A 56,646-nucleotide genomic window follows, 5' to 3' on the forward strand; every position below is an offset into this window, starting at 1 on the left:
GTCGGTCAGTTCGGCGTCCGGGTGGAAGGCGTCGACCAGTGCGTCGAGGTCCTCGGCGGCCACGGCGTCGACGTAGGCCTGGGCGGCGGGGTCGACGGCATCGTTGTCGGGCGCCGCCTGCTTGGAGGCCGCGGGAGAGGCGGACGTCGCCGCCCCGGGCGCGGTCCCGCCGGGGGTGGACGGTGCGGCGGCCGCCGCGGGCCGGTCCGCGGTCGCGTCGCCGCCGCCACCGTCGTCGGAGCAGGCGGTGGCGGTGGCGCCCAGCAGCAGGGCGGCGGTGAGGACGGCCGGGGGTGTCAGGCGCTTTCTCATGGGGTTCCTCCCTGGGAGGGTCGGGGGTCAGGCGTAGCTCATGGACACGCCGTGGATGAGCCCGTCCCTGAGCGTGAACTCGTAGCGGGCCCGGAACCCGGCGAGCAGGCCCTCGGGGTCGAACCGCAGCAGCACGGTCGAGCCGTTGGCGCCCGGGGTGTTGCCGAGCACCGTGACCTTGCCGCCGATCACCTCGTCCGCCGCCCACGCGCGGATGGCCTCCCGCCCCTGGAACCGGCGCCCGGTGTCCGTCACCGTGCCGTCCTCGTGGAAGGCGGCGGCCAGGGCGTCCGCGTCCCCGTCGTCCACCGCGTCCACGTAGGCGCGGACGGCCGGGTCGAGGGAGGACAGGGCCTTCGGCTCGTGCGCCTCGGGAGTGGAGCGCAGTGCCTCGCTCGCCGCCGCCTGCACGTAGTCGCTGCTGAACGCCGCCGTGGCACCGAACAGCACGACGGCGGCGATCACGATCCCCGCCGTGCGGCGCCCGCGGCCGGAGGAGAGCTTCATCGTTCTTCCCTTCGTGTACGGGTCGGGGTGCGGGCGGCGGGTCACCACGGGATCCGCCGCCGCTCGCGGAAGAACCCGCCGCTGGGCCCGTCGTCCGGGAGCAGCGCCAGCCAGGTGACGGTGTCCGCCCCCTTCTCCACACCCGTCGGCGCCCACGAGCCGCCCATGTCGGTGCGGACCCAGCCGGGGCAGACCGCGTTGACCTTGACCGAGGGCGGGACGGCGGCGGACACGACGAGGGTGAGCGCGTTGAGCGCGGCCTTGGTGATGCCGTACGCCGCCGGGGAAGGGACGTTGTCGGTCATCGCGCCGAGGCCGGAGGAGACGTTGACGACCCGGCCGTGGCCGCGCCGGACCATGTCGGGGACGAAGGCCCGGCAGGTACGGAAGGCGCCCATCAGGTTGATGTCGACCGTCCGGCGCATCGTCTCCTCGCTGAGGGAGAAGAACGGCTCGGTGGGGTAGACGCCCGCGTTGTTGACGAGCGCGTCGACCTCGACGCCGTCGTCCGCCAGCCGGGCGGCGCACGCCGTGACGCTGTCGCCGTCGGTGATGTCGAGCTGCTCGAACCGGACGGAGAGGCCCTGGCGGGTGAGCTTCTCCGCCGCCGCGCGGCCGCGCGCGGGGTCGCGCGCGGCCAGGACGACGTCGAGCCCCGCGCTGCCGAGCTGGCGGCAGGCTTCCAGGCCGATACCCCGGTTGCCGCCGGTGACCAGCGCGGTGCGGATTGTGTGCGGCGCGTGGGACATGATGACGACGCTAACGGCGTCCGGTACGGCGGGGTCAAAGGTTCCGGCTCGACAACATGAGGTTCACGCGCGGGGGTTCACGCCCCGGTCAGCCCCTGGTAGACGGCGTGCACCCGGTGCGCCGCCCGTTCCCAGCCGAACCGTTCCTCCGCCCGGGCGCGCCCCGCCGCGCCCATGGCGGCCGCGCGTGCCGGATCGGCCAGGAGCTGGTTGACGGCGGCCGCCAGGTCGGAGGCGAACCGTTTCTCGTCGAGCGGGGTACCGGTCCCGTCCCGCTCCTGCTCGATCGGGACCAGCAGCCCGGTCTCCCCGTCGGCGACGACCTCGGGGATGCCGCCGGTGGCGGTGGCGACGACGGCCGTGCCGCACGCCATGGCCTCCAGGTTGACGATGCCCATCGGCTCGTACAGCGAGGGGCAGACGAACACCGAGGCGTGGGTGAGGAACTGGCGCAGCGACTCCGGGTCGAGCATGCCGTCCACCCGGACGACCCCGCCGCGCACCCGGCCCAGCTCGTCGACCAGGGCGGCGGTCTCCGCCGCGATCTCGGGGGTGTCCGGCTGGCCGCAGCACAGCACGAGCTGGGCGGCCGGGTCGAGCTCGAAGGCGGCGCGCAGCAGTTGCGGCAGCCCCTTCTGGCGGGTCACCCGGCCGACGAACAGCACGATGGGCCGGGTGGGGTCGACGCCGTACCGCTCCAGGGCCGCCACCCGGTGGTCGGGGCGCTGGACGGTGGTGTCGATGCCGTTGTGCACCACGTGGACCCGGTCGGGGTCGACGTCCGGGTAGACGCGGAGGATGTCGTCGCGCATCCCCCGCGAGACGGCGATCACCGCGTCGGCGGCCTCGACCGCGGTGCGCTCCACCCAGGAGGACAGCGCGTACCCGCCACCCAGTTGCTCGGCCTTCCAGGGCCGCAGCGGCTCCAGGCTGTGCATGGTCACCACGTGCGGGACGCCGTACAGGAGCTTGGCCAGGTGCCCGGCGGCGTTGGCGTACCAGGTGTGGCTGTGCACCACGTCCGTGCCCTCGCAGCGGGCCGCCATCTCCACGTTGACCCCCAGGGTGCGCAGCGCCGGGTTGGCGCCCTCCGCCAGGGCGGGTTCGCGGTAGGCCGTGACCCCGGGGGCGGTGCGCGGCTCGCCGAAGCAGTGCACCCGCAGGTCGACCAGCGCGGCCAGCTCCCCGGCCAGTTCGCCGACGTGGACGCCGGCGCCGCCGTAGATCTCGGGCGGGTACTCCTTGGTGAGCAGGTCGACGCGTATCGAGGGCCGGGTGCGGGGAGATGGCGTATTCATGCGTACTTCCTGACGTCGAGGGCCTGAAAGACGGTGCGGCCGCGCCCCGGTGCGGAGCGCGGCCCCGGTGGAAGGCCCACGGCGGCGGTACGGCGGGGCGGTCGTTCCCCCCGCCGCGGTCCCCCCTGTCGCGGACGCTAGCCAATCGCTCCGCCCCCGCGCGTCCCCCCGCCGGGCGGAGCGGCCGCCTCCGCCCGGCGCGGGTGGCTCATCGGTCAGGAGGCCCGCTTGCGGGGCTGTGCCTTCTTCGCGGGGGTCTTCTTGGCGGTGGACTTGGCCGTCGACTTGGCCGTGGTCCTCTTCTCGGCCTCCTTGCCGCTCGCCGCGCTCTTCGAGGTGGACTTGCGGGCGGGGGCGGCCTTCTTGGCCGGGCTCCTGGCGGCCGTGGACTTCTTGGCGCCGCTCTCCTTGGGCGCCGCGCGGGCGGATGTCTTCTTCCGGCCGGGCAGCTCGTGGACCGACGCCTCCGCCTCGTCCTCGCCGCGCGCCTCACGGGCCGCGCGGACGCTGTTCTCCAGCGCGGCCATCAGGTCGATGACCTGGCCGCCGGGCTTCTCCTCCTGCGGCGCGGCAACCTCGGTGCCCTCCGCCTTGGCGGCGATCATCTCCTCCACCGCCGTCCGGTAGTCGTCGTGCAGCGTCTCGATGTCGACCTCCCCGAGCGTGTCCATCAGGGCGTCCGCGAGGTCCAGCTCGGCGTCCCGGACGGTCACCGAGGTGTCCGGGGCCACGCCCTCGGGCCGCCGGATCTCGTCCGGCCACAGCAGCCCGTGCATGGCGATGACGTCCTCGACGACCCGCAGCATCCCCAGCCGCTCCCGTCCCCGCAGGGCGAACTTGGCGATCGCCACCCGCTCGCTGCGCTTGAGCGCCTCGCGCAGCAGCGTGTAGGGCTTGGCGGCCGGGACCCCGTTGGCCGACAGGTAGTACGCCGTGTCGATCTGGAGCGGGTCGATCTGCGACGCCGGCACGAAGGCGACGATCTCGATCGTCTTGGCGGTCGGCAGCGGCAGCGAGGCCAGGTCCTCGTCGGTGATCGGGATCATGGTCCCGTCGGCCTCTTCGTACGCCTTGCCGATCTCGTCCGTCGCCACCTCCTCGCCGTCCAGCTCGCACACCTTGCGGTAGCGGATGCGGCCGCCGTCCTCGGTGTGGATCTGCCGGAAGGAGATGGAGCGGTTCTCGGTCGCGTTCACCAGCTTGATCGGGATGCTGACCAGACCGAAGGAGATGGCGCCATTCCAGATGGATCGCACGGTTCATCCCTTTCGTCCGGATTCGTGGGATTCTCATCGTATGACGCCGATCACGGAGGTGGAGGGGCGGCGCCTGGCGCTCAGCAACCTGGAGAAGGTCATCCATCCCGCCACCGGGACGACCAAGGGCGAGCTCCTGCACTACTACGCGACCGCCGCCCCCTGCTTCCTGCCCCACCTCCGGGGCCGCCCGCTGTCCTTCCTCCGCTACCCCGACGGCCCCGACGGCCAGCTTTTCTTCACCAAGAACCCGCCGCCCGGCACACCCTCCTGGGTGAAAACCGTCTCCGTGCCCCGATCGGAGGACAAGAACGCCCACCAGGTGATCGTCGAGGACCTCGCGTCCCTGATGTGGGCGGCGAACCTGGTCGTGGAGTTCCACACCCCCCAGTGGCTGGCCGATGCCCCCGCCCTCGCCGACCGCCTCGTCCTCGACCTCGACCCCGGCACCCCCGCCACCGTCGTCGAGTGCTGCCGGGTCGCCCTCTGGCTGCGGGAGCGCCTCGCCGCCGACGGCCTGGAGGCGTACGCCAAGACCTCCGGCGCCAAGGGCCTCCACCTGTACGTCCCGCTCGAACCGGCCCCCTCGGAACGGGTCCAGGCGTACGCCAAGCAGCTCGCCGTGGAGGCCGAGGCGGAGCTCCCGTCGCTGGTCGTGCACCGGATGACCAAGGCGCTGCGCCCCGGCAAGGTCTTCGTCGACCACAGCCAGAACAACGCCGCCAAGACCACCGCAGCCCCCTACACCCTGCGCGCCCGCCGCGAGCCCGCCGTCTCGGCGCCCGTGACCTGGGAGGAGGTGGAGTCCTGCGGCAACCCCGCGCGGCTGGTCTTCCTCATGGCCGACATGGCCCCGCGCCTCCAGGACTACGGGGACCTGCTGGCCCCGCTGCTGGACCCCGGCCGGGCGGGGGCGCTGCCGTGACGCTCCGGCCGCCGCTGAAGGTGGCGCTCGCGCAGACGGTGGGCAGCCTGCCGCGCGAGGCGGGACTGGCGTACGAACCCAAGTTCGACGGTCATCGGATGGTGATGTTCCGGGAGGAGGACGGGGTGGTCCTCCAGGCCCGCTCGGGCCGGATCGTCACCGCCGCGTTCCCCGACCTGGAGGCGGCCGCCCGCCGGTTGCCCGCCGGCACGGTGCTGGACGGGGAGGTGGTGGTCTGGCGGGAGGGCCGGATCGACTTCGCCGCCGTCCAGGGCCGGGCCGCCGCCACCCCCGGCCGGGCTCCCGGGCTCGCGCGGCGGCTGCCCGCCTCGTACGCCGCCTTCGACGTCCTCGCGGCGGACGGCACCGACCTGCGGCCCCGGCGCTACGCGGTGCGGCGCGAGCGGCTGGTGGACCTGCTCGCGGACCTGGGCCCGCCGATCCAGCCCGTCCCCATGACCACCGACCCGGACCTGGCGGCGACCTGGTACGAGACACTGCCCGGCATCGGCGTGGAGGGCCTGGTCGTCAAACGCCTTGACCAGCCCTACAAGGCGGGCACGCGCGCGTGGCGCAAGCTGCGGCACACCGACACCCGGGACGCGGTGGTGGTCGGGTTCACCGGAAGCCTTCAGCGGCCCGCCTCGCTGGTCCTGGTCCTCCCCGACGACGACACCCCGGTGGTCTCCAGCCCCCTGCCGCCCCGCCTCCGCGCCCGCGCGGGCGCCGCCCTCGCCACGCTGACCCCCGGCGGCCAGGACGTCGCCATGGCGGCCGGCCTGGGCGAGGTGCCCTACCGGTCCGTACCGCCGGAGCTGACCGCCGAGGTCGCCACCGGCACCACCCGGCACACCGTCACCACCGTCCTCCGGCTGAAGGAGCCGGCGTGACCGGCCCGCACGCCACGACCGCCCCGACGAACGGAGCGAGGCCCCCGACAGTCACCCAAGCCAGGTACGGCGGTTGCGGGCCCTCGTGTACAGCGCGTCCACGTCCGCCGGTTTCAGTAGCGCGCCGAGCCGCGCCAGGGACGGGATCTCGCCGTCCCGCAGCACCCGCACCCCGTCGGGGCGGGGCGGCACGTCCAGGCGGGCCGGGCCTGCGACCGCCAGGACCGGGCGCACCGCCGTGGCCAGGGCGTGCGCGGCCCGGTCGGCGTCCCGGCGCAGCCCGCGCAGGTGCGGCCGGGGCTCGGCGCGGCCGACGGCGACCGCCTGCCCGGCGACCCGGACCCGGCGGCCCCGCCCGGCGAGCGTACGCACCGCGAACACACCGGCGGGGCCGATCGCCAGGTGGTCGATCAGGGCGGCGCCCGGCAGGGGCACGCAGTGCAGCACCCGCCATCCCGCCCCGTCCAGCGCGTCGAGGGCGTCGAGGGCGTCGCCGACGTGCTGCTGCGCGGCCAGCTCGGCCAGGCGCGGATCCGGCCGCCCCAGCCCGGCGAAACGCCGCCCGGCGACCGCGTCGAGCGCGCCGCGCAGCACTTCGCCGGGGCGGTTGGGGGCGAGGTCGTCGTCGGGGTGGAGGGTGAGACGGGCCAGGTCGGAGGCGGTGGGGACGGGTGGCGGGCCGACGGTGACCTCGCCGGTGATGTACGGCGCGAGCGCGGCCAGCGCCTCGTCCTCGTACGCGTCGGACAACAGACTGATCCGGCCGCGCTCCGGGTCGTACCACGCGATGTCACGGCCGTCCGGCAGGCTGACGCGGAGCCGGCCGCGGCCTCCCGCACCGACCGGTGTGACCCGCGGTGCCGTCATGCCCCATCACCCCCACGCCCATGGGAACAGGCCGCCCGTCCGGGGGCAAGAGAAGGACGGGAGGCGGTCGGGAACGGGGTGCCGAGCGTGTCCGATTGCCGGGGCACCGCGCTCGCCGGTGTGGTGCACTATTGCCCCCAAGTGCAGTGTTTCGCGGGGAGGAACGGCATGTTCACGGGGATCGACGAGGTCGACTGGGCCTCGCTGGGTCATGCCTACGGTCCGGCCGACGACGTGCCCGGGCTGCTGCGGGGGCTCGCCTCTCCCGACCCGGTGGAGCGGGAGGTCGCGCTGGACGGGATGTACGGCGCGGTGCACCACCAGGGCGAGGTCTATGACGCGACGCTCGCCTGCATCCCCTTCCTGCTGGAGCTGGTGGCGGACCCCGAGGTGCAGGACCGGGGGTGTGTCGTGGAGTTGCTCACCAGCATCGGCGGCATCGACCTCGGCGGCGACGAGGGGCTGGACGAACTCGACCCCGACGACGAGGAGTTCGAGGACGCGGCGAACTACGCGATGGCGGCCGCCGCCGTCGCCGCCGGTGCCGATGTGTTCCTGGCGCTGGTCGCCGACGACGACCGGGAGGTACGGCTCGCGGCACCCGGCGCGCTCGCCTCGCTGCACGGGGACCCGGCACGGGTGCTGGCCCTGCTGCGGGAGCGGCTGACCGTCGAGACCGACCCCGAGGTGCGGCTGGCGCTGGTGGAGGCGGTGGGCCGGATCGCCCTGCGGTACGAGTCGCTGCGCGACGAGATCGTCGACTGGCTGGGCTGGCTGATGGGCGCCGCCCAGGACCCGGCGCTGCGCCTGGCCGCACTCGCCCAGCTCGCCCGGTGCGCCCCCGGGCGGCTCCCCGGCGACGTGGTGGTGACCGTGACGGATTTGCTGGACCGGCTGCGGGAGGCCCCCGGGCGGGACGGCGCCCGGCAGCCGGCCGCGGGCGGGCCGCCCGGCCCGGCGCCCGAGACCGGCATGGGTCCGGCCGGTCCGGTGAGCGAACCCGGCCTGGCCCACGCGACCGGTCTGGCCGAGCTGTGCGAGCTCGCCGACCTCGCGGGCCCCGCCGGTCTCCCGGAGCCGGCCGACCCGCGGCCCGGGGCGCCCACCCTGGTGGGGCAGGTGCGGGAGGTGCGCGAGGAACAGCGGGCGGGCCGCGGCTCGGCGTGGGCGGACGACCTGTTGCGGACCTTGCACAGCGCCCTGGACGACCGCGTCGAGGACCGGATCGCGCTGGTCACCGCCCAGTTGCGCAGCCCGGGCCGGGACCGGCGGGCGGACGCGGTGTGGATGTGCGGCGGCCTGGTGCGCACCTGGCGGGGGACGTACGACGAGGTGGTGCGGCTCGTCGGGGCGCAGCTCGCCGACCCCGAGCCGAGGCTGCGGGAGGCGGCCGTGGCGTGGCTGGGCGAGCTGTTCGAGGTGGCCCGTCCGGCGGCGGACGCGCTGGCCGCCCGGGTGGCGGCCGACCCGGTGCCCTGGGCGCCCGCGCGGGCGGGCGGCCGGTCCGGAACGGGCAGCGCGCTGCTGGCCCTCACCCGTACCGGTGATCCGCGGGCGGTACCGGCGCTCGCGCGCGCCCTGGAGCGGCCGGGGCTGGACAGCCGGCTCGGTTACGCCATCCCGCAGTTGGGCGGGCACGCCGCCCCGCTGGTGCCCGCGCTGCGGCACCGGCTCGGCGCGCTGCCGCTGGACGACGGGCTCAGTGAGGGTGCGGGCCCACTGCTGCTGGCCCTGGCGCGCCTGGGGGCGGTGGAGGCGCTGCCGGAGGTGCTGCGGGTCCTGCGCGGGGCGCCCGCGTTCCGCCGCGAGTGGGTGCTGGAGTCCTCGCTGCGGGCGCTGACCGCCTTCGGCCCGGCGGCGGGCGAGGCGCTGGGTGATCTGCGGGCGCTGCTGGCGGACCGCTCGGTCGCGGTGGCGGCCTCGGCCGCCCGGGCGCTGTGGGCCGTGGAGGGTGACGCCGGGGCGGTCCTGCCCGGGCTGCGGGCGCTGTTGCTGGCGCCGGACGCGGCGCACCGGCGGGAGGCGGCCAGGGTGGTCGGCGCGATGGGGCGGGCGGGCGCGGCGGCGGTCCCGGAGCTGCGGGCGTGCCTGGCGGCGCCCGGGGTATGGCTGCGGGTGGACGCGGCCGTGGCGCTGTGCCGGGTGACCGGCGAGGCCGCGGGCGAGGCGCTGCCGGTGCTGGTGGGGGCCTGGAAGGAGAACCAGCACACCCGGGTGGAGATCGCCGGGTGCCTCGGGGAGCCGGGACCCGTACCGGCGGAGGCGGCCCCGCTGCTGCGGGCGGAGCTGGCCCGCTCCCGTCGGCACAACGCGTCGGACGGCACCGCGGGCGACCATGACGTCCACCAGGACGAGAAGCTGCTGGCGCTGTGCCGGCGGGCGCTGGGCGGGCGGGGATAGCCGGGGGCCGCTGGGGCCGGGGCCGCCGGAACCGGGGGCCGCTGCGGCCTGGGGCGGGGCCGGCGGTCGGGGGCGGGGTCGGCGGTCGGGGGCGGGGTCGGCGGTCGGGGGCCGGGTCGACAAAAGGGACTTCCGTCCGAATAAGGTGGGCGAAGACCGACCCGACCACCGGCCGCGCCGCGCGCGCCGCGGCATCGTCAGGAGCACCGTGAGCCCGCACCGCCCGGCCGTGAACGCGGCACTGCTGCTGCCCGGCACCGCGGTGGCCGCGCTGCTGCTGACCGGCTGCGGCGACGCGGGCGAGCTCCGGAGCGCCGGCCCCACCCCGACGGCCGTCGGCCCGGTGCGGCTGTGGCCCGACCTGCCGCCCGTCACGGCGCCCCCGTACGACTACGGCGAGAGCGACACCGCGAAGGTGCCCGGCGTCCGCGTCCCCGGCGGCGACGTCCACCGCGTCGATCCGGTGGCGGTCGTCCAGGCCGAGGTGGCGGCCCATCCCGACGAGTACAGCGGGCCGGACGGCATGTACAAGGAGACGGTCGTCCGGATCCGCGAGTGCGGGCGCAAGCCGAGGGAGTGCCCGGTGATGACGCCGTACTACCGGGACCTGACCGGGGACGGCAAGGACGAACTGGTCGTCGGCATCCGCATGCCCGACCAGCAGACCGGCCTCCGCGTGTACATGCCCGGGAAGGACGACCTGACCCGGATCATGTCCACCATCGACCAGGTGGTGGGCGTGCAGCTCGCCGGCAAGGACCTGGTCGTCCGGGTGGTCTCGGCCGGCATCCCCGGCTACGAGTACCGCACCGCCTGGTCGTGGGACGCCCAGCAGCAGGCGATGCTGCCGACCAGGGACGAGATCGTGCGGGTCAAGCCGGTGCCGCCGGAGCAGGCCACGGAGGAGCCCTCCCCGTCACCCTCGGGCGGTGCGTGATGCGGCGTCCGCGGCCGCCCGCCTGGATGGCGACCCTCACCTGGAAGGCCGGGCTCTTCATCACGGTGATGTGCTGCGCGCTGGCCGCCCTGCTGGGCGCCCTCGTGCACGTCTCGGTGACCCGGCAGACGGTGGACACGGCCCGGGAGAAGGCGCTGGACCGGCTGGAGGAGGTGACGCACGCGTACGAGGCGGGCGAGCCGCTCCCGCCGTACGCGGGCGTCGACCCGGACGGCCTGCCGTCACCGCTGCGCGCCCTCGCCCTCCGGGGCGACCGCGGCACCCTGGTCGCCGACGACCCGGCGGGCCGGCCCACCATGTGGGCGGCCGGCCCCGCCGACGGCCGGGCACTGGCGGTACGGGTGGACTACTCGCTGAGCGCGAGCACCATCAGCGGGCTGGACCAGGCGATCGTGGGCTCGTCGGTGCTGGCCATCGGGGCGACCCTGCTGGTCGGTTCGTTCGCGGTGACCCGGGTGACGCGGCGGCTGCACCTGACCGCGCAGGTCGCGCGGCGGATCAGCGCCGGCGACCTGGACGCGCGCGTCAACGACCCCCGCACCCGGGACCCCGCGCACCCGGAGGACGAGGTGGCCACGGTGTCGGGGGCGCTGGACACCATGGCCTCCAGCCTCCAGGGCAAACTGCTGAGCGAACAGCGGTTCACGGCGGACGTGGCGCATGAGCTGCGCACCCCGCTCACGGGACTCTCCGCGGCGGCCGAACTGCTGCCGCCGGGCCGGCCCGCGGAGCTCGTACGGGACCGCGTGAAGGCGATGCGGGCGCTGACGGAGGACCTGCTGGAGATCTCCCGGCTGGACGCGCGCACCGCGGAGGTCGACCTCGACGTGCACGAACTGGGCCCGCTGGCGCGGCGGGTGGTGCGGGCGTCGGGCACCGGCACGGAGGTACGGGTCGTCAGGGACGCGCGCGTGGAGACGGACAAACGGCGCCTGGAGCGGGTGCTCGGGAACCTGGTGGCCAACGCCCACAAGCACGGCCGGCCGCCGGTCACCCTGACGGTGGACGGCCCGGTGGCGACGGTCCGCGACCACGGGGCGGGGTACCCGGAGTACCTCCTGGAGCACGGGCCGCAGCGGTTCCGCACGGAGAGCGGCGGCAAGGGCCACGGCCTGGGGCTGACGATCGCGGCGGGGCAGGCGGCGGTGATCGGCGCGGAGCTGCGGTTCGCGAACGCGCCGGACGGCGGCGCCGAAGCCCGGCTGACCCTCCCCGAATACCGCCCGGACCCCTGACCCTCCCCGCCGGGTGCCGTACCCCCTCGCTGGGGGCGGGTGGGGCGGTCACCACCGGTGGGCGGTGGGGCACGACCCGGGCCCGGGAGGGGCGCCAGGTCCGACATAACGGACATACGCCGCGCTACGTTGCGGAGCATGACCGCAACGAGGGCGCCCGGGCGCCGGGGAGTCGAGCTGTCCCTCCTGGTCGGCGCCGTGCTCATCTCCGTGCACGGCTACATCGGTGTCGGACTCGCCCGCAACGGCGCCGTACCCCCCGACGCCGCCGCCTACGGGGCCGGCCTCGGTCTGCTCGCGCTGCTCGCGCACCTCGCGGTCCGCCTCCGCGCCCCGTACGCCGACCCCCTGCTGCTGCCCATCGCGGTGCTGCTCAACGGCCTCGGCCTGGTCCTGATCTACCGCCTCGACCTGGAGACCCCCGCCGACCACGCCGCGCCCACGCAGCTTGTGTGGTCCACCCTGGGCGTCGGGCTGTTCATCGCGGTCGTCGTCCTGCTGCGCGACCACCGGACGTTGCAGGGCTACGCGTACGTCTCCGTCGCGGCCGCCCTGTTCCTGCTGCTCGTGCCGATCTTCTTCCCCGCCGTCAACGGCGCCAAGATCTGGATCCGGATCGGCGGCCTCTCCTTCCAGCCGGGCGAGTTCGCCAAGATCCTGCTGGCCGTCTTCTTCGCCGCGTACCTCGCCGCCAACCGCCACGCCCTCGCCCACACCGGCCGCCGGGTGTGGGGGGTGCGGCTGCCGGCCGGGCGGGTACTGGGGCCGGTCGTGGCGATCTGGCTGGTGAGCGTGGGCGTACTGGTGCTGGAGCGGGACCTCGGCACCTCGCTGCTGTTCTTCGGGCTGTTCGTGATCCTGCTGTACGTGGCCACCGGCCGCACCGGCTGGGTCGCCGTCGGGCTGCTGCTCGCCGCGGCCGGGGCGTTCGTGGTCGGGGGTCTCGAACCGCACGTCCACGGCCGGGTGGAGGACTGGCTGCATCCCTTCGCCTCCATCGAGGCGGGTCAGGGCCCCGGTCAGCTCGCCCAGTCGCTGTTCGCGTTCGCCGCCGGCGGGATGCTCGGCACGGGGCTGGGGCTGGGCGACTCGGTGCTGATCGGGTTCGCCGCGAAGTCCGACTTCATCCTGGCCACGGCGGGCGAGGAGCTGGGGCTGGTCGGGCTGACGGCCGTCTTCCTGCTGTACGCCCTGCTGGTGGCGCGCGGGTTCGGGACCGGCCTCGCGCTGCGGGACCCGTTCGGCCGGCTGCTCGCCACCGGGCTCTCCTCCATCCCGGCCCTCCAGGCGTTCGTCATCGCCGGCGGGGTGATGGGGCTGATCCCGCTGACCGGCATGGCCATGCCGTTCCTGGCGCAGGGCGGTTCGTCGGTCGTCACCAACTGGATCATCGTGGCCCTGCTGATCCGGGTCAGCGACTGCGCCCGCGCCCCCGAACCGCCGGGCGTCGAGCCGGGCGCGGTGCTGCCCGCCGTGGAGGAGGTCCGGTGATCCGCTGCATCCGGCACGCCGCCGCCCTGTGCCTGCTCCTGCTCGCCGCGCTGCTGGTCAACGCCGCCCGTGTGCAGATCGTCGAGGCACCGGAGCTGGACGCGAAGCAGGGCAACCGGCGGCCCGTGATGGCCCGTTACGCCGAGCCGCGCGGCGACATCCTGGTCGACGGCAGGCCCGTCACCGGCTCCAAGGACACCGGCGAGCAGCTTCGCCACGAGCGCACGTACACCGAGGGGCCGCTGTACGCCCCGGTGACCGGGTACGCCTCGCAGACGTACGGCACCACCCTGCTGGAGAACGCCGAGGACCCCGTCCTGTCGGGGACGAGCCCGATGCTGACGCCCTTCCCCTTCTGGTACGACCTCAGCCGCACCCGCCCCCCGGGCGGGAACGTCGTCACCACGATCCGCGAGCCGCTGCAACGCGTCGCGTACGAGGGGCTCGACGGCAGGCGGGGGGCGGTCGCCGCCATCGAGCCGTCCAGCGGCCGCATCCTGGCGCTGGTGAGCAGCCCCTCGTACGATCCGGGGCTGCTGTCCGGGACGGGCAGGGGCGTGGCGGCGGCGTGGCGGCGGCTGAACGCGGCGCGGGAGCAGCCGATGCTGAACCGGGCGCTGCGGCAGACCTATCCGCCCGGCTCCGCGTTCAAGATCGTGACGGCGGCGGCGGCGATGGACGCGGGAGTGGTCACGGACGTCGACGCCCCGACCGGCACGCCCGACCCGTACCTGCTGCCCGGCACCCGGACCGTGCTGCCCAACGAGGCGAAGGGGTGCGGCGGGGCTTCGCTGGCCTACGCGATCCGCTGGTCCTGCAACACGGTGATGGCCCACCTGGGGGTGAAGGTGGGGACCGCCGGGATGTCCGAGGCGGTGGGGCGGTTCGGGTTCAACGACGCCTCGCTGCGCGTCCCGTCGGTGGTGGCCAGGTCGAACTTCGACGACGGGATGTCCGCCGACCGGCTCGCGCTCTCGGCCATCGGCCAGTACGACACCACGGCCACCCCGCTCCAGATGGCGATGGTGGCGGCCGCCGTGGCCAACGGCGGGGAGATCGTCCAGCCGCACCTGGTGGACCGGACGACGACCTCGGACGGCGACACGGTGACGCAGCACGTCCGGCGCGGCTACCGGCAGGCGATGCTGCCGCCGACCGCGCTGCGGCTCCAGCGGTTGATGGTGGAGGTGGTCGAGGGCGGCTCGGGCAGCAACGCGGCGATCCCGGGTGCGACGGTCGGCGGAAAGACCGGCACGGCGCAGCACGGGCTGGGCAACACGGGCACGCCGTACGCGTGGTTCATCGGCTGGGCGCAGGCCGGGGGGTCGGGGCGGGCGGCGGTCGCGGTGGCGGTGGTCGTGGAGGACGCGTCGGCCAACCGGGAGGACATCAGCGGCGGCGGCAGCGCGGCGCCCGTCGCCCGGGCGGTGATGGAGGCCGCGCTGCGCGAGGAGGAGCGGCGCGGCCCCGGGCGCCTCGGCGGACGGGACGGGGCGGGCGGGCCGTTCGGGCCGTGACACCGCCCCGGCCGGGTCAGCCGATCGGCTTGCGCATCTCCTCGCGGACCTTCAGGGTCAGCTCGGCGGCCGCCGCGAGGTCGATGTCGCCGGGCTTCTGGTCGAGCCGCGAGGCGTCGACCACGCCGACCCCGGCGACGGTGTTGTCGTCGCCCCAGGCGCACATCGGGAAGGTCACCTCGTTGCCCGCCTCGGTGTTGGAGAGCACCTCGCACTCGACCTTGACGTCCGAGCCGGCGGGGGTGACGTCCTTGGCCGGCTGCTCGATTTTGGCGTTCTGCGCGGTGCCCGCCCCGCGCAGCAGGCTGCGGCGCTCGGTGTCGGGGCGCTTGACCTGCCCGTAGTAGCCGGAGACGACCAGCGCCTTGACCGCGCCGTCCTTCTGGGCGGTGTACTGGGCGACGGCCGCGCCGTCCGTGCGGACGGTGGAGCTGTAGGTGTCCTCCAGCAGCTTCTTGCCCTCGGTGCCGGACATGTCCTGGGCGAGCGTGTACTCGCCGCCCACCAGGGTCTTGGGGACCACGAGCTTGTGGGTGGCCGCCGGGAAGGGCGTGCCGCCGCCGGAGCCGTCGACGACCATCTTCACGCCGTAGCCGAGGCAGCCGAGCAGGACCAGCGACCCGGCGACGATCCCGACGACCAGTCCGGTGCGCTTCTTGCGCGGCGGCGGGGCGCCGTAGGGGACGCCGCCGTACGGCCCGGGGTACTGCTGCGGGAAGCCGGGCTGCGGGCCGGGCGGCTGCGCACCGGGGTACGGAGCCGGCCCGGGTGCTTGCGGGTAGGGGCCGGGCTGGGCGCCGTACGGGCCGGGCTGCTGCGGGGACGGAGGCGGCATGGTCATGCCGTCAGGCTACGTCACGGGCGCGAAGGCCCCGGTCACGCGCCGCCCTCCGCGAAGGCCCCGGTCACGCGCCGCCCTCCGCGATCGCCTCGGTCACCTCGGCGACCCGCTCGGCCTCCTCCGCCGCGAAGCGCTCGCGGTCGAGCGCCTCGGCGATCTCCTCGTCCTGGGTCATCAGCAGGTCCAGGTTGGAGTCGCCGAGTTCGAAGACGCCCATGTCCACGTACGCCTTCTGGAGCCGCTCGCCCCACAGGCCGATGTCCTTGACGCAGGGGACGATGCGGCTGAAGAGGAGCTTGCGGAACAGGTGCAGGAACTCGGACTCCTCGGAGAACTGCTCGGCCTCCTTCCGGGACACCCCGAAGTTCTCCAGCACCTCCACGCCCCGCAGCCGGTCGCGCATGAGGTAGCAGCCCTCGATGACGAACTCCTCGCGTTCGCGCAGTTCGGCGTCGGTGAGCTGCTTGTAGTAGTCGCGGAGGGCCATGCGGCCGAAGGCGACGTGCCGGGCCTCGTCCTGCATGACGTAGGCGAGTATCTGCTTGGGCAGCGGCTTGTCGGTGGTGTCCCGGATCATCCCGAACGCGGCGAGCGCGAGGCCCTCGATGAGGACCTGCATGCCGAGGTAGGGCATGTCCCAGCGGGAGTCGCGGAGGGTGTCGCCCAGCAGGCCCTGGAGGTTGTCGTTGATCGGGTACAGCATCCCGATCTTCTCGTGCAGGAAGCGGCCGTAGATCTCGGCGTGCCGGGCCTCGTCCATCGTCTGGGTGGCGGAGTAGAACTTGGCGTCCATGTCGGGCACGGACTCGACGATCCGGGCGGCGCAGATCATGGCGCCCTGCTCACCGTGCAGGAACTGGCTGAACTGCCAGGAGGCGTAGTGCTTGCGCAGCTCGCCCTTGTCCTTGTCGGTCATCTTGGCCCAGTGGCGCGTCCCGTACAGCGTCAGGGCCTCGTCGGGGGTGCCCAGGGGGTCGTACGGGTCGACCTCGAGGTCCCAGTCGATGCGCCGGGCGCCGTCCCACTGCTTGTCCTTGCCCTTCTGGTAGAGGGCGAGCAGCCGGTCGCGGCCGTCGTCGTACTCCCAGCTGAAGCGGGCCGCGCCGGTGGCCGGCACCTGCCAGATCGGGTCTCCCGGGGCCTTGCTGTAGAGGTCATGCGACGACACGACGGCTCCTTCGCCTGTGCGCTGACGGGTGGTTGGCAGGCTCACACGTTGGTAGACGCCGGGTCAACAAGTCGGGCACAGGGGATTGACGGCCTTGCTGACAAGCAGTCTTATAAGGGATGACCCCCAGTAACGCCAACTGCGCGAGGTGCCCCGCCGATGACCACCGTGTCCGAACGCGACATACGTCTGCTCAGCGACGCGCTCGGCCCGCTCCGGGACCGCGAACAGGTCGCGGAGCGTCTGCTCGAGTCCTCCGCCAAGCACTCCTTCGACCCCGACAGGGAGCTGGACTGGGACGCCCCCGTCGAGGACGGCAAGTGGTTCTGGCCGCCCGAGCTGGTCTCCCTCTACGACACGCCGCTCTGGCGGCGGATGTCCGAGGAGCAGCGCATGGACCTGGCCCGGCACGAGGCGGCCTCGCTCGCCTCGCTGGGCATCTGGTTCGAGATCATCCTGATGCAGCTCCTGGTGCGGCACATCTACGACAAGTCGGTCACCAGCAACCACGTCCGGTACGCGCTCACCGAGATCGCCGACGAGTGCCGCCACTCGATGATGTTCGCCCGGATGATCCAGAAGGGCGGGACGCCCGCCTACCAGGTGCCGCGCGTCTACCACAACATGGCGCGGGTGCTGAAGACCGTGTCGACGACCCCCGGTTCGTTCGCCGCCACGCTGCTCGGCGAGGAGATCCTCGACTGGATGCAGCGCCTCACCTTCCCCGACGAGCGGGTCCAGACCCTGGTGCGCGGGGTGACCCGGATCCACGTGGTGGAGGAGGCCCGCCACGTGCGGTACGCCCGGGAGGAGCTGCGCCGCCAGATGGTCACCGCCCCGCGCTGGGAGCAGGAGTTCACCCGGATCAGCTGCGGCGAGGCGGCCCGCGTCTTCTCCGTCTGCTTCGTCAACCCCCAGGTGTACGAGAACGTCGGCCTCGACCGGCGCGAGGCCGTCGCCCAGGTCAGGGCCAGCGGTCACCGCCGCGAGGTCATGCAGTCGGGCGCCCGGCGGCTGACGGACTTCCTCGACGACATCGGGGTGCTGCGGGGCGTGGGGCGCAGGCTCTGGAAGAGTTCCGGCCTCCTCGCCTGAAGCCCGGCACCACGCCGGACGGGGCGGAGTTACGCTGCGGTCATGACCAGTGCCGCGACGCCCGCACCCGCGTACCGACGGCTGAGCGTCGAGGAGCGCCGTACGCAGCTCCTCGGCGTCGCCCTCTCGCTCTTCGCGCACCGGGCGCCGGAGGAGGTCTCCCTCGACGACGTCGCCGAGGCGGCCGGGGTCTCCCGGCCCCTGGTGTACCGCTATTTCGCCGGCGGCAAGCAGGAGTTGTACGAGGCCGCGCTGTGGTCGGCCGCCGACGAGCTGGAGCTGTGCTTCGCCGAGCCGCCGGTGGGCCCGCCCACCGAGCGGCTCACCCGGGTCCTCGACCGGTACCTCGCCTTCGTCGACCAGCACGACGCCGGGTTCAGCGCCCTGCTCCAGGGCGGCAGCGTCGCCGAGACGTCCCGCACCACCGCGATCGTCGACGGGGTGCGGCGCGCGGCCGCCGAGCAGATCCTGCTGCACCTGGGGGTGCCGGACCCGGGGCCGAGGCTGCGGATGATGGTGCGCACCTGGATCGCGGCTGTCGAGGCGGCGTCCCTCATCTGGCTGGACGAGGACAAGCGGCCGCCCGCCGCCGAGTTGCGCGCCTGGCTGGTCGACCACCTGGTCGCGCTGCTGACCGCGACCGCCGCCACCGACGAGCAGACGGCGGGCGCCGTGGCGGCGCTCCTGGCGCAGGAGACGGCCGAGGGACCGGTCGGCACCCTGGCACGCCGTGTGGTGCCCGTGGTGGGCGAGGCCGCGCACCTGCTGTGACACTGGCTGCCGTGCGAAGCGAGAACACCCCATTCCACGGCGGCCCGCTGGACGGCCGGATCCTGCCGGTGCTGACCGGCCCGACCGGCCACCCGCCCAAGTGGTACACCGTCCCCGTGCCCGACGAGGGCGGCGGCCCGCCCACCGTCCACGCCTACCGCCGGGTCCCCTCCGGCTACACCAGGCGCCTGGGCCTCCAGCGCGGCTGGAAGTACGAGTACGCCCCCGAGGGCCGCGAGCGGCGCGAGCTGAAGTGGCCGTGGTCACAGAAGTCGTAGGATCACGGGCATTCGCGCCGCCAAAGGGGGAGCTTCCGTATGGAACCGTCGTCGCCGCTTCAGCCGATCGAGCCGCTGCGGGACGGTGACCCCCGCCGGTGCGGGCCCTACACCGTGCTCGCGCGGACGCGGGAGTCGGCGAGCGCCGTGCGGTACCTGGCGCGGGACGACGCCGGCACGGTGGTCGTCGTCACCGCCGCGCCCGCCGCGCTCGCGGAACTCCCCGCCTTCCGGCGCCGGTTCGCGGCCGAGGCACGCACCGCCGAGCGGCTGGCCGGCGGCTGGGTGCCCGCGGCGCTGGAGGGCGCCGTGGACGGGCCGAGGCCGTGGACCGCGACGCCGTACGTGCCCGCGCTCACCCTCGCCGAAGCCGTCGCCCTGGCCGGGCCGCTGCCCGGGCGGGCGGTACGGGTGCTGGGCGCGGGGCTCGCCGAGACGCTGGCCCGGGTCCACGCCACCGGCGCCGTGCTGCACGGGCTCGCCCCCGGCACCGTCCTGCTGGCGCCGGACGGGCCGCGGCTGACCGCGTTCGGGGCGCTGGGCGCCGCCGAGTCGGCGGAGGCCCGGCCGGGCGGGCAGTTGTCGGTACGGCTCGGCTACCTCACCCCCGAACAGGCCGCCGGGCAGGAGCCGGGCCCGCCGTCGGACGTCTTCGTGCTCGGACTGCTGCTGGCGTACGCGGCGACCGGCACCCCTCCGCTGGCGGACGCGGCGGCCATCGCGGACGCCGAACCGGCGCTCGGCGCCGTGCCGGAGGACCTGCGCCCGCTGATCGCCCGGTGCCTCGCCAAGTCGCCGGAGGACCGGCCCGGGGCGGGGGAGGCCGCCGGGGCCCTCGCCCCGGAGGGCGCGTCCGCGCTCGCCGGGGACGGGTGGCTGCCCGACCGGGTGGCCGGGGCGCTGGACGAGCAGGCGGCACGGGTGGCCGCCCTGGTGGCGCCGCTGCCGCCCGGGCCCGACGGGGACGGCCGGACCGTCCGGGTGGGACGGCAGGTCCGGCGGCGCGACCCGGCCGGCCCGGGCCTGGTGGTGGCGCCCCGAACGCCCGACGCCGCCCCGCCGGCCCTCCTCCCGCCCGCCCCGCCGGCCACGTCCGACGTGCCGACCCCGTCCGGTCCGCCCGCCCCGCCGACCGCCCCGCCGCCGTCCACCGCGCCCGCCCCGCCGACCGCGCCGCCGCCGTCCACCGCTCCCGACCTGCCCGGCGGGGCCGCCGGGCCGGCGCCCGTGCTGGTACCGGGCCCCGCGTCCGCGCCCGCTGCCCCCGCGTCCGGGCCGTCCCGGCGGGGGCTGCTCACCGGGCTGGCCGCCGGGGTGACCGGTGCCGTCCTCGGGGGCGGCGGCGTGCTGGCCCTCGCCCCCGGTGACGGCGAGGAGCGGCGGCCCGACGCCAAGCCGCCCGCCCGCCCCCGCGCGGCGGTTCCCGGTGTGCCGCCCACGCCCCGCTGGGCGTACCGGCACCCCGCCGACGGACGCCCGTCGCCGAACGCCGCGGTCTGGCGGGACCGGGTGCTGGTCCTCACCACCGGCGCCCACACCACGGGCGTCGACCTCGCCGGCGGCCGGCGCCTGTGGCAGCGGGCCGACGCCGCCTCCGGCCACCCCGCCCTGACCCTGCCGGGCGGCCGGCCGGCGGTGGCCGGCGCGGACGGTTTCCGGCTGCTGTCCCCCACGGACGGCACGACCGCGGAGCGGCGGGCGTACCCGGCCGGCGTCCGCCTGGCGTCGGTCGCCGGGCAGTCCGGCGGCGTGGTCTGGTTCACCGGCACGCTCGCGGCCCGTACGTACCTCTTCGCGTACGACATCGAGCGGGCCCGGGAGCTGTGGCGCGTCCAGGTCCCCAACGGCCGTGCCCCGTACGCCCCGGCCTACGAGGTGCTGGCGCTGCGGCCGGACGCGCTGGTCGTCCGCCAGGACCCGAAGTCGCTGACGGCCGCGCAGGTCGAGGCCGCCAAGGGGCTCGCGGTCTTCTACGCGCACGACCGGGCCACCGGCGCCCGGCGGTGGTTCCGGTCCTTCGGCGGGGCGCTCCCGGGCGGCGCGGTGGCGGGGGACGGATCGGGGCGGCTGTACGCGGCGGTCCCGGGCGGGCTGTCCGCGTTCGACACCCGTACCCGCCGGACGCTGTGGCGGCTGCCCGGCGGCGCGGCCTTCGGGCGTCCCCAGGTGGTCGGCGGCACGCTGTACGTCGCGGACGGCGCCCGGACGGTGTACGCGGTCGACGCGGCGACCGGCCGGACGCGCTGGCGGCGGGACACGGAGGCGGCGGCCGGCGGTGACCTCCCGGGCGTGACCGTCGGCGCCGGCGGCCGCACCCTGCTCGTGGCGGACGGCTCGCAGGTCACCGCGTTCGCGGCGGGTGACGGGCGGCGGCTGTGGAAGTTCCAGGACGCCGGTGTCCAGGAGCCGGGCGGCCGGGAGGAGTCGGCCGCGTACGGGGTGCTCGCCGCCGGGCCCGCGGGCGCGGTCGTGCGCCGGGGCCGGATGTTCTACGCGCTGCCGGTGGAGTGACCCGCCCCACCGGGACGGGTGACCGCGTTGGGCCGATCCGCCCCCTCGGGCATTTCATACGTTAGTCGTATGATCCACCGCCCCATGATGGGGGCGGAGGTGATGCCATGTCAGGAAAACTGCTGCGCGCGGTCTGCGCGGCCGCACTGCTCGTCACGCTGCCCGCCGGACCCGCGTCCGCCGCCCCCGAACCGGCCGCTCCCGAACCGGCCGCTCCCGAACCGGCCGCCCCGGCCGGGGTGCCGGAGCTGCTCACCCGGTTGCGCACCCTGTACCAGCAGGCGGAAGAGGCGACCGAGACGTACAACGCCACCGAGGAGGAGCTGAAGGCGCTCGCCGCCGAGACGAAGAAGCTGACCGGCGACCTGACCAGGACGCGCGACGCCCTGGCCCGCAGCCGCGCGGAAGCGGGCCGGCTGGCCCGCGCCCAGTACCAGGGGCGCACCGACTTCTCCTCCTCGCTGCGGCTGCTCCTCGCCCGCGACCCCGACCACGCCCTGGACCAGCACCACCTGCTCCGGCGCGCGGCGCGCGAACGGGCCGCCACCGTCGCCCGGCTGGAGAAGGGCACGAAGCGGGCGGACCTGCTGGCGGCGGCGTCCCGTGAGGCGCTGGACCGGGAGCGGGCGCTGGCGGAGAAGCAGCGGGCGGCCCGGGACGACGTCACCGCCCGGCTGAAGGAGGTCGAGGAGACCCTCGCCGGACTGTCGGACGAGGAGGTCGGGGAACTGACCGCCCTGGAGGAGACGGAGACCGCCGACGCCCAGCGGGAACTCCTCGCCACCGGACGGCTGGAAGGCGCCCGCACCCCTTCCGAACTGGGCGACCAGGCTCTGGCGTACGCCGCCGGCCAGATCGGCAAGCCGTACGCCTGGGGCGCCGAGGGGCCGGAGTCGTTCGACTGCTCGGGCCTGACCTCCCGGGCGTGGGCCGCGGCGGGCCGCGCCATCCCCCGCACCAGCCAGGAGCAGTGGCGCACCCTGCCCAAGGTCCCGCTGCGCGCGCTGCGCCCCGGCGACCTGGTGGTGTACTTCCCGAAGGCCACCCACGTGGCGATCTACCTCGGTGACGGCAAGGTCATCCAGGCGCCGCGCCCCGGCGCCCGGGTCAAGGTGTCCCCCATCGCCGCGAACCCGCTCCTCGGCGCGGTACGCCCCGACCCCGCGGCCCGCCCCCTCCGCTCCTACACCCCGCCCGGGCTGCCCACCGGCGCGGCGGGCGGCTCCGACGAGGGGTACGACACGGGGTACGGGGCGGGCTGACGGCCGGGCGGCGGGGGGCGGGCCGGCCACAGCTCACGGTCCGGTGACGGCACCGGACACCGCGGCCCCCGCCCTCCGGGGGAGGCCGATACTTTCCGGACACCCCCTAGCCCGCCCGTTGGGCGGCGAGGGCACGGCCGATGGCGCGGGCCCCCTCGGGGAAGGCGCCGGGGTGGGGGCCGGAGTAGTTGAGGCGGAGGTACGCCCCGGTCGGCTCGGCGGGGAACCACTCCCCGCCGGGGGCGACGACCACACCCGCGCTCTCGCAGTCGCGGACGAGCCGGGGCAGGTCGGTGGCGTCCGGCAGCCGGACCCAGAGGTTCAGCCCTCCTTCCGGGACCGTCTCCAGGCGGGCGTCGGGCACGTGTTCGGCGAGCGCGCCGACGAGCAGGTCGCGGCGCGCGGCCAGTTGGCGGCGGAGACCGCGCAGATGGGTGCGCCAGGCGGGCTGCGTGACCACGTCGAGCGCCACCGCCTGGAGGATGCCGCTGACGTACATGGACTCGGCCTGGGCGTCGGCGAGGATGCGCTCGCGGGCCGGGCCCCGGGCGGTGATCGCGGCGATCCGGACGGCCGGGGAGACGCTCTTGGTCAGCGAACGCAGGTGGACGACGTGGCCGCTGTCGTCGCGGACGGCGAGCGGAACCGGGTCGGCGGTGATGCCGAAGTCGTGCGCCCAGTCGTCCTCGATCAGGAACGCCCCGTACGCGCGCACGGCGTCGAGGACCCGGTCGGCCAGGCCGGGCGACCACCGGGCGCCGGTGGGGTTGGCGAAGTTCGGCTGGGCGTAGAAGGCGCGGGCCCCGGTCCGCTCGAACGCCCGGGCCAGCTCCTCCGGGTCGGGGCCGTCCGCCCCGCTGGGGACGGGGACCAGCCGCACGCCCGCCAGCGCGGCGGCGAGGATCGCGCCCCAGTAGGTCGGCGACTCCACCAGCAGCGGGCGGCCCGCGCCGACCAGGGCGCGGAAGACGGTGCTCAGCCCGCTCTGGCTGCCGGGGAAGACCACCACGTCGCTCGGGGCCGGCGGCGCGGTCCCGGCCGGCGTCGCGGATCCGAGCTCGGCGGCGAACCACGCCTGTAGTTCCGGCAGCCCCGCGGCCGGCGGACGGCTGACCGCGGCGTCCCCCCGGGCCGCCCGGGTGAACGCCGCCCGGACCAGGCGCTCGGGCAGCAACTCCCGGTCCGGGTAGCCCGAGTGCAGCGCGATCACGTCGTTCGGGACGGGCCGCAGCGCGGCCGACACCTGCGGGATGCGGTGCTGCGGCGAGCCGAGGGCGGCGGTCTGCCACCCGTAGTCGTGGGGGCGGGCCACGCGCACCGCCCGCACGAAGGTGCCCACGCCGGGCCGGCTCTCCACCGTCCCTTGCGCGGCCAGCGTCCGCAGCGCCTTCTGCACCGTCACCGGACTCGCCCCGTACCGCGCCACCAGGGAACGGGTGGACGGCAGCCGGGCTCCTGGCGCCGCCGTGGAGATCCACTCGCTCAGCCCCGCGACGATCCGCGCACTGCTATCGTTGTTCATGACACACAACAGTAGCGCTACTCTCCCCGCGGCCCCGGTGCTATCCCCGAGCCGAGCCGGTCTCGGATGGGGTCTGCTCGGAGTCGCGGCCTTCTCCTTCACCGTGCCGTTCACCCGGGTCGCCGTCGGGGGCGGCGGGATGTCGCCGCTGTTCATCGGCTCCGGGCGGGCCGTCGTCGCCGCCGTGCTCGCGGCCGCCGCCCTGCTGCTCACCCGGCAGCGGCTGCCCCGGGGCGTCCAGTGGGCCCGGCTGGCGGTCGTCGCGGGCGGGGTGGTCGTGGGCTTCCCCGTCCTCACCTCGTACGCCCTCACCACCGCGTCGGCCGGTCACAGCGCCGTCGTGATCGCGCTCCTGCCGGCCGTGACCGCGGTGATCGCCGTGCTGCGCGGCCATGAACGTCCCCCGGCCCGCTTCTGGGGCCTGGCGGCCGTCGGCGCCGTCGCCGCCATCGGCTTCGCCTCGGCGCAGGGCGGCGGCCTCGGGGGCCTGCGCTGGTCCGACCTGCTGCTCCTCGGCGCCGTCCTCGCCGCCGGCACCGGCTACGCCGAAGGCGGCCTCCTGGCCCGGGAGCTGGGCGCCTGGCAGACGATCTCCTGGGCGCTCGTCCTGTCCGCGCCCCTGATGGTCACCCTGACCGCCCACGCCATGGCGTCGCACACCCCGGCCGGTGGCCCGCTCGAATGGGCCGCGTTCGCCTACCTCGGGGTGGTCAGCATGTTCCTCGGCTTCTTCGCCTGGTACCGCGGCCTCGCGATCGGCCCGATGGCCCGCGTCAGCCAGATACAGCTCGTCCAGCCCGTCATGACCATCGGCTGGGCCGCGCTCCTCCTGCGCGAACCGCTCACTCGGCCCACCGTCCTCGGCGGCCTCGCCGTCATCGCCTCCGCCGCCCTCACCGTCCGCACCCGCCGGGGCCGCCCGGCGGACGGCGCCTGACCGCCAGGCGCGCCGGGGCCGAGGCGCGAAGGCGGGAAGGTGTGTGCCCCCGGCCCGTCGGGGCCGGGGGGACACGGAGTCACGAGGGGGCGGCCGGTGGCCGGTGCGCTACGCGCCGGAGACGGAGGCCAGGTACGCCGCGGTCTTCTCCGGGTCGTAGAAGAAGTTCTCGAAGTCGGCCGGGTCGTTGAAGCCGTTCGCGAAGCGGTCGGCGACGGGCTGGAGTTGCCCGGCGGCGCCGATGAGGTCGAGGACGTGCTCCGGCGGGACGCCGAGCATGGCGTTCGTCCACTTGGTGACGTGCTGCGCGGTGTCCCAGTAGCGGTCGAAGGTGGCGCGCATCCAGCTCTCGTCGAACGGCTGGTCACCGTGTTCCACGATGGACGCCAGGTAGGAGGCCGCGCACTTGGAGGCCGAGTTGGAGCCCTGGCCGGTGATCGGGTCGTTGGCGACGACGACGTCCGCGACACCGAGGACCAGGCCGCCGCCGGGCAGCCGGCCGATCGGGTTGCGGACGGTGGGGGCGTAGCGGCCGGCCAGCGTGCCGCCCGCGTCGGTCAGCTCGACCTTGGTGGCCCGCGCGTACTCCCAGGGCGTGTACTTCTCCATCAGCTCCAGCGTGAGCGCCAGGTGCTCCGAGGGGTCCTTCACCCCCTGGAAGACGTCGAGCGGGCCGCCCGGGAGCCCCTCCCAGAACAGGATGTCCGCCCGGCCGCTCGTCGTGAGCGTCGGCATCACGAACAGCTCGCCGACCCCCGGCACCAGGTTGCAGCGGACCGCGTCGAAGTCGGGGTGCTCGGGGCGCGGGCCCAGCCCGTGGACGTACGCGACGGCCAGCGCGCGCTGCGGCTCGCTGTACGGGGAGCGGGACGCGTCCCGGCCGAACATGGACACCAGCTCGCCCTTGCCGGCGGAGACCAGCACCAGGTCGTACGTGCGGGAGAAGTAGTCGAGGTCGGAGACGGCCGCCCCGTGGATGACGAGCTGGCCGCCGCGCTGGACGAAGGTCTCCATCCAGCCGGCCATCTTCACGCGCTGGTCGACGGACTGGGCGTACCCGTCGAGCCTGCCGACCCAGTCGACGGCGCGGGTGGAGTCCGGCGCGGCGACCGAGACGCCGAGGCCCTCGATACGCGGAGCCTGGGACTCCCAGAAGTTGATGCCGAGGTCCCGCTCGTGCTGGAGTGCGGTGTCGAACATGCACTGCGTCGACATGACCCGGCCGGCCCGGATCTCGTCCGCCGTGCGGTTGGACATCAGGGTGATCTCGTACCCCCGCGACTGGAGCCCGAGGGCGAGCTGGAGCCCGGACTGCCCGGCTCCGACGATGAGTATCTTCCGCATCGAGGGTCTCTCTTCCTTACTCGGGGGATATCTCGAGGGCACGGGCGACGAGCGCCAGCAGCGACTCGATCACCGTGATCCGGTTCCGGGCATCCATGATCACTACGGGTACGTCCGCGGGCACCGTGAGGGCCTCGCGCACGTCCTCGGCCTCGAACAGCTCGGTCCCCTCGAAGTGGTTGACCGCCACCACGTACGGCAGGCCGCAGCTCTCGAAGTAGTCGAGCGCGGGGAAGCAGTCGGTCAGCCGCCGGGTGTCGGCCATGACGACCGCGCCGATCGCGCCGCGCACCAGGTCGTCCCACATGAACCAGAAGCGCTGCTGCCCCGGCGTGCCGAACAGGTACAGCACCAGGTCGTCGTCGAGCGTGATGCGCCCGAAGTCCATGGCGACGGTGGTGGTGAGCTTCCCGGGCGTCGCGGAGAGGTCGTCGGTGTCCTCGCTCGCGCGCGTCATCAGCGCCTCGGTGGTGAGCGGGGTGATCTCGGAGACGGACCCGACGAAGGTCGTCTTGCCGACACCGAAGCCGCCCGCGACCACCACCTTGGTGGCGATGGGGGCGCGGGTGTGGTCGAGCTGCCAGGCCTGGGCCTCGGGCTCGTCCAGGGATATCTCAGAGACGGCGGAGACCACTCAGCACCCTTTCGAGCAGTGCGCGGTCGGGCTGGCCGGTGCCGTGACCGGTGCCGTACACGCGGATCCTCCCCTGGTCGGCCAGGTCGCTGAGCAGCACCCGGACCACCCCCAGCGGAATCTTCAGCAGCGCGGAGATCTCGGCCACCGTGCGCATGCGGCGGCAGACGTCCACGATGGCCCGCATCTCCGGCATGACCCGGGCGAGCCCGCCCTTCGTGAGCTCCTTGCGCTCCTCCGGCGCTTCGAGCGCGGCGACGAACGTCTCGACGAGCAGGACGTGGCCGAAGCGGGTACGGCCGCCGGTGAGCGAGTACGGGCGGACGCGGGCGGGCCGCCGCCCGCCTCCCCGGACCGGCAGCCGGCCGGCGGCGGACACGGAGGTCATGCGGCACTCTCCATCGACTTGCGCAGCTCACTGCGGAGTTCGGGCGTGAGTACGTGTCCGGCGCGGCCCACGAAGAGCGCCATGTGGTACGCGACGACGCTCATGTCGCAGTCGGCGGTGGCGTGCACGCCGAGGAGGGAGCCGTCGCTGATCGACATGACGAAGACGCTGCCCTCCTCCATGGCGACCATCGTCTGCTTGACGCCGCCGCCGTCCATGAGCCGGGCGGCGCCGATGGTGAGGCTGCCGATGCCGGAGACGATGGTGGCGAGGTCGGCCGCCGCCCCGCGCGGCCCGTCCGACCGGCCCTGGTCCGCCCGGTCGGTCCGGTCCCTGTCGCTCTTGCCGGCCGCCGGGTCGGAGGAGAGCAGGAGAAGTCCGTCGGACGAGACGACGGCGACCGAGCGGACTCCTGGCACCTCCTCGACCAGGTTGCCGAGCAGCCAGTGCAGGTTCTTGGCCTCGCTGCTCAGTCCGAACGTCGCCGTGCCGGTGGTACTGCCGGTCGTCGCAGTCAACTGCGTGCCTCCTCGACTGTGTCCCCCGTCTCTTCGCTGCGTACCGCTTCTTCCTGCTGGGTGCTTTCCGCGATCTCCGCCTCGGCGTCGCGGCGGCCGTCCTTGGCGCCCTGGTGGAACCCGCCGAGCCGGCGCCGCAGCGCCTCGGCGTCGAGGCCGCCCTTGCGCCCGGCGGGCGGCGTGGACGGCTCGACGACCTTGGGCGTCCGCTTGGGCAGGCCCTTGTCGGTGACGCGTTCCCACTTGGGCTCCCGCGCACGCGGCTCGTCGTCCTCGGCACGCGGACCGTGGGCGTCGGCTCGCTCGTGGGTCCGCGTCTCCGGGTCGTCGGCGCCGGCGGCGTCCGGCCCTGACGCGGACCCGGGCGCCGGCTCCGGCTCCGGCTCCGGCTCCGGTGCGGGCGCCGGCTCCGCCTCCGGCGCGGGCCGTGGTGCCCGTACCTGGAGGGTGGTCTCGGCCCGGGCGGGTCCGGGCTCGGCTTCCGGCTCGGGCGCGGTCTCCGGCTCGGACGCCTCGGACCCGGACTCCGGCTCGGACCCGGACGCCGACTCGGGCCCGGTCGTCGCGGGCTCGGCGGCAGGCGGGACCTCGGCGGGGACGTCCCGGGCCGGCGCCTCGGGCGCGGGCGTGTCCGCCGACGGGCGCTCGTGCGCCGCGGCGTCCTCGGCCGGGACGTCGCCGTCCGCCGGGGCGTCGCCGTCCGCCGGGGCCTCGCTGTCCGCCGGGGCGTCGCCCTCGGCCGGGGCACCGAGGGTCGCCTCGGCGGCGGCGACCAGGGGGTCGCGGGCCGTACGGGCGCCGGGCAGGGTGTTGGAGTTGGCCTCGGCGGCCGAGCCGGGGAGGTTCAGCGCGGGGGCCGTGCCCGCGACGGCGACCGACGGGGGCAGGGCGGTGGGCGGGGCCTCCGGGAGCAGCGCGGAGGGAAGGACGACGACCGCCGTCACACCGCCCTGCTTCTGCTCGCGCAGCTGGACCCGTACGCCGTGCCGTGCCGCGAGCAGCGCGGTGACCCGGATGCCGAGGCCCGCGCCGTCCCGGTCCTCCTCGGACGCGGGCCCGGCCTCCGGGTCGGCCAGCCGGGCGTTCAGCTCGGCGAACCGGCCCTCCGTCATCCCTATGCCCTCGTCCTCGACGGAGAGCATCACCTCGCCGCTCTCCAGCAGCCAGCCGGAGAGCCGGACCTTGGCGTCCGGCGGGGAGAAGGAGGTGGCGTTCTCCAGCAGTTCGGCGAGCAGGTGGCTGAGGTCGTCGGCGGCGAACCCGGCCACGTGGGCCTGCGGCGGCAGGGACTGGATGGTGACCCGCTCGTACCGCTCGATCTCGCTGACGGCGGCGCGCAGCACGTCGACCAGCGGCACCGGGCCCTGGTGGGCGTGGTTGTGCTCGTGGCCGGCGAGGACCAGCAGGTTCTCGCTGTGCCGGCGCATGACGGTGGCCATGTGGTCGAGCTTGAAGAGGGTGGCGAGGCGCTCGGGGTCCTGCTCCCGCTCCTCCAGCTTCTCGATGACCGCGAGCTGCCGTTCGACCAGGCCGAGGGTGCGGAGGGAGAGGTTGACGAACGTGTGGTGGACGCTGCTGCGCAGCGCCTCCAGTTCGGCGCCGACCTCGGCGGTCCGCTCGCGCAGCTCGGCGCGCTGCCCCGCCAGTTCGGCGGCCAGCGCCTCGCGGGCGGCGACGGCGTCCGTGCGGTCGGCGTCGAGCTGTCCGGCGCGGGCGCCGAGCTCCAGCAGCTTGCCGTGCAGGGTGTTGAGGGAGCGGACGACCTGGGCGAACTCGTCGTTGCGGCCGGTGAACTTGACCGGCTCCTGGGTCTCGGGCTCCTCGGCGATCCGGGCGGCGCCGATGCGGAGGACGGCGAGCGGCCGGGTGAGGGTGCGGGCGACGGCGGCCGAGACGCCGATGGCCACGAGCAGGCAGCCGCCGAGGAGCGCGACGCGCAGTTCGAGGGCGGTGACGTCGTCGTCGCGGAGCTGTTCCATGCGCTGTACCTCGCCGGAGGCGAGGGCGGACTGGGCGCCGCGCATCTGCTCGATGCGGGCGGTGAGGGCCGCCCGGAGCTTGTCCCGGTCGGTCTTGCGGTCGCCCTCGGACAGCTCGGGCCGGTCGGTGAGGCGGGCGAGGTACGTTTCGGCGCTCTTGACCTCGGGGCCGGTGACCGTGGCGGCGAGGGACTCGCGGGCGGCGGGCGGGGCGGCCTGGTCGAAGTCGGCGAGCGCGGCCTGTTCGCGGACCCGGGCCGTCTGGGCGGCGGCGCTGAGGACGCCGCGCGCGCGGTCGGCCTCGTCCCCGGCGGGGTCCTCCGGCTCGACGAACCGGCCGGTGACGGGGTCGTAGACGGGACCGGTGCTCTTCCTGCCGGGTACGGACAGGGCGCCGAGGAGCAGGCCGCGGGTGGCGGAGGCCTGGTCGACGGCGCGGCCCAGTTCGGTGAGGGCGCGGGTGCCGGCGCCCGCGTCGGCGGCGCGGGCGGGCGTCTTGTCGGCGAGTTCGGCGGCGAGGGCCTGGAGCTTGGCGATGACCTCGGTGTAGGCCCGGTGGGCCTCCATGGCGGTGCCCTTGCCGGTGAGGGCGGCGCGCCTCGTGGCGGGGAGGCCCGCGAGGTCGCGGCGGAGGCCGGCGGGGGCCTCGGCGTGGATCTCGTCGATCTGCCGGTCGACGCGGGCGCGGTGGGCGGCGTCGACGGCGGGGGTGTCCCCGGCCTTCGGGTCGTCGTCGCCGGTGCCCCGGCCGGCGGCGATGTAGGCGGTGACCTGGTCGCGTTCGTCGGCGAGGGAATGCGCGAGGGTGACCGCCTGCCGGTTGAGCTCGGCGAGGGTCACCAGCCGCTGGGAGTCGTTGAGGTCGGCGGAGGCGGTGAGGACGGCGGGGGCTCCGGCCGCCAGGACGGTGATGCTGACCAGCGCCACACCGGCGACGAGCCGGCTGCGTACGCGTACGCGGCGGCCGCCCGGTGCCTGGGGGTCGCCGGGAGTCTCACTGCGCTTCTGCACCGGTGCTCACATTCTCGAACTCGTCCGCCCATGAAGCAGAGGTGACGACCGGTCACGCACGCGCACAGCCCTCCGACCCCTGGTACGGCCCCGACCATTCCAGCGCCGCCGTCGAAGAAGGCACACGTCGGCCACTCCGCCACCCGAACGAGTGAACAACACTCCGGAGTTGGCGAACAACTCTCCCGGGCACGTGCCGGGCGGTCGTGCGGGGGGACGGGTTGAAAGATCGACGGGGGCTTTGGCAGGATGCCCGCCCGCACCTCGCCGGACGTCCGGATTCCGCCGCTCGGCCGGTGCTGACCAGCCGCTACGGGGCTCTTCCCGGTTTCCGGGGACGGTGTGAAGGAGTCATGCAGACTGGGCCCATGCAGACCGAGATCTCCTCCGTCCCGGGCTCGCCGGAACGCCCCAACGAGGACTGGGCGGCCGTGGCGGTTCCTGCGTCCGGCCAGGGCGGCACGCTGGTGGTGCTGGACGGGGTCACTCCCCCGATCGACGACGACGGTTGTGTGCACTCGGTGCCCTGGTTCACCGCGCGGCTCGGGGGCGCGCTGACCGAACTGTCCGGTTCCCGGCCGGATCTGCCGTTGACCGGGGTGCTGGCGGAGGCAATCCGGCGCACCGCGGACGCCCACCGCGACACGTGTGACCTTTCTCACGTACGTACACCCCAGGCGACGGTGGTCCTGGCGCGCTGGGGGGCGCTGGAGGTCGACTACCTGGTGCTGGCCGACTCGGTGCTGCTGCTCCGCTCGCCCGACGGGGCGGTGCGGGCGGTGGTGGACGACCGGCTGGACCGGCTGCCGCCCGGTTCGCTGGCGTCCCACGCGATCGCGGACGCGACCGTGCGGAACAAGGAGGGCGGGTTCTACACGGCGGCGGCCGACCCGTCGGTGGCGGAGCTCGCGGTCACGGGCAGCGTGCCGGCGGCCGAGGTGCGGGCGCTGGTGGCGATGACGGACGGGGCCACCCGCTGGACGGAGGTGTTCCGGCGGGGCGACTGGGCCGACTGCTTCGACGTGGTGGCCAAGGAGGGACCGCGCGGCCTGATCGCGCGGGTGCGGGAGCTGGAGGCGTCGCCCTCGTACACGTACCGCTGGAAGAGGCACGACGACGCGACGGTGGTGCACGTCGGGCTCCGGCAGCCGTGAGGGACCGCCGGCCGGGGCCGGTCCCGCCCGCCGGGCGCGGGCCGGAACCGGAGCCGGCGGGAGCCGTCAGTCCTCGCTGCCCGCGTTGAGCTGGTGCAGCAGCCGGGCCAGTTCGGCGACCTCGGCGCGGTCCCAGCCGGCGAGCTTGCGCATGTAGCGGGCGCGCCGGGCGTCGCGGACCCGGCGGAAGCGGCCGCGGCCCTCGTCGGTGAGGCGGACGAGGGAGGCGCGGCCGTCGGCGGGGTCCGGGTCGCGGGCGACGAGCCCGAGGTCCTCCAGGGCGCGCAACTGGCGGCTCATGGTGGCCTTGCCGACGCCGAAGTACGCGGCGAGGGCGGTGGCGCGCTGCGTGCCGGCGTCCTCCAGGCGGACGAGCAGGCCGTAGGCGGCGGGTTCGAGGTCGGGGTGCACCTCGCGGGCCATCTCCCCGGACGAGGCGCGGGCGCGGCGCAGGAAGACGGCCAGTTCGCGTTCCAGGGCGAGGAACTCCTGGTGCGCGGCGGCGCACCCCTCGCCGCCCCGGGCGTCCGTCTCCGTCGGGCTTTCCTGCACGTCAGCACCCTTCGCGCGCTTTCGAGGTTCTGAAAGTTCTTTCCGGCGGCGGCCATCGCCGCAGCTCGTCCAGTATTTCGCAGGCGTAGACCAACGGCGTCACCCAGAGACTCTTCCACGGGCCGGGTCTACGTGCGTAGCGTCATGAATGGCATGTTCACGCCAGACATGCCCCCTCATCCCCGCACCACCCCCACCGAGGCCTTTCGGAGGCACGCCATGTCCGTGCACAGATCCGGAACGACCCGCTCCGCCCCAGCCCTCGCGCTGCTCACCACCCTGGCCGTACTCGCCCTCCTGCTCACCCTCGCCCTCCCGGACCCGGCCGCCGCCACCGCCGGACCCGCCCGGGGAAGTGCCCGCATGGGCATGGGCGTCGCCGCCCACGACGGCGTCGGCGGCCTGCCGCCGGACGGCCGCGCCGCCCAGACGGAGGGCGTGGACGTCTCCAGCCACCAGGGCGCCGTGGACTGGGGTGCACTCTGGAACAGCGGCGTGCGCTGGGCCTACGCCAAGGCCACCGAGGGGACGTACTACACCAACCCCTTCTTCGCCCAGCAGTACAACGGCTCCTACAACGTGGGCATGATCCGCGGCTCCTACCACTTCGCCACCCCCGACACCACGTCGGGCGCGGCCCAGGCGGACTTCTTCGTCAACAACGGCGGCGGCTGGTCGCGCGACGGCAGGACGCTGCCGGGCGTGCTGGACATCGAGTGGAACCCGTACGGCGCGGCCTGCTACGGCAAGAGCCAGTCGGCGATGGTCACCTGGATCCGGGACTTCCTGAACCGCTACCAGTACCGCACCGGCCGCCACGCGGTGATCTACACCGCCACGAGCTGGTGGAAGCAGTGCACCGGCAACTACGGCGGCTTCGGCGCGACCAGTCCGCTGTGGGTGGCCCGCTACAACACGACGGTCGGCGAACTCCCGGCCGGCTGGGCGTACCACACCATGTGGCAGTACACCTCCACGGGACCGATCGTCGGCGACCACGACAGGTTCAACGGCGCCTACGACCGCCTCCAGGCCCTCGCTGTGGGCTGACCCCCCGCCGGGCATGGGGAAGCCCCCCGGCGCGGACGGGCGCCGGGGGGCTCGCGGGGAGCCGGCGGGCGGGAGCGGCGGCGTCAGCCGCAGCGGCCGGCCGGGCGGTCGCGGGTGACGAGGTTCGTCCAGCCCGTGGTGCCGTCGACCCAGACGACGCCGGTGCCGGCGAGCGCCGCCGGGGAGAGCTGCTCACCGCGGTTGCACGAGACCCGCTCCTGGCGGGAGCCGTCGGTGGTGAACTGCCAGTTCTTCGGCAGGGTCTCGTTGCGGTACTGGACGTCCGGCAGGACCGCGTTGACGGTCACCGCCGTCTCCGAGACGGTCAGGTCGGAGGCGATCAGCGCGCCCGGCTTGTGCTCGGAGCTGATGTCGTACGCGCCGGTGCCGTCGAGGTTCGCCCGGCGGATGCCCATCTCACCGTTGTCGGTGACGTTCTGCTCGGTGAGCCAGAAGACGTTGCCGCCGTTGAGGGCGGTCTGCCCCAGGTTCTGCGGCTCGTCCAGGCGCTCGGTCAGCGTCTTCTTCCCGGTCTTCAGGTCGAGCAGCTCGACCCCGAGGCGGTACTCGCCGCCCTCCGGGTACAGCTTGGCGTAGGCGATCCTGCCGTGCGCGATGGACGGCAGGGCGGTCAGCACGTCGTCGCCCGCGCCGTCCACGTACGTCGGCTCCTTGTCACCGGCGCGGAGGTGGACGACGTGCCGGGTGAACAGACCGGTCGTCTCGAAGACCGTCACCCCGCCCTCGACCCGCAGTCCGGCCACGTCGGAGGTGGTGGCGGAGTACAGCTTCCGGATCGGACCGCCCGCCAGGGGGCGGGACAGGACGTCCACGCCGGCCGGGCCGTACGCCGCCCAGACGACGGTCTTCCCGTCCGTCGCCGGGTACACGTGGTAGCGGCCGTCGTTGGGGCTCAGCAGCTTCGGGGCGCCCTTGCCGTCCGCGCGGCCGGCGAGGACGGAGTACGGCTCGGTGCCGTCGTCGTTGGACCTGGCGGCCGTCCACCAGCCGCCGCCGGCCTGCACCCCGGTACCGGTGGTGTTCAGCTTCCCGAGCAGCTCGTCGGAGTCCACGCCCAGGGCGTCCTCCCAGCCCGCGACGATGCCGTGGGCGTTGAAGGAGCGCTTGGCGGCGTTCAGCCGCTGCCCGGTGACGCCCAGGTCCTTCGCCGCGGCGAGGACGGCGTTGCGGCCGTCGGTGAAGCCGTCGAGCGGGGTCATGTACTCGGTCAGCGCCTTGTACACGATCCGGTCGGCGAGCTCGGCGCCCAGGTCCTGGCGCATGTCCCACAGCGCGCCGGAGAAGATGGTCGAGTTGAGGTGGACACCGCCGTTGTCGGTGCCGAAGGTGGCGCCGAGGAAGCTCCTGGAGGTGGTGGCCCCGTCGTTGAGGTCCCGCAGGGCGCAGGCGCGGGGCGCGGCCTTGCGGCACAGGTCCTCGCCGATGAGCCCGGCGTCCGGGTGATCCATCGCGGTGCCGGACGCCGTGACGTCGATGGCGTTGCCGAAGTAGTCGGCGACGGCCTCGTTGAGGGCGCCGGACTGGCCCGCGTAGACCAGGTTGGCGGTGTTCTCCACGACGCCGTGGGTCATCTCGTGGCCGACCACGTCGAGGTCGGCGGAGAGCGGCTTGTACTCGCTGTCGCCGGAGCCGTACACCATCTTGGTGCCGTCCCAGAAGGCGTTCACGTACGGCATGCCGAACTGGGTGACGCCCACCAGGCTGTCGACCGCCGAGCCGCGCCCGTCGAGGCCGTCCCTGGCGTGGTGCTTCTTGTAGTAGTCGTAGACCTGCCCGGCCGCCCAGTGCGCGTCGACCGCGCCCGCCTCGGTGGCGTCCTTGCCGAACTCCGCGCCGGGCGAGCCGAACTCCTTGAGGTCGGCGGGCCAGCCGCCCAGCACCTCGGAGACGTCCTTGTCGCGCGCGTCCCAGGTGGTGAGCGCGGCCTTGCTGCCGTCGGCCATCCGGGCCCGGTCGGCCATCACGTACCGGTCGTCCCCGGCCTTGCTGACGTTGAGCTCCACCTTGGCGCCGCTCAGCAGCGTGCCGCTGCCGACCGCCCCGGTACCGGGGGCGGGCGGGGCGCCGGCCGTCCCGTTCGCCGCCCCCTCCGGGGAGGTGGGCGCGGTGAGCGTCCTGATGCCGCTGTACTGGAGGACCGGGAACCCGGCCCGCGCGTCGACGTACACGTGCTGGAGGACCGGGGCGCCCGTGGTCGGGTGCGTCCCCCTCACCGTCACGTGGTACGTCAGCACGCCCTCGCCGCGCGGGACGACCACCAGTCCCCCGGCGGTGCCGCGCAGCGGCTGCTCGTGTTTCCGGGCGCGCTCCGCGTCGGCGAGCGCCAGGCGGTGGCCGCCGAGCCGCCGTTCGGTCGCGGTGACCGCGCGGCGGACCGCCACGTCCTTGGCGACGGCCGGCTCCACGCCGGTCGTCAGGCCCGTGAAGTACTTGCCGGAGGTGCCGGTGACGACCCGCTCGGCGCCCTCCTTCTCCATCCGCACCACGTACTGCCCGCCGAGGACCGGCACGCCCTTGTGCTTCTGCTGGAACCGTACGGTCTCCTCGGCGCCCCGCTTCAGCGTCTGCACGGGGGCGAGATCACGCCGCGGTTCGGCGATCTTGTAGCGGCTCTCCTTGGCGGCGAGGTGTTCGCGCGCCGCGTCCGCCGGGCTCGCCCCCGCGTCCGTCGCCTCGTCGAGGCCGTCGACGAGGGCGGGGGTCGCGGTCCGCGCCCCCGGGATCACGTCGGCGGGCGGTCCGGCGGGCGGCGGGGTCGCCGCCGAGGCCGGAACCGCGGTGATCAGGAGCCCGGCGGCGGCGAGCAGAGCCGCCGCCCGGGCCCCCGCCCGTATGCCGGATGTTCCCGCATGCGTGCTGGGCGTGCTGGGTTCGCGCACAGTCCGTATCCCTCCCACGTGCTGGTCAGCCGTTCAGGTGGTCATGGCCATGCAAGCCGTGGGCCGCCAACGCGGCAATGGACGGGCGGGGTTGAGAAGTGGACACGCACACTTGTGGGGCATGTGAAGGCGGAGTGAGAATCCGACGCATGATCCAGGGAGAACTGACCACTCTCGGCCTGGGCAGGACCGAGGAGCGCGCCTACGAGGCGCTGCTGAAGGAACAGGCGGACGGGGCGGACGAGCTGGCGCGATTGCTCGGCCTGCCGCGCGAGCGGCTGGACGCGGCGCTGGACCGGCTCGTCGAGCACGGTTTCGCCCGGCCGCCCGATCCGCCCGACCCGTCCGATCCGTCCTGCGCGGGGGACGCGCTACCGCACCCGGCCGCACCGGCCGCCGCCATCCGTACGCTGATCCACCGCCGGCAGGCGGAACTGCACCTGCGGTCCGCCGAACTGGCCCGGTTACGCCTGGCCGCCGACCGGTTGGCGGGGGACGCCGGTGCCCCGGGGGGCGAACGGGGGCGCGTCGAGGTGGTGACGGGGCGGCGGGCCATCGCCGAGCGGGCGGCCCGGCTGCTGGACGGCGCGGAGCGGGAGGTCGTCGTCATGGACCGGCCGCCGTACACCGCGCTGGACGTGGAGTCGCTGCTGGCCCGGGGCGTACGGGTGCGGGCGGTGCTGGACCGGGCGGGGCTCGCGGACCCGGGGCGGGCGCGGGCGCTGACCGGCCTGGCGGGGCGCGGACTTCGGGTACGGGTGGCCGCGGACGTCCCGGCGAGGCTGGTCGCGGTGGACCGGCGCGTCACGCTGCTGCCGCCGGCGGACGCCGCCGGGCCGCGGGCGGCCGCGCTGGTGAGCCGGGACGGGCTGCTGTGCGGGGCGCTGCTGCCGCTGTTCGAGGCGGTGTGGGAGCGGGCCGGGCCGCTGGGCGGCGGCGTCGAGGACGGGGCCGCGGCGCTGCCGGGGCCGGAGCGGGAGTTGCTGGCGCTGCTGGCGGCGGGGCACAAGGACGAGGCGATCGCCCGCCGGCTGGGGGTCCATGTGCACACGGCACGGCGCCGGATCAGCCGGCTGCTGGAGTCGCTGGACGCGCGGACGCGGTTCCAGGCGGGGGCGCGCGCGTCGTCACGGGGCTGGCTGGATGGCTGAGCGGCGCGGCCATGGGCAAGGATGGCCGTATGCGCTGGAAGAGGCCGTTGCTGTGGATCGTCGCCGTCGTCACCACCGCCACCGCGTGCGGGGGGCCGTCGCACTCCGCCGCGCGCCCGGACGGTACGGCCCGGGGCGCCGCGAGCGGCTCCCCCGCGCCGGACCGGGCGAAGGCCCGGGCCGGGGCTCCGGCTCCGCAGCGGTCGGCGGCGCCGTCCGCCGGGCTGCCGTCGGTGGGGGTGCTGCTCGACGAGGACGGCCACTGGTGCACGGCGAGCGTCGTCGACAGCCCGCGGGGCAACGTCGTCGCGACGGCCGCGCACTGTGTGTTCGCGGACGGCTCGGCGAGCTCCGGCTTCTCGTTCGCGCCCGGTTACCGGGGCACGGGCGCGAAGCGGACGCCGTACGGGACGTGGAAGGTCCGTACGGTGCAGGTGGCCGACGCGTGGAAGGCCGCCGGGGACGACGCGGACGCCCACGACTACGCCTTCCTGACCCTGGCGCCGGACGGCCGGGGCCGCCAGGTGCAGGACGTGGTGGGCGCGGCCCGGCCGGACTGGGCGTCCGGCCCCGAGCGCCGGGTGACGGTGGTGGGGTACCCGAACAAGGAGCACAACCCGGCCGACGGCCCGGTCTCCTGCACCACGGACACCCGGCGGGACCCGGACCTGTCCGGCTCGATGCTGATGGAGTGCGACGGCTTCTTCGACGGCACCAGCGGCAGCCCGTGGCTCGCCGCCGGCCGCCTGATCGGCGTCCTGAGCGGCGGCGAGACGGACACCGAGTCCACGGCGGTTCTCTTCGACGCCCGTACCCGCGCGCTCTTCGACCGGGCCGTCAAGGCCGCCGCCACGTAGGGGGCGTGGGACTTTCCGGGGGACGGGCCGGAGCCCCGGGGCGCGGGCGCGCCCCGGCGCTCCGGCCGGCGGACCGCCGGGTCAGGCCGCCACCGGGACCTCCGTGGTGGCGGGGGCGAGCGCCAGCTCCAGGACCTGGCGGACGTCGGTGACGGGGTGGACCTCCAGCTTGTCGAGGATCTCGGCCGGGACGTCGTCCAGGTCGGCCTCGTTCCGCTTGGGGATGATCACGGTGGTGATGCCCGCCCGGTGCGCCGCCAGCAGCTTCTGCTTGACGCCGCCGATCGGCAGCACCCGCCCGGTCAGGGAGACCTCGCCGGTCATCGCCACGTCCGTGCGGACCAGCCGCCCGGACAGCAGCGACGCCAGCGCCGTCGTCATGGTGATGCCCGCGCTCGGGCCGTCCTTGGGCACCGCGCCGGCCGGGAAGTGGATGTGCACGCCCCGGTCCTTGAGGCCCGTGACGGGCAGTTCCAGTTCGGCGCCGTGCGAGCGGAGGAAGCTCAGCGCGATCTGGGCGGACTCCTTCATCACGTCACCGAGCTGGCCGGTCAGCGTCAGGCCCGCCGCGCCCGTCTCCGGGTCGGCCAGCGACGCCTCGACGAACAGGACGTCGCCGCCCGCGCCGGTGACCGCGAGCCCGGTGGCGACACCGGGGACGGCGGTGCGCCGCTCCGCCGGGTCCTGGGCGGACTCGGGCACGTGGTGCGGCCGCCCGATCAGGCCCCGGAGGTCGTCCGCGCCGATGGTGAAGGGCAGCTCCTGTTCGCCCAGTTCGTGCCGGGCGGCGACCTTCCGCAGCAGCCGGGCGATCGACCGCTCCAGGTTCCGGACGCCGGCCTCGCGGGTGTACTCGCCCGCGAGCCTGCGCAGCGCCGGCTCGTCCAGCGTCACCTCGCCGCTCTCCAGGCCCGCCCGCTCCAACTGGCGCGGCAGCAGGTGGTCCCGGGCGATGACGACCTTCTCGTCCTCGGTGTAGCCGTCGAGGCGGACCAGCTCCATCCGGTCGAGGAGCGCCTCTGGGATGGCCTCCAGCACGTTGGCCGTGGCGAGGAAGACCACGTCCGACAGGTCGAGTTCGACCTCCAGGTAGTGGTCGCGGAAGGTGTGGTTCTGCGCCGGGTCCAGCACCTCCAGCAGCGCGGCGGCCGGGTCGCCCCGGAAGTCGGAGCCGACCTTGTCGATCTCGTCGAGCAGGACCACCGGGTTCATGGATCCGGCCTCCTTGATCGCGCGGACGATCCGGCCGGGCAGGGCGCCCACGTAGGTGCGCCGGTGGCCGCGGATCTCCGCCTCGTCGCGTACGCCGCCGAGGGCGACCCGTACGAACTTCCGGCCCATGGCGTGCGCGACCGACTCGCCGAGCGAGGTCTTGCCGACGCCGGGCGGGCCGACCAGCGCCAGCACCGCGCCGCCCCGCCGTCCGCCCACGACGCCCAGGCCGCGGTCGGACCGCCGCTTGCGCACCGCGAGGTACTCGGTGATGCGCTCCTTCACGTCCTCCAGACCGGCGTGCTCGGCGTCCAGGACCTCCTTGGCGCCCCCGATGTCGTAACTGTCCTCGGTGTGCTCGTTCCACGGCATCTCCAGGACCGTGTCGAGCCAGGTGCGGATCCAGGCGGTCTCCGGGTTCTGGTCGCTGGACCGCTCCAGCTTGTCGACCTCCTTGAGGGCCGCCTCGCGCACCTTCTCCGGGAGCCCGGCGTCCTCGACGCGGGCCCGGTAGTCGTCGGACTCGTCGCCCTCCTTCTCCCCGTTGAGCTCGCGCAGCTCCTTGCGTACGGCTTCGAGCTGACGACGCAGCAGGAACTCCCGCTGCTGCTTGTCGACGCCTTCCTGGACGTCCTTGGCGATGGACTCGGCGACGTCCTGTTCGGCGAGGTGCTCGCGAAGCTGCTCGGTGGCGAGCCTCAGGCGGGCGACGGGGTCCTCGGTCTCCAGCAGCTCGACCTTCTGGGCCAGGGTCAGGAACGGCGAGTAGCCGGAGTTGTCGGCGAGGGCGGAGACGCCGTCGATCTGCTGGACGCGGTCCACGACCTGCCAGGCGCCGCGCTTCTTGAGCCAGCTGGTGGCCAGCGCCTTGTACTCCTTGACGAGGTCGGCGACCTGGCCCGGCAGCGGCTCGGGCACCGTCTCCTCGACGGTGGTGCCCTCGACCCACAGGGCGGCGCCCGGGCCGGTCGTGCCGGCGCCGATCCGCACCCGGCCGCGACCGCGGATGAGGGCGCCGGGGTCGCCGTCGGAGAGCCGTCCGACCTGCTCCACGGTGCCGAGGACGCCGGTCGCCGCGTACGTCCCGTCGATGCGTGGCACCAGCAGGACCCGGGGCTTGCCCCCCTGGCCCCCCGAGGACCGGGCCGCCGCCTGGGCGGCCTCCACCGCGGCACGCACCTCGGTGTCGGACAGGTCCAGCGGCACCACCATCCCGGGCAGCACGACCTCGTCGTCGAGCGGCAGCACGGGCAGGGTGAGCGGTGTGGACGTCGAAGCCATGATCTCCCCTTCGGCAGTCAAGTTGAGCTGTACACACTCAATGCTTCTGCCGTGCGGGGTGTTCCCCGGACCTGTTCGCTCTGAGCGATCAGGCGTCACCCGGGGGTACTGCGATGATGCGCGGGACCGTACCGACGACCGGGGGATACGCATGGGGACCTGGGATTCCGGCCCGTTCGACAACGACACCGCCGCCGACTTCTGCGGCGACCTGGATGACGCGGGCGAGGAGGACCGGGCGCGCCTGGTCCGTGACCGGCTGCTGGTGGTGGCCGGCACGACCGGCTACCTGGAGGCGCCCGTGGCCGAGGAGGCGGTCGCCGCGGCCGCGCTGGTCGCCGCGCAGTGCCCGGGCGGTGACCCCGCCGACCCGCACTACGGCCCCGACGAACCCCTCCCGGATCTCACCGGCCTCCGGGCCCTGGCCGTGGAGGCGCTGGACCGGGTGGTGCGGGAGCCGTCGGAGCTGCCGGAGCTGTGGGGCTCCGCCGACGGCGGCTGGCGCGCGTCGGTCGACCGGCTCCGGGACGTCCTGTCGCCCCTCGGTCCGGCCGGCGGGGCGGGCCGGTGCTGAACGAGGACGGGACCCTGGCCCGGGAGGGCTCCCTCGACCGGGTGCCGGAGGTGTTCGCCCCGGTGGTCGACGCCGCGCGGGCGGGCATCGCGGCCGTCTTCGGTCCCGAGCGGCTGCACGGCGCGTACCTGTACGGCAGCGTTCCGCGCGGCACCGCCGTCGCGGGCGTCTCCGACCTCGACCTGCTCATCGCGCTGCGGGCGGAGCCCACGGAGGCCGACCGGGCCGCCGTCGCGGACCTGGAGGCCGAGCTGGACGGCCGGTTCGCGCGGATCGACGGCGCCTCGGCGCTGCTGTTCGGCGTGCCCACCCTGCTCAGCGAGCGGGAGCGGTACGACCTCGGGTTCTTCGTGGCCTGCCTGTGCACCCCGCTGCTGGGCGAGGACCTGGCCGGGCACCTGCCCGGCTACCGGCCCACCTCCCTGCTGGCCCGGGAGACCAACGGCGACCTGGCGCTGCTGCTGCCGCGCTGGCGACGGCGGCTGGCCGGGGCCGGGACGGCGGCCGAACGGGAGCGGCTGGCCCGCGGGGTGGGCCGGCACCTGGTGCGCACGGGCTTCACGCTGGTGCTGCCCCGGCACGGCGACTGGACGAGCGACCTGGAGGGGATGGCGGCGGTGTTCGGCACCCACTACCCGGCACGGGCGGGGCAGATGCGGACGGCCGCGGCGGTGGGGCGCCGCCCGGCGGGCGTGGATGCGGAGGTGCTGGCGGTGCTGATCGAGGACCTGGGGACCTGGCTGGCGGAGGAGTACCGGGTCCTGCACGGCGTGAAGGCGCCCCGCCCCGGGCAGTGACGGTGGGCCGGGGACGGGGCCGCCGGCCGGGATCGCGGAGCCGGCCGGGACCGTGAGCCCGACCGGCCCGGCCGGTTCAGGCCACGGGGCGCCGTCGCACGCGGCGCAGCAGCGGCCAGCCGCCGACACCGATCAACAGGGCCAGCGGGTGCCCCCAGTTGGTGAGGGGGTCCTCGAAGGCCAGCAGGTCCTGGAACAGCATCACCGACACCCAGGCCAGCACGACGCCGCGCGCCACCGGGCTCAGCAGCCCGGCCAGCGCCCCGACGGACGCCATCAGGCCGAAGCTGATCCCGTAGTCGAGCCGGTGCAGTGATGTGTGGGGCAGGTGTCCGGCCAGGACGGACAGCCCGACCGGGATCTCCGTCGCCAGGGTCGCCACCACGTGCCCCACCAGGAACACGGCGGCCGCCCGCCACGCCCCGATCCGGCGCTCCAGCGCCGTCAGTACGAAGACGAACCCCAGGGCGTACGGCGAGAACAGGCCACCCGCCACCCACAGCGCGCTGGCGACCAGCACGAGCAGCGGCGTCCGGGACAGGTGGGCGACGTCGGTGCTGGAGGCGTGCAGCAGCCCGGCGACGGTCGCGGGGTCGCCGTACCGGGCGAACAGCGAGGTGGCGACCAGGACGACCGTGTAGCCGAAGGTGAACGGCGTACCGGTGGGCGTGGGAAGGAGCCGCGCCGCCCTCCGCCAGGGTCCCTCCGTACGGACGGACGGACACGCGGCGTCGTACCCGGAAGCGCCTTCCGGACGGGAGCCCCCGGGGGAAGCACCGGCGGCACCGGTCGCCGCACCCGCGGCATCCGTCGCCGCACCGGCGGCCCGGCGCTGGCCGGGGATGCCCTCCAGCAGCCCGGCGCCGTCCGCCGTCGCGCGCGTCCGGAGCTGGTGCACCGCGAGGCCGCCCTTCCCTGTTGTTACGGAACCCCCCGCACGACACCCCCGGATCATGCTTGCCCCAGCCAACGCGATCATGTGCGCCTCGTCCATGACATAGGTCACAGCGCCGGGCCCGTCCGTCGCTACGCTGAGGATCATGGCTGCGACGACTTCCGTGACGACGCCCCCGGCCCCGACGCCGTCCGCCACCACCGACCCGGCCGGTACGGCCCACCCGCCCGCACCCGTGACGGTCGACCGCCGCGAGGGCCCGTACGGCGAGGTGGTGCTGCGCCGACGCGGCGAGGTCTTCGAGATCATCGCCAACGGCATCTTCCTGATGGACACCTCCGACGGCCGGTCCGAGCGGCTGCTGGTCGACGCGGCCCTCCGGGCGCTCGGGACCCGGCCGCATCCCGCCGTGCTCGTGGGCGGGCTGGGCGTCGGGTTCTCGCTCGCGCACGCGGCCGCCGAACCCGCCTGGGGGCGCATCGCGGTGGTCGAGCGGGAGGAGGCGGTCATCGACTGGCACCGCTCGGGCCCGCTCGCCCGAGTCTCCGGCGAGGCGCTCGCCGACCCCCGCACGGTGCTGGTCCACGGCGACCTCGTCGCGTACGTCCACGGCTCCTCCGACACGTTCGACGCGCTGTGCCTGGACATCGACAACGGACCCGGCTGGACCGTCACCGAGGACAACGACAGCCTCTACTCGCCGTCCGGTCTGGCCGCCTGCGCGGCCCGGCTGAACCCCGGCGGAGTGCTCGCCGTGTGGTCCGCCCAGCCCTCCACCGATTTCGAAGAGTCATTGCGGAATGCCGGGTTCAGCGGGGTAAGAACCGAAGAGGTCCCGGTTGCCCGGGGCGTACCGGACGTGGTCCACCTCGCCGTTCGCCCTGCGTAGCCGGGACGCGGCCGGTGCCTTTACGCTGCTGACCGAACACACGGATCTACACGCTCGCGCAGGACGCGACAGGGGCGGGGCGATGGAGCAGACACACACCAGCAGTACCGGCACGGCGGTCGCGCCGGGAACACAGCGCCGCGTGCTGGTCGTCGAGGACGACACCACCATCGTCGAGGCCATCTCCGCCCGTTTGCGGGCCGAGGGGTTCCTGGTGCAGACGGCCACCGACGGCCCCGCGGCCGTGGACGCGGCCGAGGCGTGGCAGCCGGACCTGATGGTGCTGGACATCATGCTGCCCGGCTTCGACGGCCTGGAGGTCTGCCGCCGGGTCCAGGCCCAGCGGCCGGTGCCGGTGCTGATGCTGACGGCCCGCGACGACGAGACCGACATGCTGGTCGGCCTCGGGGTCGGCGCCGACGACTACATGACCAAGCCGTTCTCGATGCGGGAGCTGGCCGCCCGGGTGCATGTGCTGCTCCGGCGGGTCGAGCGGGCGGCACTGGCCGCCGTCACCCCGCGCAGCGGCATCCTGCGGCTCGGCGAACTGGAGATCGACCACGCGCAGCGGCGGGTGCGGGTGAAGGGCGAGGACGTCCACCTCACCCCGACCGAGTTCGACCTGCTGGTCTGCCTGGCGAACACGCCCCGCGCGGTGCTCTCGCGCGAGCAGTTGCTCGCCGAGGTGTGGGACTGGGCCGACGCGTCGGGCACCCGGACCGTGGACAGCCACATCAAGGCGCTGCGCCGCAAGATCGGCGCCGAGCGGATCCGTACGGTCCACGGCGTCGGGTACGCACTGGAGACGCCCGCGCCATGAGGTGGCTCCGGTCCCGGCTGCGCCCGGTCTCGATCTCCATCTCGATCAAGACCAAACTGGGCACCCTCGTCGTCGTCTCGGTCTTCATCACGACCGGCCTGCTGATGGTGGCCCTGCGCACGGAGACCGAGCTGCGCTTCATCACCGTCTTCTCGGTGATCGCCACGCTGCTGATCACCCAGTTCGTGGCGCACGGCCTGACCGCGCCGCTGGACGAGATGAACACCGTGGCGAAGTCCATCTCGCACGGTGACTACACCCGCCGGGTGCGCGGCGCGGACCGCCGTGACGAGCTGGGCGACCTGGCCTCCACGATCAACCGCATGGCGGACGACCTGGAGGCGGTGGACCGGCACCGCAAGGAGCTGGTGGCCAACGTCTCGCACGAGCTGCGCACGCCGATCGCGGCACTGCGCGCGGTGCTGGAGAACGTGGTGGACGGGGTCTCGGCCGCCGACCCGGAGACGATGCGCACGGCGCTGAAGCAGACCGAGCGGCTGGGCCGGCTGGTGGAGACGCTGCTGGACCTGTCACGACTGGACAACGGTGTCGTACCGCTCAGGTCGCGGCGCTTCGAGGTGTGGCCCTATCTGTCCGGGGTGCTGAAGGAGGCCAACCTGGCCGCCGCGCGGCGCGGGCTGGACTCCGGGTCGGGCAGCCACACCCGCAAGGACGTGCACCTGCACCTGGACGTGTCGCCGCCGGAGCTGACCGCGCACGCGGACAGCGAGCGGCTGCACCAGGTGGTGGCCAACCTGATCGACAACGCCGTGAAGCACTCGCCGCCGCACGGCCGGGTGACGGTGCGGGCCCGGCGCGGGCGGCAGCCGGAGTCGCTGGACCTGGAAGTGGTGGACGAGGGGCCGGGCATCCCGGAGTCCGAGCGGCACAAGGTCTTCGAGCGGTTCAACCGGGGCAGCGTGGCCTCGCCGCACGGCCCGGGCAGCGACGGCGGTACGGGACTGGGGCTGGCGATCGCCCGCTGGGCGGTCGATCTGCACGGTGGCCGCATCGGAGTGGCCGAATCCGCACGTGGATGCCGTATTCACGTCACTCTTCCAGGGATCCCGCAGTCCCGGGGTTGACGTAGGGTTCGAACCGGAAGGCCACGTTCTGCGTCTACATGGGCAGGACGTGTCCGAGGGTGCGCGCCGGCAGGGGCCGTAGCCGCGCTGCCCCCTACCCATTCGCAGGGCAACCACGCTTGTTTCCCGCCATTTACAGCGCCGAAACACGCCCTCGGATGTGATCTACGCGACGATGGCATGCCCGGCCTGCACGTCCCGGCCAGGGAGGCGTAGCCTTTATTTCCGCTGTCCATCACCTTGTGAAGCGGAAGAGGGCGGTTGCCGCCGTGTCGTCTCAGTCCCCCAGTAACTCGAGTATCTCGACCGACCAAGACGGGCAGGGTCCTTCGAACCCTGCCGCCGCGTTCGGTGCCAATGAGTGGCTCGTCGACGAGATCTACCAGCAGTACCTCCAGGACCCGAATTCGGTCGACCGTGCCTGGTGGGACTTCTTCGCCGACTACAAGCCGGGCGCCTCGTCCGGCTCGGCGGACAAGCCCGCGGGTGAGGGTGCCGTAGCCGCGGGGGCTGCGGGCACCGCCCAGGCCCCGGCCGCTCCGGCGCAGCCGGCAGCAGCGGCACCCGCACAGGCCGCTGCTCCCGCCCCCGCCCAGGCCCAGGCTCCCGCCGCCCAGCCCGCGCCCGCCGCGCAGGCCCCGGCTCCCGCCCCGGCCCCGGCCGCGAAGCCCGCCGCGCAGGCCCCGGCCGCGAAGCCGGCCGCCGCGCCCGCCGCGAAGCCCGCCGCCAAGGCGCAGCCGGCCACCGAGGCCCCCGCCGGCCCCGAGTACGTGCCGCTGCGCGGCCCGGCCGCCGCGGTCGCCAAGAACATGAACGCCTCGCTGGAGCTGCCGACGGCCACGTCCGTCCGCGCCGTCCCGGTGAAGCTGCTGTTCGACAACCGCATCGTCATCAACAACCATCTCAAGCGCGCCCGCGGCGGGAAGATCTCCTTCACGCACCTGATCGGGTACGCGATGGTGCAGGCCATCAAGGCCATGCCGTCGATGAACTACTCGTACGGCGAGAAGGACGGCAAGCCGGTCCTCGTCAAGCCGGAACACGTCAACTTCGGTCTGGCGATCGACCTGGTGAAGCCGAACGGCGAACGCCAGCTCGTCGTCGCGGGCATCAAGAAGGCCGAGACGCTCGGCTTCTTCGAGTTCTGGCAGGCGTACGAGGACATCGTCCGCCGCGCCCGCAACAACAAGCTGACGATGGACGACTTCACCGGCGTCACCGTCTCGCTGACCAACCCCGGCGGCCTCGGCACCGTCCACTCCGTGCCGCGTCTGATGCCCGGTCAGTCGGTCATCATGGGCGTCGGCTCGATGGACTACCCGGCCGAGTTCCAGGGCACCTCGCAGGACACCCTGAACAAGCTGGGCATCTCCAAGGTGATGACGCTCACCTCGACGTACGACCACCGGGTCATCCAGGGTGCCGCGTCGGGCGAGTTCCTCCGCATCGTCGCGGGCCTCCTCCTCGGTGAGAACGGCTTCTACGACGAGATCTTCGAGTCGCTGCGCATCCCCTACGAGCCGGTCCGCTGGCTCAAGGACATCGACGCGTCGCACGACGACGACGTCACCAAGGCCGCGCGCGTCTTCGAGCTCATCCACTCCTACCGGGTCCGCGGCCACGTCATGGCCGACACCGACCCGCTGGAGTACCGCCAGCGCAAGCACCCCGACCTGGACATCACCGAGCACGGCCTGACGCTCTGGGACCTGGAGCGGGAGTTCGCGGTCGGCGGCTTCGGCGGCAAGTCGATGATGAAGCTCCGCGACATCCTCGGCGTGCTGCGCGACTCGTACTGCCGCACCACCGGCATCGAGTTCATGCACATCCAGGACCCCAAGCAGCGCAAGTGGATCCAGGACCGTGTGGAGCGCCCGCACTCCAAGCCGGAGCGCGAGGAGCAGCTTCGCATCCTGCGCCGGCTGAACGCAGCCGAGGCGTTCGAGACGTTCCTCCAGACCAAGTACGTCGGCCAGAAGCGGTTCTCGCTGGAGGGCGGCGAGTCCGTCATCCCGCTGCTCGACGCGGTGATCGACTCGGCCGCCGAGTCGCGCCTGGACGAGGTCGTCATCGGCATGGCCCACCGCGGCCGCCTGAACGTGCTGGCGAACATCGTCGGCAAGTCGTACGCGCAGATCTTCCGCGAGTTCGAGGGCAACCTCGACCCGAAGTCGATGCACGGCTCCGGCGACGTGAAGTACCACCTGGGCGCCGAGGGCACCTTCACCGGGCTCGACGGCGAGCAGATCAAGGTCTCCCTGGTCGCCAACCCGTCGCACCTGGAAGCCGTGGACCCCGTCCTGGAGGGTGTCGTCCGCGCCAAGCAGGACGTCATCAACAAGGGCGGCACGGACTTCACCGTCCTGCCCGTCGCCCTGCACGGTGACGCGGCCTTCGCCGGCCAGGGCGTGGTCGCCGAGACGCTGAACATGTCGCAGCTTCGCGGCTACCGCACCGGCGGCACGGTCCACATCGTGATCAACAACCAGGTCGGCTTCACCGCCGCCCCGGAGTCGTCGCGCTCCTCGATGTACGCGACCGACGTGGCCCGCATGATCGAGGCGCCGATCTTCCACGTGAACGGCGACGACCCGGAGGCCGTGGTCCGCGTGGCGCGCCTGGCCTTCGAGTTCCGCCAGACGTTCAACAAGGACGTCGTGATCGACCTCATCTGCTACCGCCGCCGCGGTCACAACGAGGGCGACAACCCGCAGTTCACCAACCCGCAGATGTACAGCCTGATCGACAAGAAGCGCTCGGTGCGCAAGCTCTACACCGAGTCGCTGATCGGCCGTGGCGACATCACGCTGGAAGAGGCGGAGCAGGCGCTCCAGGACTTCCAGGGCCAGCTGGAGAAGGTGTTCGCCGAGGTCCGCGAGGCCACCTCGCAGCCCGGCCCGGCGCACAGCCCCGAGGTGCAGGCCGAGTTCCCGGTCGCCGTCACCACCGCGGTCTCCCAGGAGGTCGTGAAGCGGATCGCCGAGTCGCAGGTCAACATCCCCGACCACGTCAAGGTGCACCCGCGCCTGATGCCGCAGCTCCAGCGCCGTGCCGCCTCCATCGACGACGGCACGATCGACTGGGGCATGGGCGAGACCCTGGCCATCGGTTCACTGCTGATGGAGGGCACCCCGGTCCGGCTCGCCGGGCAGGACACCCGCCGCGGCACCTTCGGCCAGCGCCACGCGGTGCTGGTGGACCAGGAGACCGGCGAGGACTACACCCCGCTCCAGTACCTCTCCGACGACCAGGCCCGCTACAACGTCTACGACTCGCTGCTGAGCGAGTACGCGGCGATGGGCTTCGAGTACGGCTACTCCCTGGCGCGGCCCGAGTCGCTGGTCATGTGGGAGGCGCAGTTCGGTGACTTCGTCAACGGCGCGCAGACCGTCCTCGACGAGTTCATCTCCTCGGCCGAGCAGAAGTGGGGCCAGACCTCCGGCGTCACGCTGCTGCTGCCGCACGGCTACGAGGGCCAGGGCCCGGACCACTCCTCGGCCCGTCCGGAGCGCTTCCTCCAGATGTGCGCGCAGGACAACATGACGGTCGCCATGCCGACGCTGCCGTCGAACTACTTCCACCTCCTGCGGTGGCAGGTGCACAACCCGCACCACAAGCCGCTGGTCGTCTTCACCCCGAAGTCGATGCTGCGCCTGAAGGCCGCCGCGTCGAAGGCGGAGGAGTTCACCACCGGCAACTTCCGCCCGGTGATCGGTGACGACTCGGTCGACGCGAACGCGGTCCGCAAGGTCGTGTTCTGCTCCGGCAAGGTTTACTACGACCTGGAGGCCGAGCGGGTCAAGCGCGGCGTCACGGACACGGCGATCATCCGCCTCGAGCGCCTCTACCCGCTGCCGGGTGCGGAGATCCAGGCCGAGATCTCCAAGTACCCGAACGCCGAGAAGTACCTGTGGGCCCAGGAGGAGCCGGCGAACCAGGGTGCCTGGCCGTTCATCGCGCTCAACCTGATCGACCACCTGGACCTGGCGGTCGGCGCCGACATCCCGCATGGTGAGCGCCTGCGCCGCATCTCGCGGCCGCACAGCTCGTCCCCGGCGGTCGGCTCGGCCAAGCGCCACCAGGCCGAGCAGGCCCAGCTCGTCAGCGAGGTCTTCGACGCCTGACCGGCGCCCCGGCCTCACCCGGAGGGCCCGGCCCGCATCACCGATGCGGGCCGGGCCCTCCGGCGTGCGGGTGCATATCCTGGCGGGGAACCTTCCTGACCTTTTCTATGGAGCACGTCTTGTACTTCACCGACCGTGGCATCGAGGAACTGGAGAAGCGGCGCGGCGAGGAGGAGGTCACCTTCGAGTGGCTCGCCGAGCAGCTGCGGACGTTCGTCGACCTCAACCCCGACTTCGAGGTCCCCGTCGAGCGGCTGGCCACCTGGCTGGCGCGGCTGGACGACGAGGACGAGGACGAGTAGTCGGCTCCCGCCCGGGGGCCCGCGCGGCCGTCCCCGCGCCGGGCCGGCTCCGCGCGGTCGGCTCCGCGGTCAGCTCCCTGCCGGGACCGGGGCGTACGGGGGGTGCTCGTGGGCGAGCCCCAGGGTGCCCCGGGCGATCAGCAGGACGGCCGTCGTCGCCCAGCCCGGGCTGCGTCGGGTGAGCGCCCAGGCGAGCAGCGGGAGACCCGCCGCGAGCTGGGCCGTGGCCAGCGCGCGGGCGCGGTGGCGGGGGCCGTGCGGCCGGGCCGCGAGGGCGCGGTGCGCCGGCGCGGCGCGGCCGGGCCGGCTCTCCGGGGCGGTGTCCCCGGGGCGGGGGGTTTCCGGTGCGGTGCCTCCGGGGCGGGGGGTTTCCGGTGCGGTGCCTCCGGGGCGGGTGGCCGGAGCGACCGGCTCGGCGCCCCGCTCCTCGGCGGCCGCCCAGAGGCGGGATGCCGGTGCGCCGGGGGTGAGCCCCGGCGGGAGGGTCAGGCCGTGCCGGGTCAGGACGGCCGTGAGGCCCAGCAGCCGGGCCGGGGCGGCGGCGTGCGGGTCGGGCCGGATGAGGGGTTCGAGGTCCTGGACGTCCAGGACGGGGTCGAGCCCCAGGCGGGCGGCGAAGGTGTGCATGGCCTCGTCCTCGCCCGCGGGGGTGCCGTCCGCGAGCCAGGTGTAGCCGACGGGGCGGCGGAAGCCGGTCGCGAGGATGCACCCCGCGCGGCCCTCGTCCCACCACAGGGCCACCACCGGCCACGTCCCCGCGACGCCCAGCGCGCCGGCCCACCCCGCGGCGACCCGGTCGACCGGTTCGGTGCCGTCCCGCCAGGGGCCGCCCTCGGGGACGAGCACGGTCCAGCCGGGCCCGGCCGGGGCGAGGAGCAGAGGCTCGCGCAGGAGCGGGGCCGGGGCCCGTACGGATGCCGTATCGGCCCGGCAGAGCAGCAGCGCACCCGGGGAAGTCGCGTTCATGGCCCTCAACCTAGGGCAATTTGCCCCGTTTCGGCACGCTTGACTTCACCGCACCGCGATATATCGTGTTCTCCACGAGACGCGATATGTTGCGTTCGCGTCCTGCCCCAGGGAGGCCCCATGCCGGAGTGGTCCGTCGACACGCCGACGAAACTCACCCTCGACGACACAGCCGTGACCGCGCTGAACGTGCGTCTGGTCAACGGCACGGTCAACGTCGTGGGCACGGACGAGGGCCCGGTCCGGCTGGAGGTCTCCGCGATCGAGGGCCCGCCCCTGATCGTCACCCAGCAGGGCTCCACCCTGACCATCGCCTATGAGGACCTGCCCTGGCAGGGGTTCCTCAAGTGGCTGGACCCGAAGGGGTGGCACCGCAGCGCCGTGGTCTCCCTCGCCGTTCCGGCGGGCGCGCGCGTCGAGGTCGGCGTGATCGGCGCGGGGGCCGTGGTCTCCGGTGTCCGGGGGCGTACGGACGTCCGCGGCGTCACCGGTGACACCACCCTGGTCGGCCTCTCCGGCGAAGTGCGCGCCGAGACCGTCTCCGGGAGCGTGGAGGCCCAGGCGCTCACCGGGGACCTCCGTTTCACGTCCGTGTCGGGCGACCTCACGGTCGTCGACGGGGCCGGCACCTCCGTGCGGGCCGAGTCGGTCAGCGGCGACATGGTCGTCGACCTCGACCCCGCCGGGCAGCCCGCCGACATCCGGCTCACCACCGTCTCCGGCGAGGTCGCCATCCGGCTGCCGCACCCGGCGGACGCCCAGGTCGAGGCCAACACCGTGGGCGGGGCCGTCTCCAACGCCTTCGACGACCTGCGCGTCACCGGCCAGTGGGGCGCGAAGAAGATCACCGGCACGCTCGGCGACGGCAGGGGCTCGCTGAAGGCCTCCACGGTCTCCGGCTCCATCGCGCTGCTGCGCCGGCCGGAGGAAGCCCCCACCGGAAAGGTGCTCTGACATGTCCCCCGTCTTCGCCCACGGCCGGCTCCGCCTCTACCTGCTCAAGCTGCTCGACGAGGCGCCGCGCCACGGCTACGAGGTGATCCGGCTCCTGGAGGAGCGCTTCCACGGCCTGTACGCGCCCTCCGCCGGCACCGTCTACCCCCGGCTGGCCAAGCTGGAGGCCGAGGGCCTGGTCACGCACGCCACCGAGGGCGGCCGCAAGGTGTACTCGATCACCGACGCCGGCCGCGAGGAGCTCGCCGGCCGCGGCGCCGAACTGGCCGACCTGGAGCGGGAGATCCGCGACTCGGTCTCCGAACTGGCCGCCGAGATCCGCGACGACGTGCGCGGGGCGGCGGGCACGCTGCGCCGCGAGATGCGGGCGGCGGCGGGCGAGTCCCGGAGCACGCCGCCGCCGGGCGACGAGTGGGCGGCGTGGCGCCGGGCCAAGCAGGAGTGGAAGGACCAGGCCCGGCGCGCCAAGGACGAGTCCCGGCGCGCCCGCGAGGACGCGCAGGCCGCTCGGCGCCAGGCCAAGGAGGCCCAGGACCGGGCCCGCCAGGAGATGCAGCGGCTCGCCCAGCAGGTGCAGGACACCGTGCTGCGCGGCGACGGCCTGGCCGACCTCGCCGGCCGGCTGGGCAACCTGCTCGGCGGCACGCCCCCCACGAAGCCCGGCCCCGCCCCGCAGCCCCCGGAGTGGGCCGCGGCCGGCGGCACCCCGTCCACCGACCCGGCCCGCGACCTGGAGCGCCTGCTGGACCGCTTCCGCGACGACGTCCGCGACGCGGCCCGCGACCACGGCGTCACCGACGCCCAGCTCACCGAGGCCCGCCACCACCTCTCCACCGCCGCGGCCCACATCACCGCCCTCCTCAGGACCCCTCGGGACTGACCCGGGCGCCGCCGGGCCGCGCCGGGGCACGACGGGGACCGCGCGCCGGCACGGTCCCCGTCGCCCCGGCCGCCGCGTCGCCGCGTCACCGGAGCGACCGGCCCCGGGCACCCACCCCATGAACAGACGAATCTGGCCGAAAGCTCAACCAGGCACTCCGGAAACCCCGTTGTCTCCCGTCACACCGGTTGACAGACTCCCCACGCCAACATCTCTTGAGGGGGGACACCCATGAGACTGGGAGCACCTGGGCGGCGCATCGCCGCCCGCGCCACCGCCGTACTCGCCCTGGCCCTCGCCATGGCTGCCGGCACGACCGGCCTCGTCGCCGGCCCCGCCGCCCACGCCCTGCCGGTCACCGACGGCACCCTGACCTTCTCCGGTGACGAGGGCGACTACATCAGCGGCGGACGGTCCTACTCCTACGCCACCGCGTCCGAGGACCGCCTGAACATCACCGGGTCCGAGGACCACCGGATCGTCTCGGTCGCCGTGGACGGCGTCAACGGCGACTGGTGGCACCTGGACTTCTCCGCACCGGCGGGCCAGCGCCTGGCACCCGGTACGTACACCGGGGCCACCCGGCACCCGTTCAACAACGCCGGCGCCGGGCTCTCCCTCGGCGGCAACGGGCGCGGCTGCAACACCCTGACCGGCAGCTTCACCATCTCCGCCCTCGAGTTCGGCCCGCGGGGGTACGTCAAGACGCTGGACGCCACCTTCGAGCAGCACTGCGAGGGCGGGCCGACCGCCGCCCGCGGGGAGATCCACGTCGCCAATCCCGCGCCGCCGGCCGAGCTCGGCCTCGGTCTCGACGTCGCGCTCGACGGCACCGCGAACGCGCTGAACGGCAACGCCGTCCTGCACGGGACGGTGAGCTGCAACAAGCCCGTGCAGGTGAACGTGGCGGGTGGCGTGACGCAGGTGAAGAACCGGAGGATCATCCGGGGTTCGTACGCCACCTCCGTGGCGTGCGCGCCGGGTGCGTCCGCCGCGTGGAGCGCGGTGGCCGTTCCGTCCGGGGACGTGCCTTTCCAGCGCGGTGACGTCGAGGTCGTGGCCCGGGCCACCGCCACCGACCCCGACTACGCCCAGCCGGTGAACGTCTCGGAGACGGTCGCCGTCCGCCTCGGCAGGGGCTGAGCCCCGCCGCCGGCCGCCCGGCCCGGGTCGCGCTCCCCGCGAGGGGGCCGGGACCCGGGCCGGGCGGTCACGGGGTGCCGGGCGACACCCGCACCGTGACCGCCGCGCCCGGGAGCGCTCGTACGTCGATGCGGGCCGAGCGGTGCGGGGGGACCGTGGTGGCGGTCGGCCTGGCCCGGCCTTCGACCGTGAGGCGCCAGCCGTCCCGGGACGGGGGCAGTGACAGCACCGTGGCACCGCCGCGCCCGGCGACGTAGGACAGCCGGGACGGGCTCTGGGTGATCACCCGGCCGGCCACCGCCTCCGCGTACGGGGCGGCCGTCTGCTCCTTGTTGGCGCGCCAGGCGCCCGAGCCGTCCACCGCGCAGTACCCGCCGCCGTAGCACCACACGTAGCCCGCCCAGCCCGAGCTGTAGCGGTTCAGGGAGGCCAGCGCGTCGCGGTAGAAGCGGCCCATCCCCGGCAGGGAGTTGTTCAGCGGGCCCCACTCCCCCACGACCACCGGGACGCCGTACTCCTTCGGGTAGCGCGTGACGGCCGCCTCGTACGCCTCGATCCAGCCGGCGTCCGGGTCGTAGTCGGCGCCTGCCTCCATGGCGGTGTTGTAGAAGTGCGGGGCGTAGACGACCTTGTGGTCCTCGACGCGGCCGAGGCCCGTCGGGACGCCCTCGCCCACGATCGGCGTCGGTTCGACGAAGAGCCAGTGGTCGTCGTCGACGGCACGGATTGCGTCCGCGAGGCGGTTGTACATCGGCGTGAGGTGCTCGCGCTCGATGCGGCGGGCGGCGGTGGGCAGGTCCTCGCCCTCGCGCAGCTCGCCCATCGGCTCGTTGACGAGGTCGTAGCCGAACACCGCGGGGTGGTGTGCGAGGCGGCCGGCGAGGACCCGCCACATCCGGGCCTGGGCACGCCGCAGGTCCTCGTCCTCGTAGAGGTGTGTGAACGCGCGCTGCACGGCCGGTTCGAAGTACTCGGCGAACCAGTCGTCCGGGTGCGGGGTGAACGGCAGGCCGTCGGTGCGGGTGGCCCACGCGGGGATGCCCCGGTGGCCGAAGGCCGGGCCGAAGACGTCCTGGTGGGCGTCGATGAGGACCCGTACGTCGTGGGCCTCGGCCCAGTCCAGGATCCGCTCGATCTTGCGCAGGTAGGCCTCGCTGTACCGGCCCCGCCGTGGTTCCAGGTCGTCCCAGAAGACCAGCAGCCGTGCGAAGTCGAAGCCCTGGGCCCGCATGTCGCGGAAGTGCCGCTCGGTGACGGCCGACAGGGCGGCGTCACCGCGGTGGATCTTGTCCTCGACGTTCCAGCCGCGCAGCGTCAGGACGCGGCCGCGGTCGTCGGTCAGGCGGGGGACGTCCCGCCCGGCGGGCGGGGAGGGGGCCGACGCCCCGGCGGGCGGGGCGAGGACCAGCAGGACGGAGAGTGCGAGGGCGAAGGCGAGGGCGCGCATGGGGACCTCCGGCACGGTGTCGGTGCCGGAGATCCCATCAGCGCGACTGACGGCCCATCAAGAGGTGGAAAGGACAATCTTTCCGAAGAGGTCGCCGGCCGCCATCTTCTCGAAGCCCTCCCGCGCCCGGTCCAGCGGCAGCACCTCGTCGATGACCGGCCGTACGCCCGTCGCCGCGCAGAAGGAGAGCAGGTCCTCCAGCTCGTCCTTCGAGCCCATCGTCGAGCCGACGACCTTGAGCTCCAGGAAGAAGATGCGGGTCAGCTCGGCGTGCGAGGGCCGGTCGCCGCTGGTGGCGCCGGAGATCACCAGGGTGCCGCCCGGCCGCAGCGACTTGACCGAGTGCGACCAGGTGGCCGCGCCGACGGTCTCGATCACCGCGTCGACCCGCCGCGGCAGCCGCGCGCCCGGCTCGTACGCCTCGAGCGCGCCCAGCTCGACGGCCCGCTTGCGCTTGGCCTCGTCGCGGCTGGTGGCGAAGACCCGCAGGCCGGCCGCCTTGCCCAGGACGATCGCGGCGGTGGCCACGCCGCCGCCCGCGCCCTGCACGAGGACCGAGTCACCGGGGCGTACGCCGGCGTTGGTGAAGAGCATCCGGTACGCGGTGAGCCACGCCGTCGGCAGGCAGGCGGCCTCCGCGAAGGACAGCTCCCGGGGCTTGGGCAGGACGTTCCAGGCGGGGACGGCGACCTTCTCGGCGAACGTGCCCTGGTAGCGCTCGGTCAGGATGGAGCGGGGCTCGTCCGGGCCGACGCCGTGGCCGGTCTGGCCGATGACGGAGTGGACGACCACCTCGTTGCCGTCCTCGTCGAGGCCGGCGGCGTCGCAGCCGAGGATCATCGGCAGCTTGTCCTCGCCGAGCCCGACCCCGCGCAGCGACCACAGGTCGTGGTGGTTGAGGGAAGCGGCCTTGACGGTAACGGTGGTCCAGCCGGGGCGTACCTCGGGA

Annotated in this window: 48 protein-coding genes (2 of these 48 running past the window's edge); 27 read left to right on the plus strand and 21 right to left on the minus strand. The window is 74.3% G+C overall.

All coding sequences use genetic code 11. The features are described 5' to 3' along the window. From ACF068_RS01250 to ACF068_RS01270, 5 genes are all read right to left on the minus strand, one after another. Positions 1-312 carry the 5' portion of a nuclear transport factor 2 family protein gene (locus ACF068_RS01250; RefSeq protein WP_392272064.1) on the minus strand. The gene continues 216 nt to the left of window position 1, outside the view, so only the first 312 of its 528 coding nucleotides appear in the window; the start codon lies at positions 310-312; its stop codon lies off the left edge, out of view. A gap of 27 nt (positions 313-339) precedes the next feature. Beyond that, positions 340-819, minus strand: coding sequence for a nuclear transport factor 2 family protein (locus tag ACF068_RS01255; RefSeq protein WP_392272065.1), 480 nt, complete (start codon positions 817-819; stop codon positions 340-342). Positions 820-860: 41 nt separating this feature from the next. After that, positions 861-1,568: an SDR family oxidoreductase gene (locus ACF068_RS01260; RefSeq protein WP_392272066.1), complete on the minus strand. Its 708-nt coding sequence runs from the start codon at positions 1,566-1,568 to the stop codon at positions 861-863. A 77-nt stretch (positions 1,569-1,645) separates the two neighbouring features. Then, complete coding sequence (gene glgA / locus ACF068_RS01265; RefSeq protein ID WP_392272067.1) at positions 1,646-2,866, minus strand: glycogen synthase; 1,221 nt, start codon at positions 2,864-2,866, stop codon at positions 1,646-1,648. A gap of 215 nt (positions 2,867-3,081) precedes the next feature. Next, positions 3,082-4,122: a Ku protein gene (locus tag ACF068_RS01270; RefSeq protein ID WP_392272068.1), complete on the minus strand. Its 1,041-nt coding sequence runs from the start codon at positions 4,120-4,122 to the stop codon at positions 3,082-3,084. A 40-nt stretch (positions 4,123-4,162) separates the two neighbouring features. On the opposite strand from ACF068_RS01270, the gene ligD reads away from it, so the two are divergent. Beyond that, positions 4,163-5,047 (plus strand): non-homologous end-joining DNA ligase, encoded by an 885-nt coding sequence (gene ligD / locus ACF068_RS01275; protein WP_392272069.1) that lies wholly within the window; start codon positions 4,163-4,165, stop codon positions 5,045-5,047. Continuing rightward, positions 5,044-5,937 carry an ATP-dependent DNA ligase gene (locus ACF068_RS01280; protein WP_392272070.1) on the plus strand — a complete coding sequence of 298 codons (894 nt, stop codon included), beginning with the start codon at positions 5,044-5,046 and terminating at the stop codon, positions 5,935-5,937. Before ligD ends, ACF068_RS01280 begins: the two co-directional genes overlap by 4 nt. Before the next feature lie 51 nt (positions 5,938-5,988). Here ACF068_RS01280 and ACF068_RS01285 read toward each other — a convergent pair whose 3' ends face one another. Next, positions 5,989-6,804 (minus strand): NERD domain-containing protein, encoded by an 816-nt coding sequence (locus ACF068_RS01285; protein ID WP_392272071.1) that lies wholly within the window; start codon positions 6,802-6,804, stop codon positions 5,989-5,991. Positions 6,805-6,972: 168 nt separating this feature from the next. Between ACF068_RS01285 and ACF068_RS01290 the strand changes: the two genes are divergently transcribed. The 5 genes from ACF068_RS01290 to ACF068_RS01310 all read left to right on the plus strand — a co-directional run bounded on the left by ACF068_RS01290 (position 6,973) and on the right by ACF068_RS01310 (position 14,405). Beyond that, positions 6,973-9,204 (plus strand): PBS lyase, encoded by a 2,232-nt coding sequence (locus tag ACF068_RS01290; RefSeq protein ID WP_392272072.1) that lies wholly within the window; start codon positions 6,973-6,975, stop codon positions 9,202-9,204. A 208-nt stretch (positions 9,205-9,412) separates the two neighbouring features. Continuing rightward, positions 9,413-10,141 carry a hypothetical protein gene (locus ACF068_RS01295; RefSeq protein ID WP_392272073.1) on the plus strand — a complete coding sequence of 243 codons (729 nt, stop codon included), beginning with the start codon at positions 9,413-9,415 and terminating at the stop codon, positions 10,139-10,141. Beyond that, positions 10,141-11,397 carry an ATP-binding protein gene (locus ACF068_RS01300; protein ID WP_392272074.1) on the plus strand — a complete coding sequence of 419 codons (1,257 nt, stop codon included), beginning with the start codon at positions 10,141-10,143 and terminating at the stop codon, positions 11,395-11,397. The genes ACF068_RS01295 and ACF068_RS01300 overlap by 1 nt, the downstream gene beginning before the upstream one ends. A gap of 138 nt (positions 11,398-11,535) precedes the next feature. Then, positions 11,536-12,888, plus strand: coding sequence for an FtsW/RodA/SpoVE family cell cycle protein (locus ACF068_RS01305; RefSeq protein ID WP_392272075.1), 1,353 nt, complete (start codon positions 11,536-11,538; stop codon positions 12,886-12,888). Continuing rightward, complete coding sequence (locus tag ACF068_RS01310; RefSeq protein WP_392272076.1) at positions 12,885-14,405, plus strand: penicillin-binding transpeptidase domain-containing protein; 1,521 nt, start codon at positions 12,885-12,887, stop codon at positions 14,403-14,405. Before ACF068_RS01305 ends, ACF068_RS01310 begins: the two co-directional genes overlap by 4 nt. A 16-nt stretch (positions 14,406-14,421) precedes the next feature. Here the strand turns inward: ACF068_RS01310 and ACF068_RS01315 are convergent, their stop codons facing one another. Both ACF068_RS01315 and ACF068_RS01320 read right to left on the minus strand, forming a co-directional pair. After that, the gene (locus tag ACF068_RS01315) at positions 14,422-15,246 is read right to left on the minus strand and encodes a hypothetical protein (RefSeq protein WP_392272077.1); all 825 of its coding nucleotides are present in this window, start codon (positions 15,244-15,246) and stop codon (positions 14,422-14,424) included. A 64-nt stretch (positions 15,247-15,310) separates the two neighbouring features. Beyond that, positions 15,311-16,414 (minus strand): ferritin-like domain-containing protein, encoded by a 1,104-nt coding sequence (locus tag ACF068_RS01320; RefSeq protein WP_392272078.1) that lies wholly within the window; start codon positions 16,412-16,414, stop codon positions 15,311-15,313. 159 nt (positions 16,415-16,573) lie between these two features. On the opposite strand from ACF068_RS01320, the gene ACF068_RS01325 reads away from it, so the two are divergent. The 5 genes from ACF068_RS01325 (at position 16,574) to ACF068_RS01345 (ending at position 22,331) form a co-directional block, all read left to right on the plus strand. Next, positions 16,574-17,509, plus strand: a complete 936-nt coding sequence (locus ACF068_RS01325; protein WP_392272079.1) for a diiron oxygenase — start codon at positions 16,574-16,576, stop codon at positions 17,507-17,509. 42 nt (positions 17,510-17,551) lie between these two features. Next, positions 17,552-18,280 carry a TetR/AcrR family transcriptional regulator gene (locus tag ACF068_RS01330; RefSeq protein ID WP_392272080.1) on the plus strand — a complete coding sequence of 243 codons (729 nt, stop codon included), beginning with the start codon at positions 17,552-17,554 and terminating at the stop codon, positions 18,278-18,280. Positions 18,281-18,291: 11 nt separating this feature from the next. Beyond that, positions 18,292-18,558: a hypothetical protein gene (locus ACF068_RS01335; protein ID WP_392272081.1), complete on the plus strand. Its 267-nt coding sequence runs from the start codon at positions 18,292-18,294 to the stop codon at positions 18,556-18,558. Positions 18,559-18,597: 39 nt separating this feature from the next. Then, positions 18,598-21,069 carry a PQQ-binding-like beta-propeller repeat protein gene (locus ACF068_RS01340; RefSeq protein WP_392272082.1) on the plus strand — a complete coding sequence of 824 codons (2,472 nt, stop codon included), beginning with the start codon at positions 18,598-18,600 and terminating at the stop codon, positions 21,067-21,069. Between the two features lie 107 nt (positions 21,070-21,176). Further along, positions 21,177-22,331 (plus strand): NlpC/P60 family protein, encoded by a 1,155-nt coding sequence (locus ACF068_RS01345; RefSeq protein WP_392272083.1) that lies wholly within the window; start codon positions 21,177-21,179, stop codon positions 22,329-22,331. 106 nt (positions 22,332-22,437) lie between these two features. On the opposite strand, the gene ACF068_RS01350 is transcribed toward ACF068_RS01345, so the two are convergent. Further along, the gene (locus ACF068_RS01350; RefSeq protein ID WP_392272084.1) at positions 22,438-23,853 is read right to left on the minus strand and encodes a PLP-dependent aminotransferase family protein; all 1,416 of its coding nucleotides are present in this window, start codon (positions 23,851-23,853) and stop codon (positions 22,438-22,440) included. A 37-nt stretch (positions 23,854-23,890) separates the two neighbouring features. On the opposite strand from ACF068_RS01350, the gene ACF068_RS01355 reads away from it, so the two are divergent. Further along, positions 23,891-24,790 carry a DMT family transporter gene (locus ACF068_RS01355; protein WP_392272085.1) on the plus strand — a complete coding sequence of 300 codons (900 nt, stop codon included), beginning with the start codon at positions 23,891-23,893 and terminating at the stop codon, positions 24,788-24,790. A gap of 108 nt (positions 24,791-24,898) precedes the next feature. Here the strand turns inward: ACF068_RS01355 and ACF068_RS01360 are convergent, their stop codons facing one another. From ACF068_RS01360 to ACF068_RS01380, 5 genes are read right to left on the minus strand one after another with little or no spacing between them, the layout of a single operon-like run. After that, positions 24,899-26,134, minus strand: a complete 1,236-nt coding sequence (locus ACF068_RS01360; RefSeq protein ID WP_392272086.1) for a styrene monooxygenase/indole monooxygenase family protein — start codon at positions 26,132-26,134, stop codon at positions 24,899-24,901. A gap of 16 nt (positions 26,135-26,150) precedes the next feature. Next, the gene (locus ACF068_RS01365; RefSeq protein WP_392272087.1) at positions 26,151-26,768 is read right to left on the minus strand and encodes an ATP/GTP-binding protein; all 618 of its coding nucleotides are present in this window, start codon (positions 26,766-26,768) and stop codon (positions 26,151-26,153) included. Further along, the gene (locus tag ACF068_RS01370) at positions 26,749-27,156 is read right to left on the minus strand and encodes a DUF742 domain-containing protein (protein ID WP_392272088.1); all 408 of its coding nucleotides are present in this window, start codon (positions 27,154-27,156) and stop codon (positions 26,749-26,751) included. Before ACF068_RS01370 ends, ACF068_RS01365 begins: the two co-directional genes overlap by 20 nt. Beyond that, the gene (locus ACF068_RS01375) at positions 27,153-27,674 is read right to left on the minus strand and encodes a roadblock/LC7 domain-containing protein (RefSeq protein ID WP_392272089.1); all 522 of its coding nucleotides are present in this window, start codon (positions 27,672-27,674) and stop codon (positions 27,153-27,155) included. The genes ACF068_RS01370 and ACF068_RS01375 overlap by 4 nt, the downstream gene beginning before the upstream one ends. After that, positions 27,671-30,664 carry a nitrate- and nitrite sensing domain-containing protein gene (locus ACF068_RS01380; RefSeq protein WP_392272090.1) on the minus strand — a complete coding sequence of 998 codons (2,994 nt, stop codon included), beginning with the start codon at positions 30,662-30,664 and terminating at the stop codon, positions 27,671-27,673. The genes ACF068_RS01375 and ACF068_RS01380 overlap by 4 nt, the downstream gene beginning before the upstream one ends. A gap of 353 nt (positions 30,665-31,017) precedes the next feature. Here ACF068_RS01380 and ACF068_RS01385 point away from each other — a divergent pair, with 353 nt between their 5' ends. Continuing rightward, entirely contained in the window at positions 31,018-31,818 is an 801-nt protein-coding gene (locus tag ACF068_RS01385) for a hypothetical protein (RefSeq protein WP_392272091.1), read from the plus strand. A gap of 66 nt (positions 31,819-31,884) precedes the next feature. Here the strand turns inward: ACF068_RS01385 and ACF068_RS01390 are convergent, their stop codons facing one another. Beyond that, complete coding sequence (locus ACF068_RS01390; protein ID WP_392272092.1) at positions 31,885-32,370, minus strand: MarR family winged helix-turn-helix transcriptional regulator; 486 nt, start codon at positions 32,368-32,370, stop codon at positions 31,885-31,887. A gap of 219 nt (positions 32,371-32,589) precedes the next feature. Here ACF068_RS01390 and ACF068_RS01395 point away from each other — a divergent pair, with 219 nt between their 5' ends. Continuing rightward, positions 32,590-33,420 (plus strand): lysozyme, encoded by an 831-nt coding sequence (locus tag ACF068_RS01395; protein ID WP_392272093.1) that lies wholly within the window; start codon positions 32,590-32,592, stop codon positions 33,418-33,420. Positions 33,421-33,503: 83 nt separating this feature from the next. Here ACF068_RS01395 and ACF068_RS01400 read toward each other — a convergent pair whose 3' ends face one another. Continuing rightward, entirely contained in the window at positions 33,504-36,320 is a 2,817-nt protein-coding gene (locus ACF068_RS01400; protein WP_392272094.1) for a M4 family metallopeptidase, read from the minus strand. Positions 36,321-36,469: 149 nt separating this feature from the next. On the opposite strand from ACF068_RS01400, the gene ACF068_RS01405 reads away from it, so the two are divergent. Further along, on the plus strand, positions 36,470-37,471 hold the full coding sequence (locus ACF068_RS01405) for a helix-turn-helix domain-containing protein (RefSeq protein WP_392272095.1): 1,002 nt from the start codon (positions 36,470-36,472) through the stop codon (positions 37,469-37,471). Positions 37,472-37,500: 29 nt separating this feature from the next. Continuing rightward, positions 37,501-38,328, plus strand: a complete 828-nt coding sequence (locus ACF068_RS01410; protein WP_392272096.1) for a trypsin-like serine peptidase — start codon at positions 37,501-37,503, stop codon at positions 38,326-38,328. An 81-nt stretch (positions 38,329-38,409) separates the two neighbouring features. Here ACF068_RS01410 and lon read toward each other — a convergent pair whose 3' ends face one another. Then, positions 38,410-40,821 (minus strand): endopeptidase La, encoded by a 2,412-nt coding sequence (lon, locus tag ACF068_RS01415; RefSeq protein ID WP_392272097.1) that lies wholly within the window; start codon positions 40,819-40,821, stop codon positions 38,410-38,412. Between the two features lie 151 nt (positions 40,822-40,972). Here lon and ACF068_RS01420 point away from each other — a divergent pair, with 151 nt between their 5' ends. Together ACF068_RS01420 and ACF068_RS01425 are read left to right on the plus strand one after the other, a co-directional pair. Further along, positions 40,973-41,395 carry a DUF4259 domain-containing protein gene (locus ACF068_RS01420; RefSeq protein WP_392272098.1) on the plus strand — a complete coding sequence of 141 codons (423 nt, stop codon included), beginning with the start codon at positions 40,973-40,975 and terminating at the stop codon, positions 41,393-41,395. Beyond that, positions 41,389-42,192: a nucleotidyltransferase gene (locus tag ACF068_RS01425; protein WP_392272099.1), complete on the plus strand. Its 804-nt coding sequence runs from the start codon at positions 41,389-41,391 to the stop codon at positions 42,190-42,192. The genes ACF068_RS01420 and ACF068_RS01425 overlap by 7 nt, the downstream gene beginning before the upstream one ends. Positions 42,193-42,268: 76 nt before the next feature. Here the strand turns inward: ACF068_RS01425 and ACF068_RS01430 are convergent, their stop codons facing one another. Further along, a complete protein-coding gene (locus ACF068_RS01430) occupies positions 42,269-43,090 on the minus strand; it encodes a rhomboid-like protein (RefSeq protein ID WP_392272100.1) in 822 nt (273 codons plus the stop codon). Between the two features lie 142 nt (positions 43,091-43,232). Between ACF068_RS01430 and ACF068_RS01435 the strand changes: the two genes are divergently transcribed. The 5 genes from ACF068_RS01435 to ACF068_RS01455 all read left to right on the plus strand — a co-directional run bounded on the left by ACF068_RS01435 (position 43,233) and on the right by ACF068_RS01455 (position 50,307). Then, entirely contained in the window at positions 43,233-43,976 is a 744-nt protein-coding gene (locus ACF068_RS01435) for a spermidine synthase (RefSeq protein ID WP_392272101.1), read from the plus strand. Positions 43,977-44,058: 82 nt separating this feature from the next. Next, positions 44,059-44,796: a response regulator transcription factor gene (locus tag ACF068_RS01440; protein ID WP_392272102.1), complete on the plus strand. Its 738-nt coding sequence runs from the start codon at positions 44,059-44,061 to the stop codon at positions 44,794-44,796. Further along, complete coding sequence (locus tag ACF068_RS01445; RefSeq protein ID WP_392272103.1) at positions 44,793-45,881, plus strand: ATP-binding protein; 1,089 nt, start codon at positions 44,793-44,795, stop codon at positions 45,879-45,881. The genes ACF068_RS01440 and ACF068_RS01445 overlap by 4 nt, the downstream gene beginning before the upstream one ends. Positions 45,882-46,150: 269 nt before the next feature. After that, positions 46,151-50,005 carry a multifunctional oxoglutarate decarboxylase/oxoglutarate dehydrogenase thiamine pyrophosphate-binding subunit/dihydrolipoyllysine-residue succinyltransferase subunit gene (locus tag ACF068_RS01450; RefSeq protein WP_392272104.1) on the plus strand — a complete coding sequence of 1,285 codons (3,855 nt, stop codon included), beginning with the start codon at positions 46,151-46,153 and terminating at the stop codon, positions 50,003-50,005. A 119-nt stretch (positions 50,006-50,124) separates the two neighbouring features. Next, positions 50,125-50,307 (plus strand): DUF6104 family protein, encoded by a 183-nt coding sequence (locus ACF068_RS01455; protein WP_003961784.1) that lies wholly within the window; start codon positions 50,125-50,127, stop codon positions 50,305-50,307. Positions 50,308-50,376: 69 nt separating this feature from the next. On the opposite strand, the gene ACF068_RS01460 is transcribed toward ACF068_RS01455, so the two are convergent. Then, positions 50,377-51,273 (minus strand): hypothetical protein, encoded by an 897-nt coding sequence (locus tag ACF068_RS01460; protein WP_392272105.1) that lies wholly within the window; start codon positions 51,271-51,273, stop codon positions 50,377-50,379. A gap of 120 nt (positions 51,274-51,393) precedes the next feature. Here ACF068_RS01460 and ACF068_RS01465 point away from each other — a divergent pair, with 120 nt between their 5' ends. The 3 genes from ACF068_RS01465 to ACF068_RS01475 all read left to right on the plus strand — a co-directional run bounded on the left by ACF068_RS01465 (position 51,394) and on the right by ACF068_RS01475 (position 54,250). Further along, positions 51,394-52,227 carry a DUF4097 domain-containing protein gene (locus tag ACF068_RS01465; protein ID WP_392272106.1) on the plus strand — a complete coding sequence of 278 codons (834 nt, stop codon included), beginning with the start codon at positions 51,394-51,396 and terminating at the stop codon, positions 52,225-52,227. 1 nt (position 52,228) lies between these two features. Beyond that, positions 52,229-53,107, plus strand: coding sequence for a helix-turn-helix transcriptional regulator (locus tag ACF068_RS01470; protein ID WP_392272107.1), 879 nt, complete (start codon positions 52,229-52,231; stop codon positions 53,105-53,107). Between the two features lie 231 nt (positions 53,108-53,338). Further along, positions 53,339-54,250, plus strand: coding sequence for a hypothetical protein (locus ACF068_RS01475; RefSeq protein WP_392272108.1), 912 nt, complete (start codon positions 53,339-53,341; stop codon positions 54,248-54,250). Positions 54,251-54,317: 67 nt separating this feature from the next. On the opposite strand, the gene ACF068_RS01480 is transcribed toward ACF068_RS01475, so the two are convergent. Next, the gene (locus tag ACF068_RS01480; protein WP_392272109.1) at positions 54,318-55,697 is read right to left on the minus strand and encodes a glycoside hydrolase family 5 protein; all 1,380 of its coding nucleotides are present in this window, start codon (positions 55,695-55,697) and stop codon (positions 54,318-54,320) included. 57 nt (positions 55,698-55,754) lie between these two features. Further along, positions 55,755-56,646 carry the 3' portion of a zinc-binding dehydrogenase gene (locus ACF068_RS01485; protein WP_392272110.1) on the minus strand. 74 nt of this gene lie beyond the right edge of the window, so the window shows 892 of its 966 coding nt (coding positions 75-966); its start codon lies beyond the right edge, outside the window; the stop codon is at positions 55,755-55,757.

The organism is Streptomyces sp. NPDC016309 (genome assembly GCF_043077235.1).
In the GTDB taxonomy this organism is placed as follows: Bacteria; Actinomycetota; Actinomycetes; order Streptomycetales; family Streptomycetaceae; genus Streptomyces.

Excerpts from the sequence above, each read along its gene's own strand:
- ACF068_RS01255 (WP_392272065.1), bottom strand. The coding sequence starts at position 819 with ATGAAGCTCTCCTCCGGCCGCGGGCGCCGCACGGCGGGGATCGTGATC.
- ACF068_RS01260 (WP_392272066.1), bottom strand. The coding sequence starts at position 1,568 with ATGTCCCACGCGCCGCACACAATCCGCACCGCGCTGGTCACCGGCGGC.
- glgA (WP_392272067.1), bottom strand. The coding sequence starts at position 2,866 with ATGAATACGCCATCTCCCCGCACCCGGCCCTCGATACGCGTCGACCTG.
- ligD (WP_392272069.1), top strand. The coding sequence starts at position 4,163 with ATGACGCCGATCACGGAGGTGGAGGGGCGGCGCCTGGCGCTCAGCAAC.
- ACF068_RS01285 (WP_392272071.1), bottom strand. The coding sequence starts at position 6,804 with ATGACGGCACCGCGGGTCACACCGGTCGGTGCGGGAGGCCGCGGCCGG.
- ACF068_RS01290 (WP_392272072.1), top strand. The coding sequence starts at position 6,973 with ATGTTCACGGGGATCGACGAGGTCGACTGGGCCTCGCTGGGTCATGCC.
- ACF068_RS01300 (WP_392272074.1), top strand. The coding sequence starts at position 10,141 with ATGCGGCGTCCGCGGCCGCCCGCCTGGATGGCGACCCTCACCTGGAAG.
- ACF068_RS01305 (WP_392272075.1), top strand. The coding sequence starts at position 11,536 with ATGACCGCAACGAGGGCGCCCGGGCGCCGGGGAGTCGAGCTGTCCCTC.
- ACF068_RS01315 (WP_392272077.1), bottom strand. The coding sequence starts at position 15,246 with ATGACCATGCCGCCTCCGTCCCCGCAGCAGCCCGGCCCGTACGGCGCC.
- ACF068_RS01325 (WP_392272079.1), top strand. The coding sequence starts at position 16,574 with ATGACCACCGTGTCCGAACGCGACATACGTCTGCTCAGCGACGCGCTC.
- ACF068_RS01330 (WP_392272080.1), top strand. The coding sequence starts at position 17,552 with ATGACCAGTGCCGCGACGCCCGCACCCGCGTACCGACGGCTGAGCGTC.
- ACF068_RS01340 (WP_392272082.1), top strand. The coding sequence starts at position 18,598 with ATGGAACCGTCGTCGCCGCTTCAGCCGATCGAGCCGCTGCGGGACGGT.
- ACF068_RS01345 (WP_392272083.1), top strand. The coding sequence starts at position 21,177 with ATGTCAGGAAAACTGCTGCGCGCGGTCTGCGCGGCCGCACTGCTCGTC.
- ACF068_RS01350 (WP_392272084.1), bottom strand. The coding sequence starts at position 23,853 with ATGAACAACGATAGCAGTGCGCGGATCGTCGCGGGGCTGAGCGAGTGG.
- ACF068_RS01360 (WP_392272086.1), bottom strand. The coding sequence starts at position 26,134 with ATGCGGAAGATACTCATCGTCGGAGCCGGGCAGTCCGGGCTCCAGCTC.
- ACF068_RS01370 (WP_392272088.1), bottom strand. The coding sequence starts at position 27,156 with ATGACCTCCGTGTCCGCCGCCGGCCGGCTGCCGGTCCGGGGAGGCGGG.
- ACF068_RS01385 (WP_392272091.1), top strand. The coding sequence starts at position 31,018 with ATGCAGACTGGGCCCATGCAGACCGAGATCTCCTCCGTCCCGGGCTCG.
- ACF068_RS01395 (WP_392272093.1), top strand. The coding sequence starts at position 32,590 with ATGTCCGTGCACAGATCCGGAACGACCCGCTCCGCCCCAGCCCTCGCG.
- ACF068_RS01405 (WP_392272095.1), top strand. The coding sequence starts at position 36,470 with ATGATCCAGGGAGAACTGACCACTCTCGGCCTGGGCAGGACCGAGGAG.
- ACF068_RS01410 (WP_392272096.1), top strand. The coding sequence starts at position 37,501 with ATGCGCTGGAAGAGGCCGTTGCTGTGGATCGTCGCCGTCGTCACCACC.
- lon (WP_392272097.1), bottom strand. The coding sequence starts at position 40,821 with ATGGCTTCGACGTCCACACCGCTCACCCTGCCCGTGCTGCCGCTCGAC.
- ACF068_RS01420 (WP_392272098.1), top strand. The coding sequence starts at position 40,973 with ATGGGGACCTGGGATTCCGGCCCGTTCGACAACGACACCGCCGCCGAC.
- ACF068_RS01435 (WP_392272101.1), top strand. The coding sequence starts at position 43,233 with ATGGCTGCGACGACTTCCGTGACGACGCCCCCGGCCCCGACGCCGTCC.
- ACF068_RS01440 (WP_392272102.1), top strand. The coding sequence starts at position 44,059 with ATGGAGCAGACACACACCAGCAGTACCGGCACGGCGGTCGCGCCGGGA.
- ACF068_RS01445 (WP_392272103.1), top strand. The coding sequence starts at position 44,793 with ATGAGGTGGCTCCGGTCCCGGCTGCGCCCGGTCTCGATCTCCATCTCG.
- ACF068_RS01460 (WP_392272105.1), bottom strand. The coding sequence starts at position 51,273 with ATGAACGCGACTTCCCCGGGTGCGCTGCTGCTCTGCCGGGCCGATACG.
- ACF068_RS01465 (WP_392272106.1), top strand. The coding sequence starts at position 51,394 with ATGCCGGAGTGGTCCGTCGACACGCCGACGAAACTCACCCTCGACGAC.
- ACF068_RS01470 (WP_392272107.1), top strand. The coding sequence starts at position 52,229 with ATGTCCCCCGTCTTCGCCCACGGCCGGCTCCGCCTCTACCTGCTCAAG.
- ACF068_RS01475 (WP_392272108.1), top strand. The coding sequence starts at position 53,339 with ATGAGACTGGGAGCACCTGGGCGGCGCATCGCCGCCCGCGCCACCGCC.
- ACF068_RS01480 (WP_392272109.1), bottom strand. The coding sequence starts at position 55,697 with ATGCGCGCCCTCGCCTTCGCCCTCGCACTCTCCGTCCTGCTGGTCCTC.